Source organism: Vogesella indigofera, from assembly GCF_003633895.1.
Taxonomy (GTDB): domain Bacteria; phylum Pseudomonadota; class Gammaproteobacteria; order Burkholderiales; family Chromobacteriaceae; genus Vogesella; species Vogesella indigofera.
Window position 1 is genome coordinate 1 of the sequence record NZ_RBID01000016.1, and the last position, 55,884, is coordinate 55,884.

The window sequence follows — 55,884 nt, forward strand, 5'->3', positions numbered from 1 at the left end:
CCAACTACCACGGCGCGGTACCGCTGGTCAGCTACACCGTCAGCGACGGCGTGAGCAGCGACAGCTCCACCCTCAGCATCAGCGTCACCCCGGTGGACGATAAAGGTGTGGCAGGCATCGACAGCAACACTACGCTGGAAGATACGGCGGTGAGTGGCAATGTGCTGGACAACGACCGTGATATTGATAGCAACCTGACAGTGGCTGGCTTCTCCGTGGACATCAATGGTGATGGCACTACAGAAAGTTTCACTGCTGGCCAGACGGCAACGATCAACGGTGTCGGGACGCTGACCCTGGGTAGCGATGGCGGCTACATCTTCGCGCCGGCCGGCAACTGGAGTGGTGCCGTTCCCGCGGTGACTTACACCACGAATACCGGTACCAGCGCTACCTTGAATATTGATGTAACACCGGTGGCAGACAAACCGGCACTGACGATCAACAATTATCAGACCGTGGCTTCAATGAACTTTGAAGATGTGGCACTGCCTTCCCAGGGTTATTCCGAGACGATCCAGATCAACACGATTTCGGGTACCAGCACGGTGGGCACCTGGAGCACCTGGAATGGCAGTGGTTATGTCGAGGTAGGCAAGGAAGGCATCTACCAGGGCGGTAGCTCCAGTAACAAAGTCATGGAGATTGAAGCCGCCACCGGCGACAAGACCCTGTATGCGGATATCCAGGTTGAAGCTGGCCGCTTCTACGAGCTGGATTTCGATGTTGCGGCACGTAATGGCCATATTGCCAGTTCCGGCATGTCGGTATCGCTGGTCAAGCTGGATGCCTCCGGTAACCCGGTTACCGGTTCGTCTGTCGTGCTGTACACCTTCTCGCCGACGGACAGCAGCTGGCACAACGTGACCGAGAACTGGACGGCAGAAGCATCCGGGACTTACCGTTTGATCTTCACGTCTACGGATTCAGGGAACAGCTACGGCGCCCTGCTGGACAACATCACTTTCTCGGCGGTTGAGAACAAGGGCTACGAGAACAGTTTCTTCAGCCTGGGAGATATCAATACCGCGCTGACCGATACCGATGGTTCCGAAGAACTGGCTGTCGAGATTTCCGGTCTGCCGGTTGGGGCGGTATTGAAGGATGGCGCTGGTCATGAGCTGACGGTTGGTACCAACGGCAAGCTGGATGTGACGGGCTGGAGTCTGACCACCCTGCAGATTCAGGTGGACCAACCGGGCAACTACACCCTGACGGTAACCTCGACTTCCAGCGAAGTGGTAAATGGCAGCGTGGTGGATAGCGACAGCAGCCAAGCCAACTTTACTATCACCGTACTGGATGTGGCCAACTTCACCGATGCCAACGAGGTGGTGACCATGGCGGAGGATGGCGTGCTCGGCGGTTCGGTGCTGACCGGTACCAGCAGCATCGAAGGCGCCGTAACGGTAAGCAGCTTCTCCATCGGCGGCGGCAGCTACGCCGCGGGTCAGACTGCCACGGTTGCCAATATCGGTACGCTGAAGGTCAATGCCGATGGCAGTTATGTCTTCACGCCGGTGAAAGACTTCAACGGTCCGGTGCCGACCGTGAATTACGTCGTGACCGATGGCAAGACCACCGATGCGTCCACGCTGAATATTACGGTGACCGCGGTGGAGGATACTCCGGTGTCGTATAGCAGCGGCAACAGTGGTGCCTACTGGCTGATGAACTACACGTCGAATGCTAACGAATTCGACATGAAGGTGAAGAACGGCACGATGACGTTGGCGGTGGGCGAATCGCTGCACTGGGATATCCTGGTGACCGACAGTGACCAGAATGCCACGTTGACGCTGATCAACAAGAGCCTGCCAAGCGGTGCGACGCTGTCGTCCGAGCGCTTGTATGCCGAGAACGGCGAGGTGATGTTGCGGGTTTACCTCACCGTGACCGGCAACTCGGCGATTACCCTGTCCCAAGACAATCAGTTCACGATTGACGTGAATGGCGCCAGCGGCAAGGCCCTGCTGATCAACTCGGACGAGTATGTTGGCGTACACCCCAACAACGAGTATGACTACAGCACACAGTTCGATAATGGCAATGCATCACAGTGGGACGACACTGACTGGCTGAGCAGCAACGTTAGAGGTGGTGAGCTCGCTACCTCGAGCTCAAGTCAGACCGGCCAGACTGTCAGCTACGGCAACGGCGAAGATATTGCCTACGGTGCCACCGGTGGCGACAGCCTGAGTGGCGGTGCCGACAATGACTTCATCGATGGCCGGGCTGGCAACGATACCCTGCATGGCGATACAGGTAACGATGTGGTGCTGGGTGGTCATGGCAACGACACGCTTTACGGTGATGCCGGTAACGACTACCTGGATGGTGGCCGCGGTAGTGACGCGCTGTATGGCGGTAGTGGTAACGATGTGCTGAAAGGCGGCGCAGACAGCGATACATTGGTTGGTGGTGCTGGTAATGACACGCTGACTGGTGGCACAGGTATCGACACCTTCAAGTGGGCGCTGGGTGATGCGGGTGCCGTGGGCTCGGCTGCGAGGGATAGCATCACTGACTTCAAGGCCGGTGTCGGTGGTGACGTGCTGGATCTGAAAGACCTGCTGCAGGGTGAGAACAGCAGTAACCTGAGCAATTACCTGCATTTCGACAAGGATGCCGCCGGTAACGCCGTTGTGCAGATCAGTTCCAGCGGTAATGTTGTGGGTGGCTTCGATCAGGCCATCACGCTTGAAGGCGTGAAACTGTCTGACCTTGGGGCTGGCGATGCGAATATCATCAACAACCTGCTGGCCAATGGCAATCTGAAGGTGGATCTGTAAGCAGCGCAGGCTGTCAGTGCAAAAGGGCCGGGTTTCCGGCCCTTTTTTTGTTGCCGTGAGATCGGTAAACAGTCATGGCATGGTGGGGTCAGTATGGCGTAGCGTGATCGCTTGTGTTTACTGGCCTGATACAGAAGGTTGCAGCGGCAAGTTCTGCTCGCGCGCCTAAGCTCGAGAAAAAAGCCAATCCGAACACGGATTGGCTTTTGTGCGATGGTTTTCCTGAAACAAGATGCCCGGCAGACTACGCTTGTTGGGTGCGCGCGGAGGTGGTGTTTTGCTATAACAGACACCCGTGACGACAACCAGCCTCATCGCCTGAGGAGTCCCCAAATATGAAAAGCTGCTTGGGACCGTAGTTCTTTAGGGCTGTCAGGCGTGTGTCACATCCGTGTCGATCGGTATGCTGGGCCCGGGCATAGCTTGGGCCCAGCATACGTTTTTACGGGTGGATGACCAAGGCCGTGAACGGTGGCAGGTAGGCCATGGCCGAGACGACCAGGCCGACCAGGCAGGCCAGTGCCAGCGAATGGAAGAACACGAAGCGCAGGATCACGCCTTCCTTGCCGTAGTACTGGGTGGCGGTGGAGGCGACCACGATGGACTGCGCGTCGATCATCTTGCCCATCACGCCGCCGGAGGAGTTGGCCGCCGTCATCAGGATCGGCGACAGGCCCAGCTGCTGTGCCGAGGCTTTTTGCAGGCCGCCGAACAGCACGTTGGCCGCCGTATCGGAGCCGGTCAGTGCCACGCCCAGCCAGCCGAGCAGGGTGCCGAAGAACGGATAGAACACGCCGGTGTGCGAGAACGCGAGGCCGAGGGTGATGTCGACGCCGGAGAAGCGGGTGACATAGCCCAGTGCCAGCATCGCCACGATGGTGGTGAGCGAGTAACGCAGCGACCAGAAGGTTTCCTTGTACACCTTCAGCATTTCGGACGGACGGTAGCCCATGATCAGCGCCGAGATCAGCGCGGCGACCAGGATGCCGGTGCCGGTGGTGGACAGCAGGTTGAACTTGTAGATGGCGGCTTCCAGGTGCGGCTCGGTCACCACTGGCGGCATCTTGTAGATCAGGTTGTGCAGGCCCGGCCACTGGATTTCCAGCGTGAAGATGCTGTCCAGCAGCTTCTTGATGGTGGGCGAGCCGAAGGCGAATACCGCCACCGACAGGATCAGCCACGGCAGCCAGGCGCGGATCACCTCGCCGCTGCTGTAGCCGTGATGCTTGTCGGCGATGATGGCCTTGGCGCCGTTGGCGGCTTCACCACCCATGGTGCCGGCGGTGGAGGTGTAGATTTCTTTCGGTTTCCATACTTTCAGGAAGCCGACCAAGGCGGCGATGGAACACACCGAGGCGATCACCGCCACCAGTTCCGGCCCCATGGTGTTGGACACGATCAGCTGCGGAATGGCAAACGACAGACCAGCCACCAGTACCGCTGGCCAGATGCGCATGGTGTTGCGCCAGCCGCAGAACGCGATCAGCAGCCAGAACGGCACGATGATGGCGAAGAGGGTCATCTGGCGACCCACCATCGACGAAATCTGCAGCACATCCAGGCCGGTGACCTTGGCCAGGGTGGTGATCGGGGTGCCCAGCGCGCCGTAGGCCACCGGCGCGGTATTGGCGATCAGCGACAGGCCGGAGGCGGCCAGTGGCGAGAAGCCCAAGCCGATCAGCATGGCGCCGGTGACGGCCACCGGGGTGCCGAAGCCGCCGGCACCTTCAAAGAAGGCACCAAAGCAGAACGCGATCAGCAAGAGCTGCAGACGGCGGTCGGTGGTGATGCCGGAAATCGATTCGCGCAGGATGGCGAACTGGCCTTTGCGCTCGGTGAGCTGGTACAGGAAGATCACGTTGAGGATGATCCAGCCGATCGGCAGCAGGCCGTTGGCGGCGCCCAGCAGCGTGGCGCTGGCGGCCAGTTCGGCCGGCATGCCGAACACGCCGATGGCGACCAGCAGCGAGGTCGCCAGGCCCAGCAGCGCGGCCTTGTGCGCCTTGACGTGGAACAGGCCCAGTGCGCCCAGCAGGACGATGACCGGGATGCTGGCGGCCAGCGTGGATAGCCACGGGCTGCCGAGCGGGTCGTAAACGTGTGACCACATGATGTAACTCTCCTTATTGTGATGCGCGATCTCGGTGCTGCTGCCTGACGGCAGGCGGTTGCGCGAGGCGTTATGTGCCGTGCGCGAACTTTAGCGGCAGCCGGCGGTCGGCGTCATTTGGGGCTTGCCCTTGCGGGTTAACCCTGAGCAATCAGGTCAAGCTACTGAAAACAAAGGAAAAGACGAAAAAATGGCCGCAATGCCGGACAGGCGTTGCGGCCAACCTTGTGGCGGGGGGGCTTACGGCAGCGGGTGGGCGGAGACGCCGCTGTCATCCAGGCACAGGTAACCGGCGCGGCCGTCGTGCCAGTCCTGGATCACCCAGCGTGTACGCTCGCCGTCGGCCAGCGCATGGTGGTGTACGGCCGGACGGTGGGTGTGACCGTGAATCAGCGTGCAGCCAGGGTTGGCCGCAAGCAGGGCGACAACGGCGTCTTCGGTCACGTCGCTGATTTCGCTCGGGCCGTCCTGCTGCTTGCGCGATTCGCTCTGCTCGCGGATGTGGCGGGCGATGGCGTGGCGCTCCGCCAGCGGCTTATGCAGGAAGGCTTGCTGCCAGGCCGGCTGCCGCACCATGGCGCGGAACTGCTGGTAGGCGCTGTCGTCGCCACACAGTGCGTCGCCGTGGCTGAGCAGGTAGCGGCGGCCGTAGGCCTGCAGCGGGTGTGGGTCGGGCAGCAGCGTGGCGCCGCTGGCGGCGGCAAAGCCGGCACCGAGCAGGAAGTCGCGGTTGCCGTGCATCACGAACAGCGGTGTGTGGCGGCTGAAGTCGCGCATCGCCGCAACCATGCTGTGGGCGAAGGCGTCATCGTCGTCGTCGCCGACCCAGTACTCGAACAGGTCGCCGAGGATGTACAGCGCGTCGATGTGGCCGGCCCACTGCCGCAGCGTGCGCTGGAACAGTTCGCCCAGCCACGGTGCTTCGGCGTGCAGGTGCAGATCGGAGATCAGGTGTATGGCCATCGTGCAGCACCATGAATAAGGGCCGCACGCAGCGGCCCCGGGTCTTGCGTGAACGGGATCAGGCGGCAGCCACGATCTCGGCTTTTTCGACGATGACCGGCTCGACCGGCACGTCCTGGTGACCACCGGTGCGGCCGGTTTTCACGCCCTTGATACGGTCAACCACGTCCTGGCCGGCAACCACCTGGCCGAACACGGCGTAGCCCCAGCCCTGCATGGTTTCGCTGCGGAAATCGAGGAAGTCGTTGTCCGACACGTTGATGAAGAACTGGGCGCTGGCGGAGTGCGGATCCGGCGTACGTGCCATGGCCACGGTGTAAGTCTTGTTGGACAGACCGTTGTTGGCTTCGTTCTCGATGGTGTCGCGGGTGTCCTTCTGCTTCATGTCGGCAGTGAAACCACCGCCCTGGATCATGAAACCGTTGATCACGCGGTGGAAGATGGTGCCGTCGTAGTGGCCGTCCAGCACGTATTGCTCAAAGTTGGCGACGGTTTTCGGTGCCTTGTCGGCAAACAGTTCCAGCGTGATGTCGCCGAAGTTGGTAGTCAGTTTGATCATGATGGGAGTCCTTGGGGATCAGGGTTTGTAAGTGGCTTTCTGGATGACGATGGGCTCCATCGGCACATCCTGCATGCCGCCAATGTAGCCGGTGCGCGACTTGGCAATGCGGTTGACGACGTCCATGCCGGCGGTCACCTTGCCAAACACGGTGTAGCCCCAGCCTGGCGGCGTCTTGCTGCGGAAATCCAGAAAATCGTTGTTGACCAGATTGATGAAGAATTGCGAGGTCGCCGAGTGCGGATCGTTGGTGCGTGCCATGGCGATGCTGCCGATCACGTTCTTCAGGCCGTTGTCGGCCTCGTTGGCGATCGGCGCGCGTGTCGGTTTTTGTGACAGCGCACCGCCGTCGATGGTAAAACCGCCACCCTGGATCATGAAGCCGTCAATCACGCGGTGGAACACGGTGTTGTCGTAATGGCCGGCCTTGACGTAGCGGGTGAAATTGTCGACGGTCTTGGGCGCGCTTTGTGGCGCCAGCTCGACGGTGATCAGCCCCTTGTTGGTCTGCAGCTCCACTTTGGGCGCGGCGGTCGCCAGCAAGGGCAGCAACAGCAAGGCGAGGGCGACAATCTTCTTCATGGCCATGGTTTCCGGAGAGTTGAGGCGCGCAGTTTAGCATGAGGCCGGCGGCGATGTGCCAGCCGGCGCGAGCTGCGGCGCGCCCGTCGGCGGTTAAAGATTGTGCGGCAACGGCCGATAAAGCGATGAAGCAATAACACGACATGTAATCAGTAGGCGGAGAACGCAATGAAAAAAACGGTTTTGGCAACAAGTCTGCTGGCACTGGTGTCGGTGACAGCCTGCGCCTCGTCCGCGGCGCCGGCGGCGCAGGAAGCGGCCGGCGAAGGCTGGATGGTGGTTGCCGATGCGCCTGCCGTGGCGGGAAGCCATGAGCAGCCGGGGATCTCCCGGCAGCCGGTGATGACCCAGGGCGGCGTGATGATGGGCGGCGGCTATGTCGGCCCCTTGTCCGAGCCGGCAGCCAAGGAAGTGGAAAAATACAACGCACTGCGCATCCGTGTGGTCGGCTACGGCGCGCCGCCGGCCAACCGCAGCCTGTCGCCGGTGCAGCGCCGCCTGCTGGCGATGCGTGCCTCGCAGCTGGATGCCTATCGCGCAATGGCGGAGCAGGTGCAGGGCTTCAAGCTGTCCGGCAGCAGTACCGTCGGCAACATGATTGCGGCCAACGATAGCTACCGCGTGTTCGTCGATGCCTACCTGCGCGGCGTGCGACTGCTGTCCACCGAGTTCAAGGCCGACGGCAGCAGCGAGACCATCGGCGAAGTGGTATTGGACGAAGGCTTCTTCAAGGCTTATCGTAGCGCGCTGGTGACCACCGGCAACGTGGCGACCGCGGCGCGGGTGCTGCCCGCCGCCGACGGCAGCAAGCTGGGATGTACCGACAGCGGTTGTGTCTACGGTGGCGACTACTATGTTTCGCATTGACGGCGCAGATGAAAACTAAACCATTCTGGTACGCCGCCCTGTGGGCGGCGTTTTTGTTGGCAGGACCGGCGGCGGCCGAGGTGTATCGCGCCGAAGGCATGGCCTCGCTGGAGTCCGGCCTTGTCGCGGCGCGGCAGCAGGCGATCGAGGACGCGGTGCGGCAGATGGCGATGACCCACGCCGGCACGCTGCAGGCCACGTCGCGGCTCGATAACGGCGAACTGACCGAATCGAGCATGACCGGGCCGCTGACGCTGCCCGGTACGCCGCGCGTGCTGCAGGAAAGCCAACGTGACGGGCTGCTGTTTGTCACGGTGGAAGTCGATACCGCCGAACCGGTGTCCGCCGCGGAAGCGGCCGGTGCGTCTGCCAGTCAGGCTTGCGCCCGTCCGGCGACACCGGCGGGGCGTTTCCTGACCCGGCGGCTGGTCAGCACCTATTTCGAGGTAACTCAACCGCAGGATGCCGGTGACCTCGGCAATCTGGCGACCTGGTTGCCGTCCGAACTGTCACGACGGCTGAATGCGCTGCGCGACGTGCGCGCGCTGGATGCCGGCAACGTGTCGCTGTTCCCCGGCGGCAAGGTGCAGGAGCCGTGGCAGGCCAGCGATGCCGTGCGCGACATCGGCCGCCGCGAGGAGGTGCAGTTCGTGCTCGCCGGGCGGGTGCTGGATACCGGCGTCACCCGCAAGGAGCCGCGGCTGGGCGCGTTTGGCGGCGCCAGCGGCAGCGAGGCCGGGCTGTATTACACCGGGCCGCTGGCCGGCCTGTTCGGCGCCTCGGCACGGGTGGTGCCGGTGGAGCGCCGCTTCGCCGTCGAATACTGGCTGTACGACGCGCTGACCGGCGGCGTGCTGGCCACAGCCACGGTGGCAACGACTGCGCGCGGCGCGGTGCACGACAGCTCGCTACGTGTCTTCGATCTGAGCCGCTTCCAGCAAAACGACTATGGCCGCAGCGTGGCGACGCTGCTGGATGGCGTTGCCGGCAAGCTGGCGAACACCATGCACTGCCTGCCGTTCGCGGCGCGGGTGGTGCGGGTGGACGGTGACCGCGTCTACCTGGGCGCCGGCACGCTGGACGGACTGGCCAGTGCCGACCGCCTCATCGTCTACAAGCAGCAGCCGCAGACCGAGATCCGTCGCGGCGACGGCGTGGTGCTGGGGCTGCCGGAGCGGGTGATCGGCGATGTCGAGCTGCTGCAGGTGCAGCCGCGGCTGGCGGTGGCGATGCTGCGCAATGCCCGCGGCAAGGTGGATGTCGGCGACTGGGTGCGCTTTCCGGTGCGGCGCTGAGTCGCGTTGCACCTCTTAAAGGTTGGCCGCAAGCGTCGTTTTGCGGCCAACCTTTGCTTTATGTGATGGTGGTTTCACGCGCGGCCGGAACTGATGCAGATCAGTTTTGTTGCAAATTGCTGTTGATAACGATTCTTGTCTTTATTACAATCGCTGCCATTGATGCTATGCCTGACAACGGGCTTTTAAGGAGTGTGACTGTGAACAAAAAGGTATTGCTTGCCTCGCTGCTGGCTGTCTTCGCAGGATCCGCTGCTGCGGAAGAAATCGTGGTGTACAGCTCCCGTGCCGAACAGCTGATCAAGCCGCTGTTTGACGCGTACAGCAAGGAAACCGGTGTTGCCATCAAGGTCATTTCCGACAAGGAAGGCCCGCTGATGGAGCGCCTGAAGGCAGAAGGCAGCAACTCCCCGGCCGACATCTTCCTGACCGTGGACGCCGGCAACCTGTGGAAGGCCGAAGACATGGGCCTGTTCCAGCCGGTAAAGTCGGCCGTGCTGAACGGCAACATCCCGGCCAACCTGCGCGACCCGGACAACAACTGGTACGGCCTGTCGGTCCGCGCCCGTACCATTTTCTACAACAAGAACACCGTCAAGCCGGCGCAGCTGGCTTCCTACGAAGATCTGGCCAGCCCGAAGTGGAAGGGCAAGCTGTGCCTGCGTAGCTCGAAGAACGTCTACAACCAGTCGCTGGTTGCCACCATGATCGCCGACATCGGCCCGGTGGCCACCGAGCGCATGGTCAAGGGCTGGGTCAACAACCTGGCGACCGCACCGTTCGGCAACGACAACGCGGTGCTGGAGGCGATTGCCGCCGGCCAGTGTGATGTCGGCATGGCCAACACCTACTACTACGGCCGTATCGTCGCCAAGAACCCGGCCTTCCCGGTCAGCCCGTTCTGGGCCAACCAGGCTGGCAAGGGCACCCACGTAAACGTGTCCGGCGCCGGTATCGTGCGCTACGCCAAGAACGTGAAGGGCGCGGTGAAACTGCTGGAGTGGCTGTCGTCCGACAAGGCGCAGAACATGTTCGCCGACGTCAACTTCGAGTATCCGGCCAACCCGAAAGTGAAGGCCGATGCGCTGGTGGCATCGTGGGGCAACTTCAAGCACAACCTGATCAACGTCAAAGTGGCCGGCTCGAAACAGGCCGAAGCTGTGATGCTGATGGACCGCGTCGGCTACAAGTAATCCCGCAGTGGTTTCAACCCGAGGGCGCCGTGGCGCCCTTTTTCGTTTGCGAGGCCCGTGAATGTCGTTTGAGCCGCAAGGGCTAAAGGCGGATAATCCGCCTTTTGATTTTCGCCTTCATTTTTCTATGCCATCCGTTTTCCGACGCTGGCGTTGGCCGCTTGTCGCCTTGTTGATCAGCCTGCTGACGCTGATCCCTCTCGCCGTGATCGTATTGTCGTCGCTGACGCCGGACCCGGTGATCTGGCAGCACCTGCTCGACTACGCGTTGCCGGAGCTGCTGAACAACACGCTGTGGCTGGTGCTGGGCGTGGCCGCTGGCGTGCTGCTGCTGGGCGTGCCGCTGGCCTGGCTGGTGGCGGTGTACGATTTTCCGGGGCGCAAGCACTTCAACTGGGCGCTGATGCTGCCGCTGGCGATGCCGGCCTACGTGATGGCGTTCACCCAGGTCGGGCTGTTCGATTTTTCCGGCCCGGTGCAAACCCTGCTGCGCGCGCATTTCGACAATACGCGCTGGTTTCCGCCGATCCGCTCCACCGGCGGTCTGGTGCTGGTGATGAGCCTGGCGTTCTATCCCTACGTCTACCTGCTGGCGCGCAATGCCTTCTCCACCATGGGCCGCCGCGCGCTGGAGGTGGGGCAGACGCTGGGGCTGTCGCGCAGTGCCGGCTTCTGGCACATCGCGCTGCCGATGGCGCGACCATGGATCATGGGTGGCCTGATCCTGGCACTGATGGAAACGCTGGCCGATTTCGGCACCGTGTCGATCTTCAACTTCGATGCCTTCACCACCGCCATCTACAAGGCGTGGTTCTCGCTGTTCTCGCTGGATACCGCCAAGCAGCTGGCGTCGCTGCTGGTGGCGCTGATCTTCGTGATGGTGGTGCTGGAGCAGTATGCGCGCGGCCGTCGCGCCTATGTGCAGGCTGGTCGCGCCGCACCGCTGCCACGCCTGCGTCTGGCCGGCGCACGCGCCTGGCTGGCCAGCGGCTACGCGCTGCTGGTGCTGGTCTTGGCCTTCGTGCTGCCGTTCGGCCAGTTGCTGGTCTGGTCGTGGGGCGCGCTGGAGCAGGAGTGGAACGAGGCCCTGTTCGGCTATGCGCTGCGCTCGGTGACGCTGTCGATGATGGCGGCGCTGATGATCGTCTGCGTCGCTTTGCTGCTGTCCTATGCCCGGCGCCGTGACGGTGGTGCGCTGGTGCGACTACTGGCGCGGGTGGCGACGCTGGGCTATGCGGTACCCGGTACCGTGCTGGCGGTCGGCATCTTCGTGCCGATTGCCTGGCTGGACAATGTGCTGATCGGGCATTTCTTTGTTGGCCAGGATGTCACCGCGGTGCTGAAGGGCACGCTGGCGGTGATGCTGCTGGCCTACGTGTCGCGCTTTCTCGCCGTCGGTTACTCGGCGGTGGATGCGGCGATGAACCGCATCACGCGCAGCCAGGAAGAAGCGGCGCGCAACCTCGGCTATTCCGGCTTTGCGCTGCTGCGCCATGTGCACCTGCCGTTGCTGCAGGGCGGCCTGCTGACCGGGGTACTGATGGTGTTTGTCGATGTGATGAAAGAGATGCCGATCACCATGATGACGCGCCCGTTCGGCTGGGATACGCTGGCGGTCAGGATTTACGGTTTGACGTCGGAAGGGGTGTTTGACCAGGCAGCGTTGCCGGCAGTGGTGCTGGTGCTGGTCGGTCTGATTCCTACCTTGCTGTTGTCACGTCAAAAGGATGTTGCTTGATGGATGCTTTGCTTCAGTTGAATGCGGTCAGCCAGGCCTACGCCGGCAAGCCGGTGATCGATAACATGTCGTTTCAGCTGGCGGAGGGCGAGATCGCCTGCCTGCTGGGCAGCTCCGGCTGCGGCAAGACCACGGTGCTGCGCTGCATTGCCGGCTTCGAGCCGCTGCGCGGTGGCGACATCCGGCTCAACGGCGAGCGTATCGCCGCTCCCGGCTACAACAAGCCGGCGCATCTGCGCGCGGTGGGGATGGTGTTCCAGGATTACGCGCTGTTCCCGCACCTGGACGTGGCGGCCAACGTTGGCTTCGGCCTGCGCGGTCTTGGCGACGGCGAGCGCAAGGCGCGCATCGGGCTGATGCTGGAAGTGGTCGGCCTGTCGGCGCTGGCCGGCGCCTATCCGCACGAGCTGTCCGGCGGCCAGCAGCAGCGGGTGGCACTGGCGCGCGCGCTGGCGCCGCGGCCGCGGCTCTTGCTGCTGGACGAGCCGTTTTCCAACCTCGACGTCGACCTGCGCCAGCGCCTGTCGCATGAGGTGCGCGGCATCCTGAAAGAGCAGGGCATGACCGCGATCATGGTTACCCACGACCAGCAGGAGGCGTTCGCCATGGCCGACAAGGTCGGCGTGATGCACCACGGCCACCTGCAGCAGTGGGCATCGCCGTACCAGCTGTACCACGAGCCGGCCAGCCGCTATGTCGCCGATTTCATCGGTCAGGGCGCGTTCGTGCCGGCGGTGATCAGCGGGCCGCAGTGCGTGACGCTGGAAGTGGGCGAGTATTGCAGCCTGACGCCGCTGGCCTACCAGGTCGGCGCGCAGGTGGACGTGCTGCTGCGTCCGGACGACGTGGTGCACGACGACCACAGCGAGCTGACCGCCGTCGTCAAGGGCAAGGTGTTCATGGGCTCCGAGTTCATGTACACGCTGCAGCTGCCGTCCGGTCAGCAGGTGCTGGCGCAGGTGCCCAGCCATCACAACCACGCCATCGGCGAGGCGATCGGCATCCGTCTGGAGCTGGATCACCTGATTGCCTTTGCGCGCTGAGCGGCCATGAAAAAACCCGGTGCCAGGCACCGGGTTTTTTGCTTGCGGCCAACCTTGGCGCGGTTTAACCCGCCAGCCAGGTGTGCGGAATGGACTCCAGCCAGGTCTTGATCGAGCGGGCGTCCCGTACCCGCGCCGCCGAGCTGTTGGCGGCCAGCAGCACGAATACCAGCTTCTGGCTGCCGACTTCGGCTTCCATCACCAGGCAACCGCCGGCTTCGTTGATAAAGCCGGTCTTGGACAGCTCGATCGCCCACTGGCCTTCACGCACCAGCGCATTGCTGTTCTTGTAGTGCAGCGTGCGGGTGGCGCTCGGCTGTGCCGTGTACTCGGTCATGGTGGTGAACTGGCGGATCAGCGGATACTGGTTGGCGGCCTTGACCAGGCGTACCAGATCCATCGCCGTGGCGCTGTTGCGCACGTCCAGCCCGGTCGAGTCGTAGAAACTGGCGTTCTGCATGCCGATGGCGCGCGCCTTCTGGTTCATGCGCTCGATGAACGCCGGGCGGCCGCCGGGGTAGTAGCGCGACAGTACCGCCGCGGCACGGTTTTCCGACGACATCAGCGCCAGCAGCAGCATCTCGCGGCGGGTTAGCGTGGAGCCGACGGACAGGCGCGAGCCGGTGTTCTTCAGGCGGTCGAGTTCCTCGTCGCTGATGGTCATCGGGCTGTCCAGCGGCAAGCCGGCGTCCAGCACCACCATCGCGGTCATCAGCTTGGTGATGGAGGCGATCGGCAGCTTTTGCCGGGCATTCTTTTCGAATACCATCTGCCCGGTGCGGCCGTCGACGATGGCGACCGAGTGCGAGCTTAATTGCGGCTGGGCGGCTTCCGACGGATGATAGCTTGTCGGCTGGGCGGCCATAATGGCGCCGCTGCTAAGCGCCAGCACGCAAGCAACAAATAAATTCTTTAGCATCTTTTTGTGGCTCCGATGCGTGGTGAGTTACGTGATAAAACAGATTTTATTTTAAATCGCCAGAATGGATTTGTCCGGATTGATTTTCTATTTATGCCATGAAAAACAATTGGACCAGCTATCCCTGGCGTGACGAATGGGTGAATGTCGATGAATATTGTTTTTCCGGAGAGTCCGTTCCATTTGCACCAGCCGTTTCCGCCGGCCGGTGACCAGCCGACGGCGATTGCATCGCTGGTGGAGGGGCTGGATGACGGCCTGTCATTCCAGACCTTGCTGGGGGTGACGGGTTCCGGCAAGACCTTCACCATGGCCAATGTCATCGCCCGCACCGGCCGTCCGGCCATCATCATGGCGCACAACAAAACGTTGGCCGCACAGCTGTACGCGGAAATGCGCGAGTTCTTTCCGGAGAATGCGGTCGAGTATTTCGTGTCCTACTACGATTACTACCAGCCGGAAGCCTATGTGCCGAGCCGGGACCTGTTCATCGAAAAGGATTCCAGCATCAACGAGCACATCGAGCAGATGCGGCTGTCCGCGACCAAGTCCATACTCGAGCGGCCGGACTGCATCATCGTCGCCACCGTGTCGGCGATCTACGGTATCGGCGATCCGGCCGAATACCACCAGATGATCCTGCACCTGAAGGAGGGCGAGACCATCGCGCAGCGCGACATCATCGCGCGGCTGGTGACCATGCAGTACGACCGTGCCGACGTCGATTTCTCGCGCGGCGGCTTCCGCGTGCGGGGTGACGTGATCGATATCTTCCCGGCGGAAAGTGCCGAGCTGGCGGTGCGCGTGAGCATGTTCGACGATGAAATCGAGACGCTGACGCTGTTCGACCCGCTGACCGGCGCCACCAAGCAGCGCGTCGGCCGCTTTACCGTCTATCCCGGCAGCCACTACGTGACGCCGCGCGACACCGTGCTGCGCGCCTGCGAGCAGATCAAGCTGGAGCTGCGCCAGCGCATCGAGTGGTACCAGAAGGAAGGCAAACTGGTGGAGGCGCAGCGCATCGAGCAGCGCACCCGCTTCGACCTGGAAATGCTGTACGAGATGGGCTTCTGCAAGGGCATCGAGAACTACTCGCGCCATTTTTCCGGCCGTGCGCCGGGTGATGCGCCGCCGACGCTGATCGATTACCTGCCGAAGAACGCGTTGATGTTCATCGACGAGAGCCACGTCACCGTGTCGCAGGTCGGCGCGATGTACAAGGGCGATGCCGCGCGCAAGCAGAACCTGGTCGAGTACGGCTTCCGCCTGCCGTCGGCGGCGGACAACCGGCCGCTGAAATTCCACGAGTTCGAACGCCTGCTGCCGCAGACCATCTTCGTTTCCGCCACCCCGGCGGACTACGAGACCACGCATGCCGGCCAGGTGGTGGAGCAGGTGGTGCGGCCAACCGGGCTGGTGGATCCGGAGATCGAGATCCGGCCGGTGGCGACGCAGGTCGATGATTTGCTGTCGGAAATCCGCCTGCGCATGGAGCGCAACGAGCGGGTGCTGGTGACCACGCTGACCAAGCGCATGGCGGAGCAGCTGGCCGACTACTACACCGAGCACGGGCTGAAGGTGCGCTACCTGCACTCCGATATCGACACCGTGGAGCGGGTGGAAATCATCCGCGACCTGCGCCTGGGCATGTTCGACGTGCTGATCGGCATCAACCTGCTGCGCGAGGGGCTGGATATTCCGGAGGTATCGCTGGTGGCGATTCTGGATGCCGACAAGGAGGGTTTTTTGCGCAGTGAGCGCAGCCTGATTCAAACCATCGGCCGTGCCGCGCGTAATTTGCAGGGTCGTGCCATTCTTTATGCTGATAAAATTACCAATAGCATGAAGCGGGCCATTGATGAAACCGAGCGCCGCCGAAATAAACAATTGGCATTTAATGAAGCCAACGGTATTGTGCCGCAGGGCATCAACAAAAAAGTACGTGATCTGATCGACGGCGTTTACGGTGATAATGCCGGTATCGCGAAGCGCAAGAGCGCGTTGTCGACGGTGGTGCTCGATGAAAAAGCCCTGGCCAAGGAAATCAAGCGCATCGAAAAGGAAATGCTGGAAGCGGCACGCAATCTCGAATTCGAAAAAGCCGCCAACCTGCGTGACCAATTGAAAGTGTTAAAAGAACAAGCCTGGATCAATCCGCTGTAATCATGACAAACAAAGCCCTGCTGCCTGCCCGTTTCCGGGTGCTGTTCGTGTGCACCGGCAACATCTGCCGCTCGCCGACCGCGCATGCCATCTTCGCGCGTGACGTTGGCCGCGCCGGTCTGGCGGCGCAGATCGCGGTCGATTCCGCCGGCACCTCAGCCTGGCATGCCGGCGAAGCGGCGGATCCGCGCACGGTGGCGGCCGCGCTGCGCCACGGCGTCGACATGAGCGCGTTGCGGGCACGGCCGTTTCGGCCGCAAGACTGGCAGCAGTTTGATCTGATCCTGGTTGCCGGTTACGATCATTTGGCACAATTGCGGCGGCAGATGCCGGCGAACTGGCCGGGAGAGTTGGCACTGATGCTGGCGGATGCCGAAGTGCCGGATCCCTACTATGGTGGGGAGGTCGGTTTTGAAGCGGTGTTTGCCTTGCTGGAGCAGGCGTCGCACCACTGGCTGGACAAGGCCAGGGCGCAGTTGCCTGCAATATAACAAAACCTGACGCTGCGCCCGGGCGCCGCCAAAAGGGGAAAACATGGTCATGCCGCGTAAAGAAGGGCTGGATTTCAAACCGCTGGAAGTCGCGCCCAGTCACACTGCCGACGCCGTCCTGCCGCGCCAGCCTGGCCGGCTGGCACTGGGGCGCCAGACGGTCATCGCCATCGGTTCGTCCACCGGTGGCACCGAAGCGCTGCGGGTATTGCTGACCGCGCTGCCGGAGCAGATGCCGCCGATCATCATCACCCAGCACATGCCGGAAATGTTCACCAAGTCCTTTGCCGCGCGCTTGGATTCGCTGTGCAAGCTGCGGGTCAAGGAGGCGGAAGACGGCGAGCGCTTGCAGCCGGGCGTGGTCTATATCGCGCCGGGCCATTCCCATCTGCTGATCAAGCCGGCCAGCACCATCGGTTACGCCATCAGCCTGCACCAGGGGCCGCCGGTCAACCGCCACAAGCCGTCGGTGGACGTGATGTTCCGCGCTGCGGCCAACGTCATCGGGCGCAATGCCATCGGCGTGATCCTGACCGGCATGGGGCGCGATGGCGCCTCCGGCATGGGCGAGCTGAAAGAGGCGGGCGCCCATAATATCGCGCAGGACGAGGCGTCCTGCGTGGTGTTCGGCATGCCGAAGGAGGCCATTGCCCTCGGCGCCGCCCATGAAGTGTTGTCACTCAACAATATTGCCGCGCGCCTGATCGCGCTGTGCAGCCAGCGCCAGCATCAGGACTAAGCTGTTGTCCGGCGGCTGGCTCTGTCCTGTCATGAATTACATCGGTTACCCATGAAATATTTGCCTGTCCTGGTTGTGGAAGATGATGCCGACCTGCGCGAAGCGCTGGTCGATACCCTGGTGCTGTCCGGCTACGCGGTGCTGGAGGCGGCGGACGGCCAGTCGGCCCTGCAGGTGTTGCGCGACAACGCGGTCGGGCTGGTGGTGTCGGACGCCCAGATGCAGCCGATGGACGGCTATGCCCTGTTCCAGCAGGTCAAGGCCACCTATCCGGCCTTGCCCTTCGTGCTGATGACCGCCTACGGTGTGATCGAGCGCGCGATCGACCTGCTGCGCGCCGGCGCAAGCCATTACCTGCTGAAACCGTTTGAACCGCAGCAGCTGATTGCCGAAGTGGAGAAGTACCTGCTGCCGGAGCCGGAGGGCGATGAAGAGCTGCTGGCCTATTCCGCACCGATGAAACGGCTGCTGGCCATCGCACGGCAGGTGGCGCCCAGTGACGCCAGTGTGCTGATTAGCGGCCCCAGTGGCGCCGGCAAGGAGGTGTTGGCCCGCTTCATCCACCGCCACTCGCGGCGCAGCGCGGCGCCGTTTGTCGCCGTCAACTGTGCGGCGATTCCCGACAACCTGCTGGAGTCGACCCTGTTCGGCCACGAGAAGGGCGCTTTCACCGGTGCGGCCAACGTGCTACCCGGCAAGTTCGAACAGGCGCAGGGCGGCACCATCCTGCTCGACGAAATCACCGAAATGCCGCTGCCTCTGCAGGCCAAGCTGTTGCGCGTGCTGCAGGAGCGCGAGGTAGAGCGCGTCGGCGGCACGCGCACCATCAAGCTGGACATCCGTGTGCTGGCCACCAGCAACCGTGAAGTGCAGGAAGAAGTCGCGGCCGGCCGCTTCCGCGAGGACCTGTTTTTCCGCCTCAACGTGTTTCCGCTGGCGGTACCGGCGCTGGGCGAGCGCACCGAGGACATTTTGCCGCTGGCGCGAAAATTGCTGGATAAGCACGCTAATGCCGTTTCCAAGTCGCGTCTGACCCTGGGCAAGGACGCGGAGCGTGAATTGACGGCCTATAGTTGGGAAGGTAACATCCGCGAGCTGGATAATGTGATGCAGCGGGCGGCAATTCTTGCCGCCGGGCCGGAAGTTTCTGCCGTCGATCTGATGCTGTCGCCATCGGCGATGGTGCTGCCGGTGACAACGGCCAGCACCGTCGACGAGTCCGATCTGGGCATGAAGGCGGTGGAAAAGCGTCACATCCTTGATGCACTGCAGGCGTGCGGTGGCGTCAAGAAACTGGCTGCAGAGCGCCTTGGCATTAGCGAAAGGACGTTGCGCTACAAGTTGCAGCGTTATCGTGAAGAAGACGCCGGTCCGGCCTGACGCCGCCGGCCTCACTGCAAGAGGTTACTATGTCCACGCAGGGTATCAATCAGCTATTGGGTGAGCTGCGCGCCATGTCGTCGCTGGCCGCGGGTCAGGCGCCTGCGGTAGACAAGACCGCTCCCGAAGTCGATTTTTCTGATGTACTCAAGAGCACGCTGGAGCAGGTCAACCAGGTGCAGAACACTTCACTCGAGCTGCAAAAGCAGTTTGAACTGGGTGAGGAAGGCGTTAACATCCAGGACGTCATGGTGTCGATGCAAAAAGCAAGTCTGAGCTTCCAGACCATGGTTCAGGCCCGCAACAAGCTGGTTTCTGCCTATCAGGAAATCATGAATACGCAAGTGTAGCGCCGTCTGTTTCGAGCTTCGGGCCTGCGGCGGTAAGATCAATAATGAAATAACCACTGTATGGCTGAATTGGTCGATAATACTGCGCCTGCTTGGAAGGGGCGTGCCAACGAAGTGTTGACACGTTTCAATGCCCTTCCCAATAACAAGAAAATCCTGTTCTTCACTGCCATCGCCGCAGTGTTGTCCATCGCGCTTGCCTTGCTGGTATTCAATCGCGAACCTCCCTACAAAGTACTGTTTACCGGTCTGGCCGATAGTGACGGCGGCCAGGTCACCGCCGCGCTGCAGCAGATGAACGTGCCATACCAGATTGGTGACGGTGGCGTGATCTCGGTGCCGAGCGAGCGCGTCTACGATACCCGGCTGAAGCTGGCGACACAGGGCCTACCCAAGGCCGGCGGTGTCGGTTTCGAGCTGATGGACAAGCAGAAGTTCGGCATCAGCCAGTTTGCCGAGCAGGTCAATTACCAGCGCTCGATTGAGGGCGAACTGGCCCGCACCATCAAGGCGGTTGCCGTGGTCGACAGCGCGCGCGTGCATCTGGCGATGCCGAAGCAGACGGTTTTCGTGCGTGACCAGCAACAGCCGACAGCATCGGTGATGCTGACCTTGCGGCCGGGTCGGATTCTGGATGGTGGGCAGATTGCCGGCATCATGCACCTGGTGTCCAGCTCGGTGCCCAACCTGCCGCTGCGCAATGTGTCGATCGTCGATCAGGACGGCAATCTGCTGTCCACGGTGCCGGACCAGAATAATGGCTCGCTTGATCGCCGGCAGCTGGATTATGTGCGCCAGATCGAGGCCGACTACACCAAGCGTGTCGAAACCATTCTCGAGCCGATTTTCGGCAAGGGCAATGCCCGTGCCCAGGTGACGGCCAACGTGGATTTTTCCGAGTCGGAGCAGACCTCGGAGAGTTTTCGCCCCAATTCGACCCCCAATCCTTCCGCGACCCGCAGCCAGCAGATCAGCGAGACGCTGGGGCGCGACGCCAACCTGCCGTCCGGCGTGCCCGGGGCGCTGACCAACCAGCCACCATCGCCGGCGTCGGCGCCGCTGACGCTGCCACCGGGCGCCGCGCCCGGTACGGCCACCCTGTCGGGCTTGCCGATGGGCACCGCCTCCGGCTCGCTGAGTCGCGAAATCACCACCAACTACGAAGTCGACAAGACCATCCAGCACACCAAGTCGCAGAAGGGTGTCATTAAGCGCCTGACCGCGGCGGTGGTGGTGAACTACAAGATGGTGCCCGACAACCAGGGGGTGTTGAAGGCGACGCCGCTGACGGAGAAGGAATTCGGCCAGATTAATAATCTGGTCAAGGAGGCGGTCGGCTTCAATGCCGAACGCGGCGATTCGGTCAACGTGGTCAATGCCAGCTTTGCCGATGCGGTGCCGGTGCTGACGGTGCAGGACAAGGTGCTGGATTTTGCCAGCAACAATGCCTCCGATTTGCTGAAGTACGGTCTGTTGCTGCTGGCCATCCTCTATCTGCTGTTCGGGGTGGTACGGCCGATCATGCGCGACGTGGTGAATCCGCCACCGCCGCCGCCGGTGGATGACCTTGAGGCTGCTGCCAGCAGTGGCCGCCTGCTGGCGGTCGCCGGCGAAGAAAGCGAAGAGGGCGAGTCGGAAGAGGACAGCGACAATCCGTCACCGAAAGAGCTCCAGCGCCGCGTGTTCGAGGCTAATATGCAAAATGTTCGCGAGCTGGTGAAGTCCGACCCTCGCATGGCCGCACAGATTATCAAGGAATGGATCAGCTCTGATGAGTGACGTCGGTGTTCGCCGCAGTTCCGTACTGCTGTTCAGTCTTGGCCAGTCGGAAGCGATCGAGGTCTTCAAGTACCTTGGACCCAAGGAAGTACAGAAGCTCAGTCTGGCCATGGCCGGGCTCAATAACCTGAGCCACGAGGAAGTGGAGAAGGTGGTATCGCAATTCCAGGAGGAGTGCGCGGCGCGCGCCAACTTTGGTGCGACCGACGAGTATCTGCGCAACGTGCTGGTGGAAGCACTGGGTCCAGACAAGGCGGCCAACCTGCTGGACAAGATCCTGCAGGGCAACGACCACAGCGGTATCGAAAGCCTGAAGTGGATGGACCCGTCCTCCGCCGCCGACCTGATCCGCAACGAACACCCGCAAATCATCGCCACCATCATGGTGCATCTGGACCCGGACCTGTCCAGTGCCATTCTGGCCTACTTCCCGGAGCGGGTGCGCAACGAAGTGCTGATCCGTACCGCGACGCTGGAAGGCGTGCAGCCGCAGGCATTGCGCGAGTTGAACGACGTGTTGACGCAGCTGCTGTCCGGCGCCGATCGCGTCAAGAAGAGTGCGGCCGGCGGTGTCGGCATGACGGCCGAGATCCTCAACTTCCTCGGCTCCAACGTCGAAGCCTCGGCGCTGTCCTATATCCGCGAGTACGATCCGGAGCTGGCGCAGCGCATTCAGGACAAGATGTTCGTGTTCGAGAACATCCTGGAAATCGACGACCGCTCGATCCAGACCATCCTGCGCGAAGTGCAGTCCAATTCGCTGGTGGTGGCGCTGAAAGGCACCAGCCAGGAACTGAAAGACAAGATTTTCCGCAATATGTCGTCGCGCGCCGCCGAGATGCTGCGGGATGACCTGGAGTCGAAAGGCCCGGTCAAGCTGTCCGAGGTCGAGGCCGAGCAGAAGGAAATCCTCAAGATCGTGCGCAAGCTGGCCGACGAAGGCCAGATCGTGATTGCAAGCAAAGGTGGAGACGAAGGCCTTGTCGAATAACAACGTCATTCCTGCCGAGTCGCTGGGGCAGTGGCGCAGCTGGACCATGGGCGAGCTGGGTAGTGCTGCCGCGGTACCGGAGACGGCGCCGCCCGAGCTGGCGGCGCCAGCGCCACAGCCGGAGGAGCCCCCTGTCGAGGGGGCTTCGCTCATTATGACGGAGGACGAGCAGGATACGACGTCGCTCGATGCGGTGGCCACGGCCGCCTACCCGACCGCGGCTGAGCTGGAGGCGATTCATCAGGAGGCGTGGCAGACCGGCTACGACGCCGGCTTGCAGGCCGGCATGCAGGCCGGGGAGGAGCGTGGTCGTGCCGAAGGTGCCGAGCGGGCGCTGCTCGAGGCGCAGCAGCAGTTCCAGCAGTACTGGCAGCCGCTGTCCACGTTGCAGCAGTCGTTCGAGCAGGAGTTGTCGCTGCTGGGCGCGCAGCTGTCGCAGGAGGTGTTGGCGCTGGCCGTCAGCTTTGCCGAGAAGATGATCGGCGAAGTGGTACGGCATGACCCCGCGGTGCTGCGCTCGCTGCTGACCGAGGCGCTGGATTCGCTGGCCGACAGCGTGGCGCAGGTGAAAGTGCAGGCGCACCCGGACGAGCTGGCAACCTTGCAGGCGTTTCTGGGGGAGCAGTATCCGCAGTGGCGCATGCAGTGGCAGGCCGATGCCACCCTCACGCGCGGCGGCTGCCGCATTGAAACACCGTCCGCGTCCATCGACCTGACGCTGGAAAGCCGCCTGCAGCTGTTGCGCAAGGGGCTGGGGCTGACGGATGAGCATGCTGATTGAGCGGCAGCGCGACTTCTTGCGCCGATGCGAACAGGCGCTGCGCCCGCTGCCGGCATGGCAGGCGGAAGGGCGCCTGACGCGAGTAACCGGGCTGGTGATGGAGGCGGTCGGCCTGCGCTTGCCAGTCGGTAGTGCCTGCCAGATCGTGGTGTCGGCCGATTATCAGGCCGAGGCGGAAGTGGTCGGCTTTGCCGGTGACCGTCTGTACCTGATGCCGCTGAGCAATGTGCACGGCCTGCAGCCGGGGCTTGCCGTGTGCGCGGTGCCCGAAATCCGGCCGCCACTGTACGACGAACCGGCCGATAGCGGCGGCACGGTACGCATGCTGGGGCGCAAGGTGCCGGTCGGCATGTCGCTGCTGGGGCGGGTGGTGGATTCGCTGGGCCGGCCGCTGGACGGTGGTGCCGAGCCGATGGCCGAGGCGCTGTACCCGCTGTACAGCCAGCCGCTGAATCCGCTGCGGCGCTCGCCGGTGCGCGATGTGCTGGATGTCGGTGTGCGCGCGATCAACGGCCTGCTGACGGTGGGGCGCGGCCAACGTTTGGGCCTGTTTGCCGGCTCCGGTGTCGGCAAGTCGGTGTTGCTGGGCATGATGGCGCGCTTCACCCGTGCTGATGTGGTGGTGGTCGGCCTGATCGGCGAGCGGGGTCGCGAGGTGAAGGATTTCATCGAGCACATCCTCGGTGCGGAGGGTCTGGCGCGCTCGGTGGTGGTGGCGGCGCCGGCGGACTCGCCGCCGCTGATGCGCTTGCACGGCGCCGCCTACGCGACCGCGCTGGCCGAGTACTACCGCGACCAGGGCCTCGACGTGTTGCTGCTGATGGACTCGGTGACCCGTTACGCGATGGCGCAGCGCGAAATCGCCCTCGCCATCGGCGAGCCGCCGGTCAGTAAGGGCTATCCGCCGTCGGTGTTCGCCAAGCTGCCGCAGCTGATCGAGCGGGCCGGCAATGCCGAAGCCGGCGCCGGCTCCATCACCGCGTTCTATACCGTGCTGTCCGAGGGTGACGACCAGCAGGATCCGGTGGCCGATTCGGCGCGAGCCATTCTTGATGGCCACTTCGTGCTGACCCGCGAGCTGGCCGAGTCCGGCCACTATCCGGCGATCGATATCGAGCAGTCCATTTCGCGGGTGATGGTCGACGTCACCACCCCACATCACGTCAATCTGGCGCGCCGCTTCAAGCAGCTGTTTTCGCGTTACCAGCGCAGTCGCGACCTGATCAACGTCGGCGCCTATGTGCCCGGCTCCGATCCTCTGCTGGACGAGGCGATGCGCCGTCACCTGCAGTTGGTCGGCTTCCTGACCCAGCCGATGAACGAATACCACGACTTTGCCTCCTGCCTGACGCAGCTTGAGCAAGTGCTGACCGCCTAAGGCTAGGTCATGAGCAAATTCGACCTGTTGATCCGGCTGGCACAAGACAAGCTGGACGAGGCTGCCAAGCGCATGAAGCAGGCGCAGCAGGCGCAAACGCAGGCGGAGGCGACGCTGCAGCAGGTGGATGCCTTTCTGGCCGACTACCAGCAGCGGGTGCTGCACATGGCGCAGCGTGGCCTCGGTGTCGGGCAATGGCGGGACGCGCGCCTGTTTCTGCTCAAGCTGGAAGAGGCGCGGCAACAGCAGCAGCACGAGCTGGATCGTTGCGTGCAGCGTTTCCTGCTGGAGAAGCAGGCCTGGCTCGGCCTGCGCAAGCAGCTGAAGTCCTACCAGGTGCTGCAGGAGCGCGAGACGGAGCGTCTGAGCGTGCGCCAGCGCAAGGCCGAGCAGAAACAGATGGACGAATTTGCCGCCCGCATCAGCTCCCAGGACAAGGCTGAGTAGCACGCCCTGCTGCTTGGCACAATTCATGCTTTTGTCGGGGTGATGACAATAAGGAGCATGTCTAAATGGCCATTACCGTCCAGTCCGTTTTAAACCTGAGCGACAGCTCGGCCACTCCGAGCCAAAGCTATGTCAGCACGCCGGACTCCCCTTTTGCCATGTTCTTTGCCAACCAGTTGCAGGCGTTTACCCTCGGGCAGCCGGGCGTGGCGGCGGCCGGCGACAGTGCGCTGCTGGACGGCATCGGCCAGCAGCCGCGTGCTGCCGCGGCGCAAGACGCTTCCTTGCTGTTGGGCGGCTTGTTTATGCCCGGCAATGCCGCGGCCAACCCGCTGACCACCGCTGCCGGCAAGGATGCCGCGGCGCTCTCCGCCCTGCCTGATCCCGCGGCGCTCGGCGAAGCACTGGCGGCGGAAGAGTTGGCCGCACTGGCCGCTGCCAAAACCAAGGCCGCCAAAGGTGGCGAGACGGCCGGCGCATTGTCGGAACTGGCAGCGCTGACCGGCGACGCCGCCGCTGACGAAGCGCCGGTACTGCCGGGGCTGCTGGCCGCCGCCAGCAGTGACAAGCGGGCGCTGCGCGCGTTGAAGGATGATGGCCTGTCCGCCGCGGTGGCGGTGCGGCTGGCCATGCGCGAGGCTGAAGCGGCCGAGGCTGGTTCCGAAGTGAAAACCTTGCCGCCGGCACTTGCCGCCGGGCGGCAGGAATTGCCGACCGACTTGTCCGCCAGCGGCGCCGGCAAGGAGCTGAAGGAAGTGCTGCTGGGTGGCACCATGGATCGCAGCAAGCAGTGGGGCGAAGCCTTTGGCCAGCAAGTGGTGAAGGCGGTCGAACGGCAGCTGGACTCCGCGCGCTTCCATGTCACCCCGGAAAAGCTGGGGCCGATTGAAGTCCAGATCTCCATGAACAAGGAGCAGGCGCAGATCGTGGTGACCACCTCCAACCTGATGGCCAAGGAAATCGTCGAGAGCCATCTGCCGGCGCTGTCGCGGATGATGGAACAGGCCGGTCTGCAGCTGGCCGATGCCCAGGTCTCCTCGCAGCAGCAGGGCCAGCAACAGCACGGCCAGCAGGCGCAGCAGCAGCGCGGCCGCACCCAGTCCGAGGCGATGTCGCCGCTGGCTGAGCTGGAGTCCGCCGCACCGGCGGCGACCGTCTCTTCCGGCCTGAGCGTGACCGCCTGATTGGCCAGCTGTGTCGCAGGCTGAAGCAAGGTTGGCCGCAAGCTGGAAACGGCTTGCTGTTTCCCCGGAAATCTACTAAATGGCTGTTCAACTCGACAAGAAATGGAGAAAATAGGGGTTAAGCATTTCTTTTAAACGAGAGCAGGTATTGTCATGGCCGAAAAAGATAAAAAAGAAGACGTTAAAGAAGCCAAGCCCGCGGCAGGAGGCAATAACAAACTACTCTTGGTTGTCATCGTGTTACTGGTACTGGTACTGGCCGCGGTGGGCGGTCTGGCCGCCTATGTGTTCCTGAGCAACAAGTCGGCCGCCGGTGCCGATGCCAGTCATGCCACCGCCGAGCATGCGCCGGAAAAGAAAGAGAAAAAAGAAGGCCCGCCGGTGTTCGAGAAGCTGGAACCGTTTGTCGTCAATCTGAGCGGTGGCTCGTCGATGCTGCAAATCGAGCTGCAGGCCGAGTTGTACGACGAAGCCGCCAAAAACAATATGAAAGCCTATCTGCCGAAAATCCGCAGTGCCCTGATCCTGTTGCTGTCGGCCAAGACCGAAGAGGAACTGCAGTCGGCGGACGGCAAGATCAAGCTGAAGGCGCAGATCAAGAAAATCATCAATGAGTCGATGGATGCCGGTGAAGAAGAACCGGTTGAAAACGTGCTCTTCACATCCTTCATCATTCAGTTGCAGTAATCATGGCTGATGAAATCCTGTCCCAGGAAGAGGTCGACGCGCTATTACGCGGCGTGACCGGGGAAGAGGACAACGACGGCGCGGACAGCGACAACGGTGGCGTACGGGCCTATGACATCGGCCGCCAGGAGCGCATTGTCCGCGGCCGGATGCCGACGCTCGAGATCATCAACGAGCGTTTCGCGCGTAATCTGCGTATCGGTTTTTTCAACTTCCTGCGCCGCAATGCCGAGATCTCGGTCGGGCCTGTGCGGGTGCTGAAGTACAGCGAGTTCATCCGTAACCTGGTGGTGCCGACCAACCTCAACCTGGTGCACGTCAAACCGTTGCGCGGCACCGGGCTGCTGATTTTCGACCCGGACCTGGTGTTCCTGGTGGTCGACAACCTGTTTGGCAGCGATGGCCGCTTCCACGTGCGGGTGGAAGGTCGCGACTTTACCCCGACCGAGCAGCGCATCATCCGCAAGATGCTGGAAGTGGTGTTTGCCGAGTACCAGAAGGCGTGGGAGCCGGTGTACCCGATCGAGTTTGTCTATCTGCGCTCGGAGATGAATACCCAGTTTGCCAACATTGCCACCCCGACCGAGGTGGTGGTGGCCGCGACCTTCCATATCGAGCTGGGTGCCGGCGGCGGCGACTTCCACGTCTGTCTGCCGTACTCGATGATCGAGCCGCTGCGCGATCTGCTGGCCAGCAGCATGCAGGCCGACCGTACCGAGGTCGACAACCGCTGGGTCAACCTGATGCAGTACCAGGTGCAGGCCGCCGAAGTGGAACTGGTCGCCACCCTGGCGCAGACCAAGGTGACACTGGGCGACATCCTCAATCTCAAGGTCGGCGACGTGGTGATGGTGGACGTGGCGGAGAAGGTGGTGGCCGACGTGTCGGGCATCCCGGTGCTGGAGTGCAGCTACGGCACGGTCTCCGGCAATTACGCATTGAAAGTGGAAACGATACTGTCTGGGGCGCAGGAGCTGTTTGAGCCGCCACCGAGTGGAGAGCAAGAAGATGAGTGACGAGCAGGGCTTTGATCCGGATTCGGTTGCCGGAGCAGTTGACGAAGAAGTGTCCATGGACGACTGGGCAGCGGCGATGGCAGAACAGGAAGTGGCCGACACCGCCGCCGCCGAGGTAAAACCGGCGACCAACCTGTTCCAGGACCTGTCCGGCAGCAGCCAGAGCCAGGCGGTGCCGCAGAACCTGGACATGATTCTGGATATCCCGGTACAGCTGACCGTCGAGCTGGGGCGTACCAAGATCGCGATCCGCAACCTGCTGCAGCTGGCGCAGGGCTCGGTGGTGGAGCTGGACGGCTTGGCCGGCGAGCCGATGGACGTGCTGGTCAATGGCTGCCTGATCGCGCAGGGTGAGGTGGTGGTGGTCAACGACCGTTTCGGTATCCGCCTGACCGACATCATTACGCCCGTCGAGCGTATTCGCCGACTACAGAAATGAACCGATTGCTGATTGTGTTGCTGTTGCTGCCGCTGTCGGTCAGCGCCGCCGTGCCCGCCGCCGATGCGGGCACTTCGCCGTTGTGGGGGCTGGTACAGGTGATGCTGGCGCTGGGATTGGTGCTGGCGGTGATCGTCGGTGCCGCGTGGCTGTTCCGCCGCGTCAGCATGGGCGGCATGCTCGGACGCTGGCAGCCGGCCAAGGTGGTCAGCGGCGTGATGGTCGGCCCGCACGAGCGGGTGGTGATCGTCGAGCTGGAAGGGCAGTGGCTGGTGCTGGGCGTGACGGCGAAACAGGTCAACCTGCTGACCAGCATGGCGCGGCCGGAAGGCGCCGCCAATGCCGCCGCCGTGCCGGCGGCCACGCCACCCTTTGCCGAATGGTTGGCCGCAGCGCTGGCCAAACACCGCCGACCCTCCTCCAACGATACGCCATGAGTAAACTCCAACGATTGGGCGTGCTGGCGCTGTTGCTGCTGCCGCTGGGCAGCCAAGCCGCCGGCTTGCCGATGATGACCAGCGCGCCGGATGCGGCCGGCGGGCAAAGCTACTCGCTGAGCCTGCAGATGCTGCTGTTCATGACCTCGCTGAGCTTCATCCCGGCGATGATGCTGATGATGACTTCGTTCACGCGCATCATCATCGTGCTGTCGCTGCTGCGCCAGGCGATGGGCACCATGCAGTCGCCGCCGAACCAGGTGCTGATCGGGCTCAGCCTGTTCCTCTCCATTTTCATCATGTCGCCGACGCTGGACCAGGTGTACGCCAATGCCTGGCTGCCGCTGTCGGAGAACAAGATGTCGTTCGAGCAGGCCGCCGGCGAGGCGGCCAAGCCGATGAAGGCGTTCATGCTGACGCAGACGCGGGAAAAGGATCTGGCCTTCTTCATCGAGATCTCGCGCTCGCCGGCACCGGCGACCCCGGCCGAGGTGTCGCTGAAGACGCTGATTCCGGCCTTCGTGATCAGCGAACTGAAAACCGCATTCCAGATCGGCTTCATGATCTTCATCCCGTTCCTGATCATCGACCTGGTGGTGGCCAGCATCCTGATGGCGATGGGGATGATGATGGTGTCGCCGGTGATCATTTCCCTGCCGTTCAAGATCATGCTGTTCGTGCTGGTCGACGGCTGGACGCTGCTGCTCGGCTCGCTGGTGCAGAGCTTCGGCGGGAGGTAGACCATGACGCCAGAATCGGTCATCACCCTGATCCAGAATGCGCTGTTCATCCTGATCATCGTCGCCGCGCCGCCGCTGGCGGTGTCGCTGCTGGTCGGCCTGCTGGTCAGCATCCTGCAGGCGGCGACCCAGATCAACGAGATGACGCTGACCTTTATCCCCAAGCTGATCGCCATGTTCCTGGTGCTGGTGCTGGCCGGGCCGTGGATGCTGACCACGCTGATGGACTACACCACGCGGCTGTTCCAGAGCATTCCGCTGGCCATCGGCTGACATGTTTGCCATCAGCGATGCCCAGATCAACCTGCTGGTTGCCTACTTCGTGTGGCCGTTCTCGCGCATTCTCGGCGTGCTGCTGGCCGATCCGCTGCTGGCCTCGCGCAGTATCCCGCGTCGCTTCAAGGCCGGTTTTGCGCTGCTGCTGACGTTGCTGGTGGCACCGCTGCTGCCGCCGCTGCCGACTGTGCCGCTGGTGTCGGCCGCCGGTTTGCTGATCGTGCTGCAGCAGCTGATGATCGGCATCATCATCGGTTTCGTGATGCGCATCGTGATCACCGCGGTGGAGCTGGCCGGCTTCATCATGGCGACGCAGATGGGCCTCGGCTTCGCGATGTTCTTCGATCCGCAGCACGCGGCGCAGGTGCCGGCGGTGTCGCGGGTGCTGACCATCCTCACCACCTTGCTGTTCCTGGCCTTCGATGGTCACCACATTCTGCTCACCGCGCTGATGGACAGTTTTGACAAGATGCCGATCGGTGTCAGCGTGCCGGCACTGTCGCTTCGGCTGCTGGCGGAGTGGGGCGGTCACCTGTTCCTGTGGGGGCTGTGGCTGTCGTTGCCGGTGGTCGGCAGCCTGCTGGTGACCAACTTGGCCATCGGCGTGATGACGCGCGCGGCGCCGCAGTTCAACGTGTTTTCCTTCGGTTTTCCGCTGACGCTGATGATCGGCTTCATCGCGCTGTACCTGGTGCTGCCCTTGCTGGAGCCGGCGATCGCGCAAATTTACCGTGACGGTTTCGGCTTTATCAGCAAGCTGCTGATAGCCCCCTAGCTTTTTGCTAAAATCGGCACCCTGCGTTACCCAATTCATTCTTGCGGCGTGCACACGGTACGCCGCCGACTTTTTACTCGATTGAGGCTGCTATGGCTGGTCACAGCAAATGGGCGAACATCAAGCACAAGAAAGAACGCGCTGACGCCAAGCGCGGCAAAATTTTTACCCGCCTGATCAAGGAGATCACGGTGGCGGCCAGAATGGGCGGCCCGGACCTGGATTCCAACCCGCGCCTGCGCCTGGCGGTGGACAAGGCCTGGGATGCCAACATGCCGAAGGACAACGTGCAGCGCGCGATTGACCGTGGCGCCGGCACCCTGGAAGGCGTCGATTACATCGAGTGCCGCTACGAGGGCTACGGCATCGGCGGTGCGGCGGTGATGGTGGACTGCCTGACCGACAACAAGACCCGCACCGTGGCCGACGTGCGCCATGCCTTCTCCAAGTACGGCGGCAATATGGGCACCGACGGCTGCGTGGCGTTCCAGTTCAGCCACTGCGGCTACCTGGTGTTTGCGCCGGGCGTGGACGAGGACGGCCTGATGGAAGCGGCGCTGGAAGCCGGCGCTGACGACGTGATCACCAACGACGACGGCTCACTGGAAGTGATTACCGGCCCCTACGAGTTCAGTGCCATCAAGGCGGCGCTGGAAAAGGCCGGCTACAAGTCGGAAATGGGCGAAGTGACCATGCGCCCGCAGAACGAGACCGAGCTGACCGGCGACGACGCGGTGCGCATGCAGAAGCTGCTCGACGCGCTGGAAGACCTCGACGACGTGCAGGATGTCTACACCTCCGCGGTGATGGACGAATAAGTGTCGCCGCCTGCTCTGCCGGCAAGGCCCGTGTTGTCACGGGCCTTTTTGCTGGCCGCGTTGCTGCTGCTCGCGGTGGCGGCGCGTGCGCAGTCGCTGGTGATGTACAGCAGTGCACATACCGCGCCCAAGCAGTTTGCCGACGGCGGGCGCGCCAGCGGCTACGCGGTCAACCTTGGCGTGGCGATTCTGCGCCGCGCCGGCTTCGAGCCGGAAACGCGCGCGCTGCCGTGGGCGCGGGCGATCAAGGAGGTCGAGGCCGGTCGCGGCGTGCTGGCGCCGGTGTTTTCGCGGACGCCGGAGCGCGAACAGCTGTTCCTGTTCTCGTTGCCGGTGCTGGAGGATGCGGTGGTGCTGGTGCAGGACGCCGCGCGGCCGTTCCCGTTTGCCACGCCGCGTGACCTGATCGGCAAGCGCGTCGGCACCACCCGTGCCGCCCGCTTTGGCGCCGAGCTCAACGCGGTGCTGCCGCAGCTGCGCATCAACGAGGATGGCGAGCCGCCGCAACGGTTAGCGATGCTGCTGGCCGGCCGGCTGGACGCGGCGGTGATTGCCGGCGGCGAGCAGGCGGTGCGCTACAACGCGCAGCGCGCCGGCATCGCGCTGTCGCGCCTGCGCATCGTCGGCAATCCGCTGTTGCTGGACAGCAATCACTTTGCCATCGCCAGTGCCCATCCCGAGGCCGAGGCGATCATGGCGCGCATCAATGCCGCCATCAGCCGCATGAAGGCGGAGCGTAGCCTGCAGCGGCGGCTGGACGACTACCGCGCCCGCTACTAACGCACAAGGTTGGCCGCAAGGCTTGCGGCCAACCTTGTGCCGGCGTGGTGGTGTCTAGCGTCTCAGAACACCGACTCGCCGCTGCGGGTGGTGAAGCGATCCAGCGCCTCCAGTCCGGCCAGCGAATTGCCGCGCGCATCCAGCCCCGGGCTCCACACCGCGATGCTCATCTTGCCGGGTAGCACCGCCAGGATGCCGCCGCCGACGCCACTCTTGCACGGCAGGCCGACGCGGTAGGCGAATTCGCCGGCGGCATCATAGGTGCCGCAGGTCAGCATGATGGCGTTGACCTGCTTGGCCTGGCTGCGCGTCAGCCGTTGCGCGCCGCTGACCGGCGAGGTGCCGTGGTTGGCGAGGAACAGCCCGGCGCGCGCCAGCTCGGCCACGTTCATGCGCAGGCTGCAGGCGCGGAAGTAGTGCGCCAGCACCTGCTCGACATTGTTGTGCAGGTTGCCGCAGCTCTTCATGAAGTGGGCCAGCGCCGCATTGCGGTGGCCGTGTTCCGATTCCGACGCCGCGATCACGTAGTCGAAATCCAGCGCCGGCTGCGCGCTCTCCTCGCGCAGGAAGTCGCGCAGCGCGCTGCTGGAATCACCGAGCTGGCTCAGCGCGATGTCGGTGACCACCAGCGCGCCGGCGTTGATGAACGGGTTGCGCGGCACGCCCTGTTCGTACTCCAGCTGCACCAGCGAGTTGAACGGGTTGCCGGACGGCTCCTTGCCGACGCGCTGCCACAGCGCGTCGCCGTACACCGCCAGCACCCGCGCCAGCATGAAGGCCTTGGAGATGCTCTGGATGGAGAAACGCTTGTCGCTGTGGCCGGTGGCGTACAGCTGGCCGTCCAGCGTCGCCACCGCCATCGCGAATTGTTGCGGGTCCTCGCCGGCCAGTGCCGGGATGTAGTCGGCGGGCGCGGCCTGCGCGAGGTAGGGGCGGACATCGGCGGCGATGTCGTCGATCAGTTGTTGGATGTTCATGGTTTGCTATCGGTCAGGTGTTGTTATCGGTACTACCCTGGCCAGCCGGGTGGTCTGTGCCGCCTCGTACTGGCCAGTTGCTTCCGCCGGCAGCCGCTGGCTGCCGGCCGGATCCGTTGTGGCGCGGCTGCCGTTCAGGACGGCAGCGTCTCGGGTGCCCATTCCGCGACAAACACGTCACGGAACTGGTACAGCCACTGCAGCCGCGCCTCGGCCAGCGCGCGGCCGGCGGCGGTCTGCATGGTGGCGGGCAGCGTCGCCAGCTTCACCGCGATGTGGTCCAGCGCGTAGGCGCGGTCGTCCAGCGGTCGCTGCACGGCGAGCACGTCGTCGCTGGCGGCCAGCGCGCTGTTCATGCGGCCGGCGGTGTAGAACAGCCGCGCCAGGCCGACGGCGCCGAGCGCGTCCAGCCGGTCGGCGTCCTGCACGATCTGCGCTTCCAGCGTCTGCGGTGCGATATTGGCGGAAAAGCTGTGCGCCTCGATGGCGTGCGCCACCGCCGGCAGCCGTGCCGCGTCGAAGCCGGCGGCGGCCAGCCTGGCGCTGGCCAGCGCCGCCGCCTGGCGCGAGGCGAGGTGGCGCTCGGGGTGGTTCTTCGGCAGGTTGACCAGGTCGTGCAGGTAGCAGGCCACCATCACCACCAGCGTGTCGGCCTGCGGGTAGCTGGCCAGCAGCTGTCGCGCCGCATGCCAGACGCGGCCGAGGTGATTCAGGTCGTGGGCGCCGTCGTCACCGGCCTGTTCGCGTGCCAGCGCGAGGCAGAAGGCTTGCCAGTGGTGCAGGTCTTGCATCGTCGATTCCTTGCAGAGGGGGCGGTATTAGAGGGCGCGGCGGTCGGGCTTGTCAATGCGCGTTGCAGCATGCGGGCCGGTCATTGCCGCGGGCGCAAGGTTGGCCGCAACGCTGGCTGGCTGCAGAGTGTGGCGGCTCAGTCGCGCACCGGACCGCGCAGCGACTTGACCTTGCCGCGCAGGCTCTTGCTGTCCATGCGTCGCTGCCGTGCGCCGTAGCTCGGCTTGCTGGCGCGGCGGGCCTTCTGTTCGTGGCTGATGCTGTCGACCAGCTGCTGCAGCCGCTGCAGCGCATCCTGCCGGTTCTGCTCCTGGGTACGGTATTGCTGCGCCTTGATGATCAGCACGCCGTCCTTGCTCAGGCGCTGGTCCTGCAGTGCCAGCAGGCGTTCCTTGATGTGCTCCGGCAGGGTCGAATCGCGGATCACGAAGCGCAGGTGGATGGCGGAGGACACCTTGTTGACGTTCTGTCCACCGGCGCCCTGCGCACGCACGGCGCTGATGTCGACCTCCTGCGGCGAAACCGGATACTTGCTCATGCGGCCAACCTGTGACCGCGGGCAGCGCCGGCGGGCGGACTTGCGGCAGGCGCGTGGGTGATATCGATAGCAGCAGTCATGATTTCGGCTTTGTACGGGGATTGGGCATAATGCGGCGATGGCCGCAGGGTGCGGGATAACCGGATTCTAGCGCCTTTGCGATGATTGCGTATGGAGCCGGCGGCGCCGGCGAGGAGGGTTGATGACTGATTATCTGCAGCGGGCCGGACTGGCGTTGTCCGCGACACAACTGGCCGCCGCGCAGCAGGCACTGGCGGTGGCGCTGACGGTGCCCACGGCAGCGGACTATCCCGATTTGTACCGTTACCCGGTACCCAAGCTGGGCGAGGGCGGCAGTTGTTCGCTGATCGACGAGCTGGAGGCCGAGCCGTGGGACATCGCGCCGCAGTTTGGCGGCGAATCGCTGCCGCTGGCGCAACAGCTGCTGGCGTTACAGGCCTTGCTGGATGCGGTGCTGGCGCAGGTGCCGGCCGACTGGCTGGGGGTGTATTGCCGGGTGCCGCGACCCGAGGCCGACGTGCTGCTGAAGCTGGCCTACCGCGGCCTGCCCAGTCGCGCCGAATTCCCGCTGACCGAGGCGTTTGCCGCCGCCAGCAACAACAGCAAGGTTGGCCGCAGTGGCCGTGGTGTGGTGATTGACGATGTGCGGCAATGGCAGCACGCGGGCGGCGCCTATTACGAGTGCGACCCCAGGGTGCGCAGCGAGGTGTGCCTGCCGGTGTTTGACGCGGCCGGCGAGGTGATCGGCATTCTCGACGCCGAGTCGGCGCAGCCGGGGTTTTTTCACGCCGGGCACCAGGCCACGCTGGCAGCATTGGCCTGCGCGCTGGCGGCGCATTTCGTCAGCCTGCGGGCACTGGCCAAATCGGCGGCGACGGTACTTTAAACTGTAAGCTTTTGCCCCCATTATCTTCCAGATGAATGCACAACAAGTGGAAGCCAACGTGACTCAGCCTGATTCTCCGGTGCGCGTCGATTATGTCGCAACCTGCCAGTTACCCACGCAGTGGGGTGTTTTCGACATGCACGGCTTTGAAGAAGTCGGAGGGCGCGAGCACGTGGTGCTGACGCTGGGCGAGGTGACTGACGGTGCGCCGCTGACCCGCATCCACTCCGAATGCCTGACTGGCGACGCGCTGTTTTCTTTGCGCTGTGACTGCGGCTTCCAGCTGGCGGCCGCGCTGGAAGCAATCGCCGCCGAGGGGCGGGGCGTGCTGGTGTATCTGCGCCAGGAAGGTCGCGGCATCGGCCTGATCAACAAGATTCGCGCTTACAAGCTGCAGGATGGTGGCGCCGATACCGTCGAGGCCAACGAACGGCTGGGTTTTCCCGCCGACATGCGCGATTTCCGCATCGCGCGCGAGATGCTGGCGCATCTGGGGGTGACGGCGGTGCGCATCATGACCAACAATCCGCGCAAGATCGACACTCTGGAACAGGCCGGCATCGAGGTGGCCGAGCGCGTGGCGCTGCAGGTTGGCCGCAATGCCTACAACGACCACTATCTCGACACCAAGAAAGCCAAGCTGGGTCATTTGTTCGGTCTTTGACTTCATGATCCGGCAGGCTGGCCGATAAGGTCAGTGTCGGGCATGACAGGAAAGGGCGTGTGCCATGGTCAAGGTAACGGCAGTAGGGCCGGCGTTGCCGGTGGGTGAGCAGTTGCCGCGCACTCCGGAGCTGCGCCATGCGACGGGCGCCGGGCCGGCGGTGCCGCAGGATGCCTTCCAGCTCAGTCTGCTGGCACAGCATGCGCAGCAGCTGGATCCGGACGAGCATCCGGCGGCGGCGCTGGAGCTGCCGCAACTGGAGGCGGATCTGGCACACCTGTTGCAGCTGCTGGAAGAGCGGCTGTACAGCATGCGCGAGCGTGCCCTGCTCGGCGGCGGTCATCCTTCCTACGGCCTGCTGCAGGAGTTGCAGCAGGTAAGCCAGGTGTTGCAGCGGCTGGTGCCGCTATGGCCGCAGTGTGCGCGGCCGGCGTGGCGTGCAGCGGTGGCGCCGCGATTGGCGGGGATTTTCAATATCTGCCACTTCGTGTCGCGGGCGGTGACGCGGGCCGGCGAGCGCAGCGAGGTGCAGCACCTGCAGCAGGCGCTGCAGCAGAGCGAGAAGGCATTGCGCTAGGATGTGCTTGATCTGAAAATCGATCGGAAAAACAAAAAACCGGCTCGTGAGCCGGTTTTTTGTTTATTTGGTGGAGATAAGCGGGATCGAACCGCTGACCTCTTGCATGCCATGCAAGCGCTCTCCCAGCTGAGCTATACCCCCAGAATGCTGGCGTCCCCACGGGGATTCGAACCCCGGTTATCGCCGTGAAAGGGCGACGTCCTAGGCCTCTAGACGATAGGGACAAATTGTGGTGGAGATAAGCGGGATCGAACCGCTGACCTCTTGCATGCCATGCAAGCGCTCTCCCAGCTGAGCTATACCCCCACGGGACGCTGAAGAACCGGTTGATTCGTCAGCGAGGTGCGCACTATAGCCCGAGGCTTTTATGGCGTCAAGCGCTTTTCTGCTTGAGCTGCGCGTTGCGTGGCGCACGGGCGCTGTTGCTGTCCAGCTGCGGCAGTTCGGCCGGCTGCTCGTCGGTGGTTTCCGGTGGCGGGCTCAGCCAGCGCACGGTGTTGAGGGTGCCGGTGATGCGGTTGTTTTGCGTATTGCTGCAGCTGAGGCACACCGGCTTGCCGTTGCGCTCGCGGAAGGCCTGGTCGACACGCTTGCCGTGGATCGGGCGCTGGTTCTCCTGCTGCCAGTTGAGCAGGGTTTCCGCCAGCAGTTGCGGCACGATGTCGTCCTTCTTGTAGCTGTCGCGATAGGCGTGCAGCCACAGTTCGCCGGCGCTGTCCTCGCTCAGCAGCGTGGTCTGGTAGCTGATGGTGACTGCGGCGCCGATATCCACCCAGTCGGCCAGTGCCAGCGCGTTCTCGCTGCGCAGGCGCACGCAGCCGTGGCTGCGAAAGCCGGGCACGCTGGCAGGCTGGTTGGTGCCGTGAAAGCCGAGGCCGAGCTTGGTCTCGCCAAAGCGGATGAACACCGGCCCCAGCGGATTGTCCGGCCCGGCGGCGACGGTGGTCTGCACCGGCTTGCCGGCACGCGCCATCTCTTCCTGGATCGATTTCGGGACGTGCCATACCGGGTTGCGGTAGATGCCGGTAACCGCGTAGTTGCCGGTCGGGGTGTTGGTGATCATTTTGCCGACCGCCACCGGATAACTGTTTACCAGCGTGCCGTCCTGGTACAGGAAAACACGGGTTTGCGGCAGGTTGACGACCAGGTGCTGGCCGGCGCTGCTGACTAGGACATCCGGCTCCGGTGTCATGGCATGGCTGGAGATGGTGGCGGCCAGGGTGCAGGCCGCAAGCAGGGACGAAAATTTCATTCTCTGGCGATTCAGGATAAACGGATACTCCGATGTTAGCAGATACGCCGGACGGCAACATCCGCCAAATGTGGCAGTGCACCGTGCTTTTTGTGGCGCTTTCTGCGACAATTCCAGACTTTGTCTTTTGCCTTTTTACTTGCTGAAACAATGACTCAAGCGTCTGTAGTTGCCCATATCGAGTCGCTGGACCACGAAGGTCGCGGCATTGCTCGTGTCGATGGCAAGGCCATCTTCATCGATGGCGCGTTGCCATACGAAAAAGTGACTTATCAAAGTTATCGCGTCAAGAAGAGTTACGAGAATGCCGACGTGGTGGATGTGCTGAAGGAAAGCTTCCTGCGCACCGATCCGTCCTGTCCGCATTTTGGCGTGTGTGGCGGCTGCTCGATGCAGCACGTCGAGTTTTCGGCGCAGGTCGCCATCAAGCAGCGCGTACTGGAAGACGACCTTCAGCATATCGGCCGGGTCAAGGCCGAGGTGGTGATGCCGCCGATTGCCGGCGCCGCCTGGGGCTATCGCCACCGTGCCCGCCTGTCGGCGCGCTATGTCGCGAAAAAGGACGGCGTGCTGGTCGGCTTCCACGAGAAGCGTTCCAGCTTCATTGCCGACATGAGCGAGTGCCACATCCTGCCGTCGCACATCTCGGCGCTGATCGTGCCGCTGCGCGAGCTGATCGCCAGGCTGTCGATCTACAACCGCATGCCGCAGGTGGAAATTGCGGTCGGTGCCGAGCTGGACGTGCTGGTATTCCGCAATATGGACGACATCACCGAGGCCGATTTCGCCTTGCTGCAGACGTTCTCCGACTGTCACTCCACGCCGCAGCGCACGGTGCAGATCTGGTTGCAGCCGAAAGGGCCGGAGACCTGCTACCCGATCTACCCGCTGGATGCGCCGAAGCTGACCTACCGCCTGCGCGATTTCGACGTCGAGATGCCGTACTACCCGACCGAATTCACCCAGGTCAATCCGGAAATCAACAACGTGATGGTCAGCCGCGCGCTGCGGCTGCTGGATCCGCAGGCCGACGAGCGCATTGCCGACATGTTCTGCGGCATCGGCAACTTCACGCTGCCGATCGCGCGCAGCGGTGCCATCGTGCACGGCATGGAAGGCAGCGAGGCGCTGGTGAAGCGGGCGGTGGAAAACGCCACCCACAACGGCTTGCAGCACAAGGTCAGCTACGAGATGGCCAACCTGTTCGAGGTGACCGAAGCATCGTTCGCGGCACTGGGCAAGTTCGACAAGATGCTGGTCGACCCGCCGCGCGACGGCGCGATGCAGCTGCTGAAGGCGATTACCGAGGACACCGCGCCGCAGCGCATCGTCTACGTGTCGTGCAATCCGGCCACGCTGGCGCGCGATGCCGGCGTGCTGGTCAATACCAAGGGCTACACCCTGAAAACGGCGGGCATCATCAACATGTTCCCGCACACCGGCCACGTCGAGTCGGTGGCCTGGTTCGAGAAAACGGGTCCGTGCAAGACCAATGCCGAAGTCGAGGCGATGGAGGTGGCGGAAGAGGCGGTGCGCGAGGCGGCCCGTGCCGCGTCGATGGCGGCCCGCCAGGAGCGCGAGGCGCTGGCCGCCGCCGAGAAGGCGGTCGAAGTGGCGGAGAAGGTGGCCGCGAAAGAGGCCCGTCGTGCGGCCTATCTGGCCAGTGTGGCCGACAAGCCGGCGCCGTAACACGCGACACTGCACGCAGTAGTAGCAGGACAGGCCGCCGGTGCGAACCGGCGGCCTGTTTTTTTGTGCGCGAGATGGTGGTATTCGGAACACGGCGCTCGGCCGTGCCACGGCCGTCGGTTGCGGCCAACGTTGGCCGCAACGGCCTCAGCCGCCGCTTTGCTGGCGTTGCAGCAGCGGCAGGAATTCGTCGGCCGGGCTGTAGCCGATGAGACGTTGCTGCTCCTTGCCGTGGCGGTCGAAGAAGATCATGCCTGGCGGGCCGTACAGGCCGAAGCGTTGCAGCAGCGCTTGGTGCGCCGGCAGGTTGGCGGTGACGTCGGCTTTCAGTAGTACCACCTTGGCCATGGCCTGCTGTACCGCCGGGTCGCGGAAGGTGGAGTCTTCCATCTCGATGCAGGACACGCACCAGTCGGCATAGAAATCCAGCAATACCGTCTGGCCACGGGCTGCATTGAGGGCGGCATCCAGTTCGGTCACGCTGCCGATAGTGCGGAACTGCGGCTTGCTGCTGTTGCCGGCGGTGGCGCCGAGTGCCGCCAGCGGGTAGCGGGCCGATTTGGCGCCGCTGAACACGCCGATCAGCTGCAGGGTGGCGACCAGCGCCAGCAGCAGGCCCAGCGCCTTGCCCAGCTTGAGCACGGACGACGCGTTCGTTGGCAGCGGATCAAACGCTTTCAGGAACACGGCGCTGGCCAGCGCCAGTGCTGCCCACAGCAGCATCACCACGATGGCGGGCAGGAACGGCGTCGCCAGCCAGATGGCCACCGCCAGCATCACCACGCCGAACACCGCCTTGACTGTCTTCATCCACATGCCGGCCTTGGGCAGCACGTGGCCGCCAAAGGTGCCGACGATGACCAGCGGCAGGCCCAGCCCCATCGCCATGGCGTAGAGCGCGATACCGCCCAGCCAGGCATCGCCGGTCTGGCCGATATAGCCTAGTGCCAGCGCTAGCGGCGGGCCGACGCAGGGGCCGATCAGCAGCGCCGACAGCACGCCCATGCCGAATACGGTCACGATATGGCCGCCGGACAGGCGGTTGCTGGAGGCGGCGAGGCGGGTCTGCCAGCTGGACGGCAGCTGGATGGAAACGATATCGAACATGCCCAGCGCAAACACCACCATCAGCAGGCTGGCGCCGAGGATCACCGCCGGCTGCTGCAGCCACACGCTGAGCAGGCTGCCGGTCAGGCCGGCCACGATGCCGATGGCGGTGTAGCTGACCGCCAGTCCCTGTACATAGGTCAGCGCCAGCAAGAAGCCGCGACGACGGGTGAGGTGCTGGCCCTGGCCGGCAATCAGCGAGGACACTATAGGCAGCAGCGGGTACATGCAGGCGGTGAACGCCATGCCCAGGCCGGCGGCAAAGAAGGCCGCCAGCGTGGCGGCCAGGCCTTCGCGCGGCGGCGGCGAGCGGTCGCCCTGCGCGCCGGCCGGCTGCAGCCAAGGCGACAGCGCCTTGCTGTCACCGCCGATCGCGAGGGTGTGGGTGTAGGGCGGGTAGCACAGGCCGGCATCGGCACAGCCCTGTACCGTGGCCTTGAGGGTGAACTGTTGCGGCGCGTCCGGGCGCAGCGTCAGCAGCATCACGGTCGCCCCCGGCGGGTAGGTAGCCTGCTTGCCGAAGTAGGGGTCGTCCTTGGGCTTGCCGGCGGGCAAGGCCTGCTGGGCGATCAGCGCCGCCGGTATCGTCTCGAAGCGGCTGCGGTCGCGGTACAGGTAGTAGCCGTCGGCGACGGTCATCGTCAGTCGCAGCTGTGATCCCTGGCGTTCGGCGGTGACGGCAAAGGCCTGTTCCGGCGGCAGCAGGTCGTCCTGATCCAGCGCGTGGGCAAACGGGGCCAGCAGCAGGCTTAGCCACAGCAGGCAGCGGGTGAAGAGAGAGAAAATGCGCTTGTTCATGACCTTGTGACCGCCAAAACGGCGGTGCCTTGATTGGTTGTTGCGACGGTGCGGCCGTGGCTAAACGCACCGCCCATATTTTGCCAAGCAAACGCTTGATATACTATGGGGCACGAGGAGCACCTGCCATGACCCCCATCATTCATTTTGCCCACGCCAACAGCTTTCCGGCGTCGGTGTACCGCAAATTGCACCAGTCGCTGCGCGATCAGGGCTGCCACGTCGGCTACCTTGACTGCATCGGCCACGATCCACGCTATCCGGTGACCGACTGTTGGCCGCATCTGGTCGAGGAGACCGTTGCCTATATGCGCCAGCATTATGACCGGCCGGTGGTCGGCGTCGGGCACTCGCTGGGCGGTTTCATCCTGTTCTTTGCCGCCATTCGCCACCCGGAGCTGTTCAGCAAGCTGATCATTCTCGATTCGCCGCTGATGGGGCCGCTGCGTTCGCGCGGCATCTGGCTGGCGAAAAAACTGGGCTTCATCGACCGCGTGACGCCGGGCGGCAACACCCTGAAGCGGCGCGACAACTGGGCCAGCGTCGAATCGGTGTACGACTATTTCGCGCGCAAGCCGATGTTTGCCCGCTTCGATCCCGACTGCCTGCACGACTATGCCGCGTTGGGCACGGTGGCGACGGCCGATGGCGGTCGCCGGCTGAAATTCCGGCCGGTGATCGAAAACGCGATCTACAACACGCTGCCGCATTCGCTACCCCGCTACAAGGGACAGCTGCGGGTGCCGACGGTGTTTGTCGCCGGCGAGGACAGCGATGTGCTGACGCCGGCCGATCTGGCCTTTATGCGCAAGCACTTCGCTGTGAACATCGTTGTGCAAAAAGGTTCGCACCTGTTTCCGCTGGAGCAGCCGCAGGCCACGGCCGAACTGATCATGGCGCAACTGGCCGGCTGACTCAATCGCGGTGTTTCTGGCGGATCAGGTCGCGCACCAGGAAACGGCTGGGGTTGACGGCATCCATGATGCTGCTGGGTAGCGGCGCCGGCTCGTCGTTCAGCAGGCTGGCGATGATTTCGCCGGCCAGCGGTGCGGTGACCATGCCGCGCGAGCCGTGGGCGGTGCTGACATACAGCCCCCTGATCAGCGGTGCTTCAGCAGTCAGCTTCAGCGAAGCGTCGCGCGCCAGCGGCTGGTAGCAGTCGAGGAAGGCGTCGCGATCGACGACGGCGCCGACCATCGGCAGGTAGTCCGGGCTGGTACAGCGCAGCGCAGCGCGGCCGTGGCACTGTGCCGGGGCGATGGCGTCGCCACCCAGCGCCTGGTAAAGTCGTGGCGCCATGCCGGCCAGCATCGCCAGGTTCTCGGTGTGCTCGGCGTCGTTGGCTGCCAGATCCTCGTACTCGAACTTGAAGGTGGCGCCGAGGCAGTGCCGACCCTGGCGTGCCGGGGCGATATAGCCCTCGCCGCACAGTACGGTCTGCAGCTGGCCGCTGGCGGCGGTCGCAGCCAGCTCGGTGACCTGGCCACGGATGCGCTTCACCGGTAGGTAGTAGGTCGGGTCGAATTGCATGGTGTCGTTGGCGGTGGCGACCACGGCAATGCTGCCGATCGCCAGCGGATCGCTGCTGCCCATCGCCACCCAGCCGCCATCGGACGGGTTTTGCGCCAGCTCGGTCACCGCTTCCCCCAGACGCAGGGTGATGTTGGGGTGATCTAGCAGCGTGTTGACTAGGCTGGGCGGGTTCAGCCAGCCGCCCTGCTCGAAATAGAGGCCGCCTTGGCTGACCTCGATGCCGGCGATGGCGGAGGCTTCGGCGGCATCGACGCGGCGCAGGATGTGCGGCGACAGCCCGGCGGCGGCCAGTCCTTGCTGGCGTTTCTCTTCGGCCGCGTCACCGGCCAGCTGTAGCACGCCGCAGCGCCGCCACTGTACGCCGTCTTCCGGGAGCAGCTGGCTTAGCGTGCGCAGGGTGTAGCCGTAGCCGGACAGCACCAGCTGGGTCAGCGGGGTGAAGTGTGGCGACAGCTTGGTGTACAGCACGCCCTGCGGGTTGCCGGAGGCTTCCTGCGCCGCCAGCGGGTGGCGGTCGAGCACGGTGACCTGCCAGCCGCGGTTGGCCAGGCTGCGCGCGACGCTGGCTCCGGCGATGCCGGCGCCGATTACCACCGCGCTACGCTCGCTGATGGTTTGCTGCGGGAGTGCATACCATGGTGCCCGCCACTCGGCGTGCGGCGGGTGCTGCAGCTGACCGCGTGTCATGTCCCGCTTCTTGCCATGGCCGGCGACTTTTTCGATGCTGAAGCCGGCGTCTTCCAGTCCGCGACGGACGATGCCGGCGCTGGTGAAGGTGGCCAGCGTGGTGCCGCGGTGCGACAGCCGTGCCAGCTGCTGGAATAGCGCCGGCTGCCACATCTCGGGATTCTTGGCCGGGGCAAAGCCGTCGAGGAACCAGGCGTCGATGCGCGCCTCCAGCTGCGGCAGGGTCTCCAGTACGTCGCCGATCAGCAGCGTCAGGATCACGCGGCCGTCTTCCAGCACGAAACGGTGCCAGCCCGGCGCCATGGCGTCGTATTGCTGTTGCAGCGCCGTGGCCTGGGCGGCCAGCTCCGGCCACATCGCCTGTGCCTGCGCCAGGTCGGCGGCGGTGAGCGGGTGTTTCTCGGTGCTGACAAAAGACAGCCGCGCGCTGGCGGGCGCGTGCTGCAGGAAGCATTGCCAGGCGACCAGGAAGTTCAGGCCGGTGCCAAAGCCGGTCTCGCCGATGCTGAACAGCTGCTCCGGCGCCAGCGCCGCGAAGCGCTGCGGCAGCTGGTTGTGCTCGATAAACACGTGACGCGTTTCATCAAGGCCGCTTTCCCGGGAAAAGTAGACGTCGCCGTAATCGGCGGAAACGGGTTGACCGGTGCTCCAGTCAAGACGGGCGGGCGGAAAAGCTTGGCTCATGATGGGGTGCTGACTTCGCGAATGGCCGGTGCGCAACCGGGCAGGGGTCTGTAAATGGCTGGGCGCTATTGTCCGGCAGCCGGGCGGTCGCCGCAAGGTTGGCCGCAGGCGGATTGCGGCCAACCTTGTGCTGCCGCAAATAAAAAGAACCGCACGGTGATGCAGCACGCGTGCGGTTTACAAGGACAGCTAGGGGGAGAGGCCGCTCAGCTGGCACTCTCCTGCAATTGGCTCAGGATCTGTGGATTTTCCAGCGTCGACACGTCCTGCGCGATTTCCTCGCCGCGGGCGATGGCGCGCAACAGGCGGCGCATGATCTTGCCGGAGCGGGTCTTCGGCAGGTTATCGCCGAAACGGATGTCGTCCGGCTGTGCCAGCTTGCCGATCTCGTGCGCCACCCAGTTTTTCAGTTCAGCGGTCAGGCGCTTGGCTTCTTCGCCGGTCGGGCGCGGGCCTTTCAGCACCACAAAGGCGACCACCGCCTCGCCCTTGACCTCGTGCGGCTTGCCGACCACCGCGGCTTCCGCCACCAGCGGGTTGGCCACCAGTGCCGATTCGATTTCCATGGTGCCGAGGCGATGACCGGACACGTTCAGCACATCGTCGATACGGCCCATGATCCAGAAGTAACCGCTTTCGTCGCGGTTGGCAGAGTCGCCGGCGAGGTAGTACTGGCCGTTGAACTCTTCCGGGAAGTAGGTGCTCTTGAAGCGCTCCGGGTCGTTCCAGATGGTACGCACCAGCGATGGGAATGGCCGCTTGATCACCAGGAAGCCGCCCTTGCCCGGTTCTACCGGGGCGCCGGACTCGTCGACGATGTCGGCCATGATGCCGGGCAGCGGCAGGGTGCAGGAGCCGGGCTTGGTGGCGATGGCGCCGGGCAGCGGCGCGATCATCGCGGAGCCGGTTTCGGTCTGCCACCAGGTGTCGACGATAGGGCAGCGCTCGCCGCCGACCATCTCGTAGTACCACATCCACGCCTCGGGGTTGATCGGCTCGCCGACGGTGCCGAGCAGGCGCAGGCTGGACAGGTCGTACTGTTTCGGCAGTTCGGCGCCGAGCTTGATCAGGGTGCGGATCGCGGTCGGCGCGGTGTAGAAGGTGGTGACCTTGTGCTGCTCGATCATGCGCCAGAAGCGGCCGGCATCGGGGTAGGTCGGCACGCCTTCGAAAATGACCTGGGTGGCGCCCATGCCCAGCGGGCCGTAGCAGACGTAGGAGTGGCCGGTGATCCAGCCGACGTCGGCGGTGCACCAGAACACATCGCTGGGCTTGTAGTCGAACACCCAGCGGAAACTGTTGAGGGCGCCGAGCAGGTAGCCGGCGCTGCTGTGCTGGATGCCTTTCGGACGGCCGGTGGAGCCTGAGGTGTACAGGATGAACAGCGGATCGTCGGCCAGCATCCATTCCGGTTCGCAGGATTCCGGCTGGCCGTCGATCAGCTTGTGCCACCAGATGTCGCGGCCGTCGTGCCAGGTGCTGGCGCCGTTATTGGTGCGCTGGTAGACCACGGTGGCGATCACCGTTTCGCTGCCCGGCATCGCCAGCGCTTCGTCAACCATCGCCTTCAGCGGCACGATCTTGCCGCCGCGCAGGCCTTCGTTGGCGGTGACCACCACCTTGGCACCGGCATCCTGGATGCGGTCGTGTACCGCGCCGGCGGAGAAACCGCCGAATACCACCGAGTGAATGGCGCCGATGCGGGCGCAGGCCTGCATCGCGACGATGGCTTCGATCACCATCGGCATGTAGATCACCACGCGGTCGCCTTTGCTGACGCCCAGCGACTTCAGGCCGTTGGCAAACTGGCAGACGCGGCGGTGAAGCTCGGAATAGGTGACGCGGGTGACGTCGCCGTCATCCGCTTCGAAAATGAGGGCAATCTTGTTGGCGTTGACGGCCAGATGCCGATCCAGACAGTTGTAGGAGACGTTGAGCACGCCATCGTCGAACCATTTGAAGAACGGTGCATTGCTGTCGTCCAGCACGCGCGAGAACGGCTTTTTCCAGCTGATCAGCTCTCGCGCCAGATCCCCCCAGAAGGACAGGTAGTGATCGTCGGCCTGTTCGCACAGCGCGTAGTAGGCGTCCGGCCCGGAAACCGTGGCCTTGCGGCGGAAGTCTTCTGCCGGGTCAAAGCTGCGGGTTTCGCGCAGGATGGAGTCAAGAGTAGACATAAAGCGTTCCTTGCAAACATGATTCGCGGACAGCAACTGGCCGCACCCGTACGGGTGCGGCCATTTTTACACGACTCGCTTAGTGTTTGGATGCACCTGCGGCACCAATACCGGTCATCGAGCGTACGAACTGTGCTTCGAACTTGGCTTTTTCTTCAACCGCCGACTTGGACTTGTCGAGTACCGAGATCAGCCAGGTGAACACGAAGGCCAGGGTGATCGAGAAGATCGCCGGGTTCTTGTACGGGAACAGTGCGGTTTCGTGCTTCAGCACGTCTACCCATACCGCCGGGCCCATCACGATCAGGCCAACTGCGGAGATCAGGCCGATGAAGCCGCCGACTACCGCGCCGCGAGTGGTCAGGCCTTTCCAGAACATGGACAGGAACAGTACCGGGAAGTTGGCGGAAGCGGCGATCGAGAAGGCCAGACCAACCATGAAGGCGATGTTCTGCTTTTCGAACAGCAGGCCAAGCAGGATCGCGATCACGCCCAGTACCACGGTGGTGATCTTCGAGACACGGATTTCGTCGGCTTCGTTGGCTTTGCCCTTCTTGATTACGGAGGCGTACAGGTCATGCGATACCGCCGATGCACCGGACAGGGCCAGACCGGCAACCACCGCCAGGATGGTGGCGAAGGCAACTGCGGAGATGAAGCCGAGGAACAGGTCACCACCAACCGCGTTGGCCAGATGGATCGCCGCCATGTTGCTGCCGCCGATCAGCTGGGTCACTTCCTTGCCGTTCTTGACCACGGTTTCCATCATCGATGGCTGTTCCAGCAGCAGCATGATTGCGCCGAAACCGATGATGAAGGTCAGGATGTAGAAGTAGCCGATGAAGCCGGTTGCGTAGAACACCGATTTGCGGGCTTCCTTGGCGTCGGACACGGTGAAGAAGCGCATCAGGATGTGTGGCAGACCGGCGGTACCGAACATCAGTGCCAGGCCCAGCGAGATCGAGTCGATCGGATCAGCCTTGCCCGGTGCCATGATTTCGGCGCCTTTGGCGTGGATGGCGACCGCTTTCTGGAACATCATCTCAGGGCTGAAGCCAACGGTGGCCAGTACCATGAACGCCATGAAGCTGGCACCGCCAAGCAGGATGACGGCCTTGATGATCTGAACCCAGGTAGTAGCCAGCATGCCGCCGAAAGTGACGTACATCACCATCAGGATGCCAACCAGGATCACCGCGGAGGAGTAGCTCATGCCGAACAGCAGCTGGATCAGCTTGCCGGCACCAACCATCTGCGCGATCAGGTACAGCGCCACCACCACCAGGGTGCCGGTCGCGGCAAAGGTCCGTACCGGCGTCTGTTGCAGACGGTAGGAGGCCACGTCGGCAAAGGTGAACTTGCCGAGGTTGCGCAGGCGTTCAGCCACCAGGAACAGGATGACCGGCCAGCCGACCAGGAAGCCGATGGAGTAGATCAGGCCATCGTAGCCCTTGTCGAACACCATTGCCGAGATACCGAGGAAGGAGGCGGCGGACATGTAGTCACCGGCAATCGCCAGACCGTTCTGGAAACCGGTAATGCCACCACCGGCGGTGTAAAAGTCACTGGCGGAGCGGGTGCGTCGCGAGGCCCAGTAGGTAATGCCCATGGTGAACGCGACAAACAGGAAGAACATGATGATGGCGTGCCAGTTGGTCGCCTGCTTGGTGACTTCGCCTTCAAAGGCGCCGGCGGCCAGTGCCAGAGCCGGCAGGCCGGTCAGTGCGGTGGCGCAGAGGGTTTTCGTCCAGCTTTTCATTGTTTGGCATCCTCGACGATTTGTTGGTTCAGTTGGTCAAACTCGGTATTGGCCTTGCGGACATAGATGCCGGTCAGGACGAATGCCGAGATGATGATGAAAATGCCAACCGGAATGCCGACCGTAGTGGTTCCGCCCGACAGCGATGCACCAAGCACATTGGGTGCGAAGGCCAGCACCAGGATAAAGCCGTAGTAGATAGCCAGCATCAGGATACTCAGCTGCCAGCCAAGGCGGGTCCGCTTGTGAACAAGCTCTTTGAATTTGGGGTTGCTTTGTACCCGTGTAAGGATATCTTCATTCATCGTTGTCTCCTCCCATTTCTCGCCGGCCGCAAGTGCGGTTAGCGTGTGCCTGCAATCTAAAAGTCGACTCGTCGATGTGGCTAATCGTTTTTTCTGATAACAGGAATTAACGTCACCGTTTTTTTCGAGAATTTTTCTTTTGTATTAGGTACTTGCGTTCGAGTATTTACTTTATTGATGGAGGGTATCAGCAATCGTTATCCAGCTTTTTGTGTGCATACCTTGTGGGTTGGTGGGGAACTTGTACAAAATGGCCAAAACCCCGCCTTTGCGATGCAAAAGTAGCGCGCCCTCAGCCGATCAGGAGAGTCGTCCAGCATGGAAATCTACCAACTGCGCACCTTTGTTACGGTGGCTCAGCAAGGCCATCTGACTCAGGCTGCCGAGCTGCTTCACTTGTCGCAGCCGGCGGTGACGGCGCAGATCAAGGCCATTGAAGAAGAAGTCGGCATGTCCTTGTTCGAGCGCACGGCGGGGGGGGTGGTGTTGACGCTGGCGGGGCAGGAGCTGCTGCCCCGCGCGCAGGACATTCTGGTTTCGGCGCGGCAGCTGCTTGACCATGCCCGCAGCCTGAAGGGGCCGCTGACCGGCAAGGTGCAGATCGGCATTGCGCTGACCCCGGACGTGCTGCGGGTCGGCCCCTGGGTAGCCGGCCTGGCCGAGCGCTTTCCCTTGCTGGAGGTGTGTCTGCATCAGGGTGTTACCGGCGACGTGCTCAATGCGGTGCGCAAGAAAGAACTGGACGCCGGTTTCTATCTCGGCAAAAACCCCTACGTCAACGTGCACACCCTGTTGTTGACGCAGCTGCGCTTGCGCATCGTGATGCCCAAGGGCTGGCTGGCGCGGATCAATGCGGCCAACCCCAAGGAGCTGGGACGTCTGCCGTGGGTCGGCATTTCCCAGTTTTCCAGCCTGTCGAAGATCGTGTCCGAGCTGTGGCGGGAGCTGAACATCGCCCCGAAAAAGGTATCGGAATGCGACAACCTGTTTACCGCTTCCGAGCTGGTGCAAGCGGGTGTCGGCCTCGCCTTGCTGCGCGAGGAAGATGCGCTTCGCGCCGTCGAGCGCGGCGTGGTCGATCTGGTGCCGGAGATCGTGAAGATGGCAGAGCTGCAGTTCGTCTATCCGGCCGACCGGGCCGACGACCCGATTCTGCAGACGCTGGTTGCCGGCCTGCAGCCGGTGTGGGGCCTGAACAGCAACCTTGTTGTCTGATGTCGTCTTACCTTATCCAGGGGCATACCATGGCAACGGTTTTTCAGCAGTATCTCGATGCGGTACAGACCAATCAGCAACGCATGTTGGCCGCACAGGCCGATTGCTGGCGTAGCTGGTGTCAGCTATCACAGCCGACCGACGGTGCACCGGGCCTGATCGGGCAACTGGATGCGCCGATGATGTCGAGCGCCTCGGTATTGCAAGCCTCTGCCGATGCGCAGCATGACCTGCTGCTGGTGCTGGAACGCTGGTTTGGCGAACAGCAAAAAACCTGGCTGCGGCACTCGCCGTTGCTCTCGGCTGCACCCTGTGTGCTGCCACTGGACCTCGGCTTTTCCGGCTACCTGATCGCGTCGCGTGCCAGCCGCCAGATCCAGCATTTTGCTTCCACCCGCTTTTCCTATGCCACGCTGTCCGCGGTGCGTGGCGCCCACCACGCCTATCGCAAGTGTCGCAATAACCCTGTTGCCGCTTCGGTGTTTTATCCGCGCCCGGCAGTCTAGAATGGCGGGGTCGTGTCTGAGCCTTGCTTGCCAGACCGTCGTTCCGTAGTCCTGCCGCGGATTTCCTTGCCTGTACATCGTTGCCTGTCGTGATGTCGCCGGACTACATGAGCACAGTCTGACAGCAGTGCCGGGGCGTCATCTTTAGCCGCTTCCGTTTGCTGGCGTTGCCCCGTGTCGGCTTGTCGGCTTGTGCGCCATACGCCAAGCCGGCCCGAAGCGGATGCTGCCGCGGACCGCGGCAGACTGGCCGGTTAGCGTCCGCGGCTGAGCGAGCCGATGGTGGCGCCGAGCAGGATCAAGGCGCCGGCAATCCAGGTAATGGTGTTCAGTTCGCCCAGCCCGCTGACCGCCAGGATCAGGGTGGAGAGCAAGGGGGTGAGGTAGGACAGCGCGCCGATCTGCTTCGGGTCGCCTTCCTTCATGGCCTTGTCCCACAGGAAGAACGATGCGCCCAGCGGCCCGACCCCCATCAGCAGCAGTGCCAGCCATTCCTCGTTGTTGGGAACGATTGCCGGCTCGAACAGCCAGTGGCAGAGTGCGGCAAGCAGGCTGGAAAGCAGGCAGAAGCCGCCGACCGCCGCGTTAGGGAACGGTGGCAGCTTGCGAGTCGCCAGGCTGTAGCTGGACCAGGTGAAGGCCGCGGCGATCGCGAACAGGTAGCCGATCGGCAGGCTGTCGGCAAAGTCGAATTGACCCTTGCTGACAATCAATACCGCGCCGCAAAAACCGATCGTTGCCGCCAGGATGTGGCGGCCGGTCAATTTGCCCAACCCGAACAGCGGACTAAGCACGACAATCAGCAGTGGCCACAAATAATTCAGCAGATTGGCTTCCAGTGCCGGTGCGGTGCGAAAAGCGGTAAACAGCAGGCAGTGATAGCCGAAGATGCCGGCGACGCCAATCAGCAGGGTGCCCGGTGCCACTCGCCAGTCGCGGATGCGGTGAATGGCGAGCAGGCTGCCAATAAAAAGCGCCACAGCGGTGACCAGAAATGGCGGCAGGCGCTGGGTAAATGCCCCTAACGCGGCTAGGGAAGACCACAGTAAAATAGCGAGTAATGCTGGCAGTAAAGTGAATTTTTTCATCCGCAAATCATAACGTGGCCGACATGGAATGGATAGCCGGCCAACGGACATTTACGGGGCGTGATGAGGTCCGTAATTCAGAAAGGAACAGTAATGAACCAGTCGCAGGTATTGGCTTATTTGAGTCAGCATGGTGCCATGCTCGATGCCGATGGTGATGTGGTGTTGGCCAATGGCGAGAGCCAGCAAGAGTTGTCATTCGAGCAGGATGGCCATGCCGTACTCACCCAGTTTGTTTTGTTGAAAGTACATGGCGACGATGCTGAATCGTTCCTGCAGGGGCAATTTTCTTCCGACGTAAAATTACTGGACGGCAGCGTGGCGCAATGGAGCAGTTATTCCAATGCCAAGGGCCGGATGCAGGCCAGTTTCCTGTTGTGGCGCATTGAGCAGACCTTTTTCCTGCTGCTGCGAAAAGATATTGCCGAGGCTTTTCGTCGTCGCCTTTCCATGTTTGTCCTGCGTGCCAAGGTGAAAGTCGAAGTGGTCGACAGCGTGATTGTCGGCGAATACTTGGCCGCAGCGGAAACTGGCCGCCCGGCTTTTGAACCGGCCTTGGCGGGTACTGCCGAGCACGCGGTGGTGTCGATTGGCGAGCAGATCCGTATTACCTGTCTGGGGGCGGATGAGGCCGCCGCGCTGCCGCAGTTTGCCGGTAAGCTGCTGGCCAGTCGCCTGTTTGACGCCTTCTTTATCCGTGCCGGTATTCCCTGGGTGTCGCAGGCAACCTATGAAGCATTCGTGCCGCAAATGGCGAATCTGGATCTGATCGGTGGTATCAGTTTCCGCAAGGGATGTTATCCAGGTCAGGAAATTGTGGCGCGTACTCAGTATCTCGGCAAAGTGAAACGCCGCATGTTTGTGGTGGAAGTAAATGCCGACGAGTGTACGGCCGGCATGGATGTGCAGGTTGAAGCAACCGGTGAGCAGGCCATCGGCAAGGTGATGCTAAGCGTGCCATTGGCAGCAAAAAAATATCTGGCACTGGTAGTGATGCAAATCTCGGCCTGGGAGGGGCAGCCTTATCTTGCCGGTGTGCCGCACTCGCAATTGTTGCGGCTGGAGGCGCCGTATTTAATCCCTGATTTGCAAGAGGGTTAATTCAGAATTTAATATAGTGCTTGACGCAGAGCGGCTGGTAATCTAATTTTCGGTATATTCTGGCTGGCTTTGTTTATTGAAGGGGGGGTTAAATGGATTTGAGTACACTCGATTTTGCCGAATTGCTGCAGCTGAAAAATGACGTTGATGTTGAGGTTCGCCGTCGCGAAGTAGAAGAAAAAGCCAAAGCCAAGAAACAGATTCTTGAAATTGCCAAGGCTTATGGCTTCAGTGTTGAGGATGTGCTCGGCGGCAAAGTGGCACCAACGGCCAGTGGCCGCAAACCGGTAGAAGTCAAATACCGTCATCCGAACGATGAATCGCTGACCTGGACCGGTCGCGGTCGCAAGCCGTTGTGGGTTGTCGCACTGCTGGATTCCGGTATTGATCTGGATAGCTTGCGCGTATAAATGAGCTGACGGGTTGTGGATAGCAAAACGCCGTGTGCAAACACGGCGTTTTCTTTTGCAGCGGAACATTCACGATTCATTATAGAATGCGCTGGTAATGAGAGCCTGCTTGATTGTGTGAGTGCTTAACTTCGGTTTAGGTCATGGCAAAACTGGATTTTTTTTCGTTCGGCGATAAACGCAAATCCCATCCTCTTGATGACGTCAAGTCGGTAACCGAGTGGTACGCCGCGACCCAGCGGGAGTTTGCCGCTGGTAGCCATGACCAGATCACCAAGCTGCTGTCGCAGTTCAATCAGGACATCGACAGCCCGAGCGTCGCCACGCTGGAGGCCATCATCGAGCTGGACCGACTGGGGCACATCGCGCACCAGCAATTGTGCGCCCAGTATCTGAGCTCCAAGCTATTGCCTGCCATCGAGCTGCAGCAGCGGGCGCAAATCCTGTCCTATGGCCGCCAGCTGGTGGCTGCCTTCCAGCGCTTCATGAGTTTCGATCCCGAGGGCGAGGAAGCACCGCACATCCGGCTGCTGTTGCCGCTGGTGATCGGCAAGATGCTGTTCTATCTCACCGAGAATGCGCTGTGGCATTACTACCGACACGCCTCGCTGGACGATGTGATGTGGAGCAATGTCAACCAGCTGTTCCGCTATGCCGAAGAGCAGGCCATTGATGCGGTGCCGTTGCAGCTGTTCCCCGGCGAGGCAACCACGACCATCCATGACCTGTATCTGGCGTTCCTGATGACCTCGCTACTGAACAGCGGCAACCTGACTTCCCGCCAGATTCACCTCGCCTATCAACTGGCGCTGATGCTGTCCAACCGCATGACGTTGTCCCGCGATCTGTCCGGGGAGAGCAGTTTCATCGTCAATATCCAGCATGCGTCTCCGCCGAGTCGTGCGCACAATGTGCCGCAACTGCAGGGTATTCGCGTCTGGTCCACCACGGAGCTGGTTGATCAGCTGAATGCCTGGCTGGCGGTGTATGACGGCGGCGCCACGCCGCAGGCGCTGCGCGAGCGTTTCAGCCGGGGTGTTGATCCGGGCCTGCTGCGCTTCCTGGTGCGGGAGTGGGCGGTCAAACCGTTCCGCTTCGAGCGTGCGGAGCGGGTGCCGGTGGCCAGCAAGCAGCTGGAGGTTGGCCGCCTGCTGAGCGGGGTGCACCGGCTGGTGCGCGAGTATGAGGAATTCCTGGCACAGGGCGATCGCCAGGAAAGCCCGTCGGTCAGTGTCGAAGAGGTTGCCGAAATCCGCATTTACGGTTTCCTGACCGGGCGCCGTCGTGAAAAAAACGTGGCCCAGGACGAGGTGGTCAAGATCGCCACCGGCACCGAGTTGCAGTTGTGGGATATCGAGAACCAGAGCGACAGCGGTCTGGGAGTGTCCTTGCCGGCGGCAGGTGCGGAGTGGCTGTCACTGGGGGCATTGCTGGCGACGCGAGAGGCCGGGCAGCAGGCTTGGAGCCTGAGCATCGTGCGTCGCATCAAGCGTGACGACAAGGAGCGCATGTACCTCGGTTTGCAGCTGCTGAGCTCGCGGCCGGTGGCGGCGTACACCAAGGCGGAGAACGGTCGCAATGCCGATCCGACCCTGCCGGTCGGCATGGTGTGGAATCAGGGCGAGATCGCCCTGTTTGCCTCGGCGATGAAAGGCGGCGTGAAGTGCAATACCCTGCTGATTCCGCTGTTCAGCTACGCACACGGCAAGAAGCTGCAGATGTTTGCCAAGAACAAGGGCTTTCTGGTGGCGCTGGGGCGGGTGCTGGAAAAGGGCGCCGACTGGTGCCAGGTGGAGATCGAGCTGATCCGGCAGCTGTAGCCGCTGCCGCCAAATAAAAAGCCACGATGTGCATCGTGGCTTTTTTATTGCGTGTCGTGCTGCTTCAGCGCAGGTCTTTCAGCACGCCGTAAATGGCGCTCAGGCTGGCTTCGCCAAGACGCAGGCTGCGCTGGCCATTCCAGCCGAAGTCGTCGTCCGGCAGGTTGTCGTTGTCCTTGAACGGCATTTCCAGGGTATAGGCCAGGCAGTTGAACTGGTTGCCGACCCAGGCCGTCGCCATCGCAAGGTTGGCCGCACCGGGGGCGTCCTTGTCGTAGCCGTGCTCATCCTGGAAGTCGGGCGATGCCACGCGCAGTTGCTGCTTGAACGCGGTTTCCAGTGCCGCGATGCGCTCGTTGTAGCTGGGCACGCCTTCGGTGCCGGCGACAAACACGTACGGAATCGCCTCGTCGCCGTGGATATCGAGGAACAGGTCGACGCCGGTTTCCAGCATCTTGTTGCGGACATGAAACACTTCCGGACTGGTTTCCAGACTCGGATTCAGCCATTCGCGGTTCAGGTTGGCACCGGCGGCGTTGGTGCGCAGGTTGCCGAGAATGGCGCCGTCCGGGTTCATGTTCGGCACCACGTAGAAGGTGGCCCGGTCCAGCAGTGCGCGCGAAGTCGGATCCTGGGTGTCGAGCAGGCGGGTGAGCAGCCCTTCGACAAACCATTCCGCCATCGTTTCACCGGGGTGCTGGCGGGCGATGACCCAGATCTTGAGGTCGGACTCGACCTCGTGGCCGATGGTCAGCAGGTTGACGTCGCGTGCCTGCACCGTCGAGCCGAGATCGGATACCTGGCACAGGCCGGAGCTTTGCGCCATGCCGATCAGGTTCAGGTGCTGCTCGTGCGAGTACGGCTCGAAGTAGGCGTAGTAGATGCTGCCGGCCAGCGGAACGTGTTCGATCACCAGCTCGTCGCCGTCCAGATAGGTCGGCACGCGGAACCAGTTGACGCGATCGTAGGACGCCACCGCCTGGTAGTCTTCCCAGCCCTTGGGATAGGCCGTTTCCTTGATGTTGAGGAAACGCAGCTTGCACAGCTCGTAGGCGGCACCCTGCAGCCGGAAGTAAAACCATTGGGCAAAATCGGAGGCATTATCTTTGCGGATGCGAAGCTGAATGTCTTCAAAGTTATTGAGCGCGATAACCTCGATACTGCCGGCGTCGAAATTGCTGCTGATTTTCATGCTGCGGTATGTCCGTCTGTTACTGGTAGCCGGTTATTGTAACGCGTTGCGCTGCCGGCGGCACGCTTGCCGTGGCCGCGCGCGGCGCCATGAAAAAACCTGCCACGGGCTAGCGGTGGCAGGTTGTGCTGGCCATTGCGGCGCAATGGCGTATTTCAGGCTGCGGACGAGCGCTTGGCGGCGGTTTTCACGGCATCCACGGTGGCGCTGTTGGCGGCCTTGACGCTGGAGTCGGCAAACTCGGCAACTTGCTGTGCGGCCTTGGTCATCGAGTTGATCGCGGCGGCGCTGGCGGCGATGCCCGATTTCAGTGCGTTGACGGCGGTTTCGGAACCGGCAGGTGCATTCTTGCTCAGCAGGTCGATGTTGCTGATTACCGACTTGTTCAGCT

The 55,884-nt window shown here is 62.9% G+C and carries 53 protein-coding genes and 3 tRNA genes (1 of these 56 only partly in view); 36 read left to right on the top strand and 20 right to left on the bottom strand.

From position 1 onward, the window contains the following. Positions 1-2,792: type I secretion C-terminal target domain-containing protein (locus C8E02_RS11810; protein WP_120810957.1), on the top strand; the 2,792-nt coding region annotated here is incomplete at its 5' end. 442 nt (positions 2,793-3,234) lie between these two features. On the opposite strand, the gene C8E02_RS11815 is transcribed toward C8E02_RS11810, so the two are convergent. From C8E02_RS11815 to C8E02_RS11830, 4 genes are all read right to left on the bottom strand, one after another. Further along, complete coding sequence (locus C8E02_RS11815) at positions 3,235-4,902, bottom strand: L-lactate permease (RefSeq protein WP_120810958.1); 1,668 nt, start codon at positions 4,900-4,902, stop codon at positions 3,235-3,237. A 240-nt stretch (positions 4,903-5,142) separates the two neighbouring features. Beyond that, positions 5,143-5,865: a UDP-2,3-diacylglucosamine diphosphatase gene (locus tag C8E02_RS11820; RefSeq protein WP_120810959.1), complete on the bottom strand. Its 723-nt coding sequence runs from the start codon at positions 5,863-5,865 to the stop codon at positions 5,143-5,145. Between the two features lie 58 nt (positions 5,866-5,923). Beyond that, on the bottom strand, positions 5,924-6,424 hold the full coding sequence (locus C8E02_RS11825; RefSeq protein WP_047967390.1) for a peptidylprolyl isomerase: 501 nt from the start codon (positions 6,422-6,424) through the stop codon (positions 5,924-5,926). A gap of 18 nt (positions 6,425-6,442) precedes the next feature. After that, entirely contained in the window at positions 6,443-7,006 is a 564-nt protein-coding gene (locus C8E02_RS11830; protein ID WP_120811375.1) for a peptidylprolyl isomerase, read from the bottom strand. A 168-nt stretch (positions 7,007-7,174) separates the two neighbouring features. On the opposite strand from C8E02_RS11830, the gene C8E02_RS11835 reads away from it, so the two are divergent. The 5 genes from C8E02_RS11835 (at position 7,175) to C8E02_RS11855 (ending at position 13,142) form a co-directional block, all read left to right on the top strand. Next, on the top strand, positions 7,175-7,873 hold the full coding sequence (locus C8E02_RS11835) for an LPP20 family lipoprotein (RefSeq protein ID WP_120810960.1): 699 nt from the start codon (positions 7,175-7,177) through the stop codon (positions 7,871-7,873). A gap of 8 nt (positions 7,874-7,881) precedes the next feature. Further along, positions 7,882-9,168 (top strand): flagellar assembly protein T N-terminal domain-containing protein, encoded by a 1,287-nt coding sequence (locus tag C8E02_RS11840; protein ID WP_170152155.1) that lies wholly within the window; start codon positions 7,882-7,884, stop codon positions 9,166-9,168. Between the two features lie 167 nt (positions 9,169-9,335). Continuing rightward, positions 9,336-10,361, top strand: coding sequence for an extracellular solute-binding protein (locus C8E02_RS11845; RefSeq protein ID WP_211329238.1), 1,026 nt, complete (start codon positions 9,336-9,338; stop codon positions 10,359-10,361). Between the two features lie 127 nt (positions 10,362-10,488). Further along, on the top strand, positions 10,489-12,099 hold the full coding sequence (locus C8E02_RS11850) for an ABC transporter permease (RefSeq protein WP_120810963.1): 1,611 nt from the start codon (positions 10,489-10,491) through the stop codon (positions 12,097-12,099). Beyond that, complete coding sequence (locus tag C8E02_RS11855; protein ID WP_047967393.1) at positions 12,099-13,142, top strand: ABC transporter ATP-binding protein; 1,044 nt, start codon at positions 12,099-12,101, stop codon at positions 13,140-13,142. The genes C8E02_RS11850 and C8E02_RS11855 overlap by 1 nt, the downstream gene beginning before the upstream one ends. Positions 13,143-13,206: 64 nt before the next feature. Here the strand turns inward: C8E02_RS11855 and C8E02_RS11860 are convergent, their stop codons facing one another. Beyond that, positions 13,207-14,061 (bottom strand): serine hydrolase, encoded by an 855-nt coding sequence (locus tag C8E02_RS11860; protein WP_120810964.1) that lies wholly within the window; start codon positions 14,059-14,061, stop codon positions 13,207-13,209. Positions 14,062-14,211: 150 nt separating this feature from the next. Here C8E02_RS11860 and uvrB point away from each other — a divergent pair, with 150 nt between their 5' ends. The 20 genes from uvrB (at position 14,212) to C8E02_RS11960 (ending at position 31,712) form a co-directional block, all read left to right on the top strand. Then, complete coding sequence (gene uvrB / locus C8E02_RS11865) at positions 14,212-16,224, top strand: excinuclease ABC subunit UvrB (RefSeq protein ID WP_120810966.1); 2,013 nt, start codon at positions 14,212-14,214, stop codon at positions 16,222-16,224. 2 nt (positions 16,225-16,226) lie between these two features. Then, positions 16,227-16,715 carry a low molecular weight protein-tyrosine-phosphatase gene (locus C8E02_RS11870; protein ID WP_120810968.1) on the top strand — a complete coding sequence of 163 codons (489 nt, stop codon included), beginning with the start codon at positions 16,227-16,229 and terminating at the stop codon, positions 16,713-16,715. Between the two features lie 49 nt (positions 16,716-16,764). Continuing rightward, a complete protein-coding gene (locus C8E02_RS11875) occupies positions 16,765-17,454 on the top strand; it encodes a chemotaxis protein CheB (protein ID WP_245961138.1) in 690 nt (229 codons plus the stop codon). Positions 17,455-17,505: 51 nt separating this feature from the next. Then, positions 17,506-18,834: a sigma-54-dependent transcriptional regulator gene (locus tag C8E02_RS11880; RefSeq protein WP_120810972.1), complete on the top strand. Its 1,329-nt coding sequence runs from the start codon at positions 17,506-17,508 to the stop codon at positions 18,832-18,834. 29 nt (positions 18,835-18,863) lie between these two features. Further along, positions 18,864-19,184, top strand: a complete 321-nt coding sequence (gene fliE / locus C8E02_RS11885; protein WP_047967399.1) for a flagellar hook-basal body complex protein FliE — start codon at positions 18,864-18,866, stop codon at positions 19,182-19,184. 114 nt (positions 19,185-19,298) lie between these two features. After that, on the top strand, positions 19,299-20,963 hold the full coding sequence (fliF, locus tag C8E02_RS11890; protein ID WP_245961139.1) for a flagellar basal-body MS-ring/collar protein FliF: 1,665 nt from the start codon (positions 19,299-19,301) through the stop codon (positions 20,961-20,963). Next, positions 20,956-21,954 carry a flagellar motor switch protein FliG gene (fliG, locus tag C8E02_RS11895; RefSeq protein WP_047967401.1) on the top strand — a complete coding sequence of 333 codons (999 nt, stop codon included), beginning with the start codon at positions 20,956-20,958 and terminating at the stop codon, positions 21,952-21,954. Before fliF ends, fliG begins: the two co-directional genes overlap by 8 nt. Beyond that, positions 21,944-22,735, top strand: coding sequence for a FliH/SctL family protein (locus C8E02_RS11900; RefSeq protein WP_120810976.1), 792 nt, complete (start codon positions 21,944-21,946; stop codon positions 22,733-22,735). Before fliG ends, C8E02_RS11900 begins: the two co-directional genes overlap by 11 nt. Beyond that, positions 22,719-24,113, top strand: a complete 1,395-nt coding sequence (gene fliI, locus C8E02_RS11905) for a flagellar protein export ATPase FliI (protein WP_120810978.1) — start codon at positions 22,719-22,721, stop codon at positions 24,111-24,113. Before C8E02_RS11900 ends, fliI begins: the two co-directional genes overlap by 17 nt. Before the next feature lie 9 nt (positions 24,114-24,122). Next, entirely contained in the window at positions 24,123-24,560 is a 438-nt protein-coding gene (fliJ, locus tag C8E02_RS11910) for a flagellar export protein FliJ (protein WP_120810980.1), read from the top strand. Between the two features lie 65 nt (positions 24,561-24,625). Then, the gene (locus C8E02_RS11915; RefSeq protein WP_120810982.1) at positions 24,626-25,744 is read left to right on the top strand and encodes a flagellar hook-length control protein FliK; all 1,119 of its coding nucleotides are present in this window, start codon (positions 24,626-24,628) and stop codon (positions 25,742-25,744) included. A gap of 153 nt (positions 25,745-25,897) precedes the next feature. Next, the gene (locus tag C8E02_RS11920) at positions 25,898-26,431 is read left to right on the top strand and encodes a flagellar basal body-associated FliL family protein (protein WP_120810984.1); all 534 of its coding nucleotides are present in this window, start codon (positions 25,898-25,900) and stop codon (positions 26,429-26,431) included. Between the two features lie 2 nt (positions 26,432-26,433). Further along, the gene (fliM, locus tag C8E02_RS11925; RefSeq protein ID WP_047967406.1) at positions 26,434-27,447 is read left to right on the top strand and encodes a flagellar motor switch protein FliM; all 1,014 of its coding nucleotides are present in this window, start codon (positions 26,434-26,436) and stop codon (positions 27,445-27,447) included. Continuing rightward, positions 27,440-27,886, top strand: coding sequence for a flagellar motor switch protein FliN (gene fliN / locus C8E02_RS11930; RefSeq protein ID WP_047967407.1), 447 nt, complete (start codon positions 27,440-27,442; stop codon positions 27,884-27,886). The genes fliM and fliN overlap by 8 nt, the downstream gene beginning before the upstream one ends. Further along, positions 27,883-28,323, top strand: coding sequence for a flagellar biosynthetic protein FliO (gene fliO / locus C8E02_RS11935; protein WP_120810986.1), 441 nt, complete (start codon positions 27,883-27,885; stop codon positions 28,321-28,323). The genes fliN and fliO overlap by 4 nt, the downstream gene beginning before the upstream one ends. Continuing rightward, positions 28,320-29,063 carry a flagellar type III secretion system pore protein FliP gene (gene fliP / locus C8E02_RS11940; RefSeq protein WP_211329239.1) on the top strand — a complete coding sequence of 248 codons (744 nt, stop codon included), beginning with the start codon at positions 28,320-28,322 and terminating at the stop codon, positions 29,061-29,063. The genes fliO and fliP overlap by 4 nt, the downstream gene beginning before the upstream one ends. 3 nt (positions 29,064-29,066) lie before the next feature. Further along, the gene (gene fliQ, locus C8E02_RS11945) at positions 29,067-29,336 is read left to right on the top strand and encodes a flagellar biosynthesis protein FliQ (protein ID WP_047967410.1); all 270 of its coding nucleotides are present in this window, start codon (positions 29,067-29,069) and stop codon (positions 29,334-29,336) included. Between the two features lies 1 nt (position 29,337). After that, positions 29,338-30,114 (top strand): flagellar biosynthetic protein FliR, encoded by a 777-nt coding sequence (gene fliR, locus C8E02_RS11950; protein WP_120810990.1) that lies wholly within the window; start codon positions 29,338-29,340, stop codon positions 30,112-30,114. Between the two features lie 92 nt (positions 30,115-30,206). Further along, positions 30,207-30,932, top strand: a complete 726-nt coding sequence (locus C8E02_RS11955; RefSeq protein WP_120810992.1) for a YebC/PmpR family DNA-binding transcriptional regulator — start codon at positions 30,207-30,209, stop codon at positions 30,930-30,932. 30 nt (positions 30,933-30,962) lie between these two features. Then, positions 30,963-31,712, top strand: coding sequence for a substrate-binding periplasmic protein (locus C8E02_RS11960; protein ID WP_147424493.1), 750 nt, complete (start codon positions 30,963-30,965; stop codon positions 31,710-31,712). Between the two features lie 62 nt (positions 31,713-31,774). Here C8E02_RS11960 and C8E02_RS11965 read toward each other — a convergent pair whose 3' ends face one another. From C8E02_RS11965 to arfB, 3 genes are all read right to left on the bottom strand, one after another. Continuing rightward, the gene (locus tag C8E02_RS11965; protein WP_120810996.1) at positions 31,775-32,689 is read right to left on the bottom strand and encodes a glutaminase; all 915 of its coding nucleotides are present in this window, start codon (positions 32,687-32,689) and stop codon (positions 31,775-31,777) included. Between the two features lie 134 nt (positions 32,690-32,823). Continuing rightward, on the bottom strand, positions 32,824-33,480 hold the full coding sequence (locus tag C8E02_RS11970) for an HD domain-containing protein (protein ID WP_120810998.1): 657 nt from the start codon (positions 33,478-33,480) through the stop codon (positions 32,824-32,826). Positions 33,481-33,617: 137 nt separating this feature from the next. Further along, positions 33,618-34,019, bottom strand: a complete 402-nt coding sequence (gene arfB, locus C8E02_RS11975; RefSeq protein ID WP_120811000.1) for an alternative ribosome rescue aminoacyl-tRNA hydrolase ArfB — start codon at positions 34,017-34,019, stop codon at positions 33,618-33,620. 202 nt (positions 34,020-34,221) lie between these two features. Between arfB and C8E02_RS11980 the strand changes: the two genes are divergently transcribed. The 3 genes from C8E02_RS11980 (at position 34,222) to C8E02_RS17460 (ending at position 36,167) form a co-directional block, all read left to right on the top strand. Further along, a complete protein-coding gene (locus C8E02_RS11980; protein ID WP_120811002.1) occupies positions 34,222-34,926 on the top strand; it encodes a GAF domain-containing protein in 705 nt (234 codons plus the stop codon). 31 nt (positions 34,927-34,957) lie between these two features. After that, complete coding sequence (gene ribA, locus C8E02_RS11985; RefSeq protein WP_211329240.1) at positions 34,958-35,590, top strand: GTP cyclohydrolase II; 633 nt, start codon at positions 34,958-34,960, stop codon at positions 35,588-35,590. Positions 35,591-35,654: 64 nt separating this feature from the next. Continuing rightward, positions 35,655-36,167, top strand: a complete 513-nt coding sequence (locus tag C8E02_RS17460) for a hypothetical protein (protein WP_170152156.1) — start codon at positions 35,655-35,657, stop codon at positions 36,165-36,167. Between the two features lie 68 nt (positions 36,168-36,235). Here C8E02_RS17460 and C8E02_RS11995 read toward each other — a convergent pair. The 4 genes from C8E02_RS11995 to C8E02_RS12010 all read right to left on the bottom strand — a co-directional run bounded on the left by C8E02_RS11995 (position 36,236) and on the right by C8E02_RS12010 (position 37,422). Further along, positions 36,236-36,311 (bottom strand) — tRNA-Ala (locus C8E02_RS11995). A 7-nt stretch (positions 36,312-36,318) separates the two neighbouring features. Continuing rightward, positions 36,319-36,394, bottom strand: a tRNA-Glu gene (locus C8E02_RS12000). A gap of 6 nt (positions 36,395-36,400) precedes the next feature. Continuing rightward, positions 36,401-36,476, bottom strand: a tRNA-Ala gene (locus tag C8E02_RS12005). Between the two features lie 67 nt (positions 36,477-36,543). After that, on the bottom strand, positions 36,544-37,422 hold the full coding sequence (locus C8E02_RS12010; RefSeq protein WP_120811004.1) for a L,D-transpeptidase: 879 nt from the start codon (positions 37,420-37,422) through the stop codon (positions 36,544-36,546). A 150-nt stretch (positions 37,423-37,572) separates the two neighbouring features. Here C8E02_RS12010 and rlmD point away from each other — a divergent pair, with 150 nt between their 5' ends. After that, positions 37,573-39,111 carry a 23S rRNA (uracil(1939)-C(5))-methyltransferase RlmD gene (gene rlmD, locus C8E02_RS12015; RefSeq protein ID WP_120811006.1) on the top strand — a complete coding sequence of 513 codons (1,539 nt, stop codon included), beginning with the start codon at positions 37,573-37,575 and terminating at the stop codon, positions 39,109-39,111. Between the two features lie 147 nt (positions 39,112-39,258). Here the strand turns inward: rlmD and dsbD are convergent, their stop codons facing one another. Further along, complete coding sequence (gene dsbD, locus C8E02_RS12020) at positions 39,259-41,016, bottom strand: protein-disulfide reductase DsbD (protein ID WP_120811008.1); 1,758 nt, start codon at positions 41,014-41,016, stop codon at positions 39,259-39,261. A 128-nt stretch (positions 41,017-41,144) separates the two neighbouring features. Between dsbD and C8E02_RS12025 the strand changes: the two genes are divergently transcribed. Then, positions 41,145-41,930: an alpha/beta fold hydrolase gene (locus C8E02_RS12025; protein WP_120811010.1), complete on the top strand. Its 786-nt coding sequence runs from the start codon at positions 41,145-41,147 to the stop codon at positions 41,928-41,930. A 1-nt stretch (position 41,931) separates the two neighbouring features. On the opposite strand, the gene mnmC is transcribed toward C8E02_RS12025, so the two are convergent. From mnmC to C8E02_RS12045, 4 genes are all read right to left on the bottom strand, one after another. Beyond that, positions 41,932-43,920, bottom strand: coding sequence for a bifunctional tRNA (5-methylaminomethyl-2-thiouridine)(34)-methyltransferase MnmC2/FAD-dependent 5-carboxymethylaminomethyl-2-thiouridine(34) oxidoreductase MnmC1 (gene mnmC, locus C8E02_RS12030; RefSeq protein ID WP_120811012.1), 1,989 nt, complete (start codon positions 43,918-43,920; stop codon positions 41,932-41,934). A gap of 206 nt (positions 43,921-44,126) precedes the next feature. Then, a complete protein-coding gene (gene acs, locus C8E02_RS12035; RefSeq protein WP_120811014.1) occupies positions 44,127-46,097 on the bottom strand; it encodes an acetate--CoA ligase in 1,971 nt (656 codons plus the stop codon). Positions 46,098-46,176: 79 nt separating this feature from the next. Beyond that, on the bottom strand, positions 46,177-47,856 hold the full coding sequence (locus C8E02_RS12040; protein ID WP_047967424.1) for a cation acetate symporter: 1,680 nt from the start codon (positions 47,854-47,856) through the stop codon (positions 46,177-46,179). Further along, on the bottom strand, positions 47,853-48,161 hold the full coding sequence (locus tag C8E02_RS12045) for a DUF485 domain-containing protein (protein ID WP_047967425.1): 309 nt from the start codon (positions 48,159-48,161) through the stop codon (positions 47,853-47,855). Before C8E02_RS12045 ends, C8E02_RS12040 begins: the two co-directional genes overlap by 4 nt. Before the next feature lie 318 nt (positions 48,162-48,479). Between C8E02_RS12045 and C8E02_RS12050 the strand changes: the two genes are divergently transcribed. Both C8E02_RS12050 and C8E02_RS12055 read left to right on the top strand, forming a co-directional pair. Continuing rightward, positions 48,480-49,376, top strand: coding sequence for a LysR family transcriptional regulator (locus C8E02_RS12050; RefSeq protein ID WP_120811016.1), 897 nt, complete (start codon positions 48,480-48,482; stop codon positions 49,374-49,376). Positions 49,377-49,405: 29 nt separating this feature from the next. Further along, on the top strand, positions 49,406-49,882 hold the full coding sequence (locus tag C8E02_RS12055) for a hypothetical protein (RefSeq protein ID WP_120811018.1): 477 nt from the start codon (positions 49,406-49,408) through the stop codon (positions 49,880-49,882). 254 nt (positions 49,883-50,136) lie between these two features. Here C8E02_RS12055 and C8E02_RS12060 read toward each other — a convergent pair whose 3' ends face one another. Further along, positions 50,137-51,021 carry a DMT family transporter gene (locus C8E02_RS12060; RefSeq protein ID WP_245961140.1) on the bottom strand — a complete coding sequence of 295 codons (885 nt, stop codon included), beginning with the start codon at positions 51,019-51,021 and terminating at the stop codon, positions 50,137-50,139. 42 nt (positions 51,022-51,063) lie between these two features. On the opposite strand from C8E02_RS12060, the gene ygfZ reads away from it, so the two are divergent. The 3 genes from ygfZ to C8E02_RS12075 all read left to right on the top strand — a co-directional run bounded on the left by ygfZ (position 51,064) and on the right by C8E02_RS12075 (position 54,301). Next, the gene (gene ygfZ, locus C8E02_RS12065; RefSeq protein WP_170152157.1) at positions 51,064-52,071 is read left to right on the top strand and encodes a CAF17-like 4Fe-4S cluster assembly/insertion protein YgfZ; all 1,008 of its coding nucleotides are present in this window, start codon (positions 51,064-51,066) and stop codon (positions 52,069-52,071) included. Between the two features lie 92 nt (positions 52,072-52,163). Continuing rightward, on the top strand, positions 52,164-52,481 hold the full coding sequence (locus C8E02_RS12070; protein WP_047967430.1) for an H-NS histone family protein: 318 nt from the start codon (positions 52,164-52,166) through the stop codon (positions 52,479-52,481). 143 nt (positions 52,482-52,624) lie between these two features. Continuing rightward, positions 52,625-54,301, top strand: coding sequence for a hypothetical protein (locus C8E02_RS12075; RefSeq protein WP_120811024.1), 1,677 nt, complete (start codon positions 52,625-52,627; stop codon positions 54,299-54,301). Between the two features lie 64 nt (positions 54,302-54,365). Here the strand turns inward: C8E02_RS12075 and C8E02_RS12080 are convergent, their stop codons facing one another. Together C8E02_RS12080 and C8E02_RS12085 are read right to left on the bottom strand one after the other, a co-directional pair. After that, positions 54,366-55,493, bottom strand: a complete 1,128-nt coding sequence (locus tag C8E02_RS12080) for a M14 family metallopeptidase (RefSeq protein ID WP_120811026.1) — start codon at positions 55,491-55,493, stop codon at positions 54,366-54,368. A 155-nt stretch (positions 55,494-55,648) separates the two neighbouring features. Further along, on the bottom strand, positions 55,649-55,884 hold the 3' end of the coding sequence (locus tag C8E02_RS12085) for a phasin family protein (RefSeq protein WP_120811028.1). The gene runs 319 nt beyond the window's last position; only the last 236 of its 555 coding nucleotides appear in the window; its start codon lies beyond the right edge, outside the window; its stop codon occupies positions 55,649-55,651.

Excerpts from the sequence above, each read along its gene's own strand:
- C8E02_RS12070 (WP_047967430.1), top strand. The coding sequence starts at position 52,164 with ATGGATTTGAGTACACTCGATTTTGCCGAATTGCTGCAGCTGAAAAAT.
- fliM (WP_047967406.1), top strand. The coding sequence starts at position 26,434 with ATGGCTGATGAAATCCTGTCCCAGGAAGAGGTCGACGCGCTATTACGC.
- C8E02_RS11920 (WP_120810984.1), top strand. The coding sequence starts at position 25,898 with ATGGCCGAAAAAGATAAAAAAGAAGACGTTAAAGAAGCCAAGCCCGCG.
- C8E02_RS12045 (WP_047967425.1), bottom strand. The coding sequence starts at position 48,161 with ATGAATGAAGATATCCTTACACGGGTACAAAGCAACCCCAAATTCAAA.
- ribA (WP_211329240.1), top strand. The coding sequence starts at position 34,958 with ATGAATGCACAACAAGTGGAAGCCAACGTGACTCAGCCTGATTCTCCG.
- C8E02_RS11835 (WP_120810960.1), top strand. The coding sequence starts at position 7,175 with ATGAAAAAAACGGTTTTGGCAACAAGTCTGCTGGCACTGGTGTCGGTG.
- arfB (WP_120811000.1), bottom strand. The coding sequence starts at position 34,019 with ATGAGCAAGTATCCGGTTTCGCCGCAGGAGGTCGACATCAGCGCCGTG.
- C8E02_RS12060 (WP_245961140.1), bottom strand. The coding sequence starts at position 51,021 with ATGTCCGTTGGCCGGCTATCCATTCCATGTCGGCCACGTTATGATTTG.
- C8E02_RS11860 (WP_120810964.1), bottom strand. The coding sequence starts at position 14,061 with ATGCTAAAGAATTTATTTGTTGCTTGCGTGCTGGCGCTTAGCAGCGGC.
- C8E02_RS11880 (WP_120810972.1), top strand. The coding sequence starts at position 17,506 with ATGAAATATTTGCCTGTCCTGGTTGTGGAAGATGATGCCGACCTGCGC.
- C8E02_RS11840 (WP_170152155.1), top strand. The coding sequence starts at position 7,882 with ATGAAAACTAAACCATTCTGGTACGCCGCCCTGTGGGCGGCGTTTTTG.
- C8E02_RS11825 (WP_047967390.1), bottom strand. The coding sequence starts at position 6,424 with ATGATCAAACTGACTACCAACTTCGGCGACATCACGCTGGAACTGTTT.
- fliO (WP_120810986.1), top strand. The coding sequence starts at position 27,883 with ATGAACCGATTGCTGATTGTGTTGCTGTTGCTGCCGCTGTCGGTCAGC.
- C8E02_RS11955 (WP_120810992.1), top strand. The coding sequence starts at position 30,207 with ATGGCTGGTCACAGCAAATGGGCGAACATCAAGCACAAGAAAGAACGC.
- C8E02_RS12080 (WP_120811026.1), bottom strand. The coding sequence starts at position 55,493 with ATGAAAATCAGCAGCAATTTCGACGCCGGCAGTATCGAGGTTATCGCG.
- C8E02_RS11815 (WP_120810958.1), bottom strand. The coding sequence starts at position 4,902 with ATGTGGTCACACGTTTACGACCCGCTCGGCAGCCCGTGGCTATCCACG.
- C8E02_RS11980 (WP_120811002.1), top strand. The coding sequence starts at position 34,222 with ATGACTGATTATCTGCAGCGGGCCGGACTGGCGTTGTCCGCGACACAA.
- C8E02_RS11855 (WP_047967393.1), top strand. The coding sequence starts at position 12,099 with ATGGATGCTTTGCTTCAGTTGAATGCGGTCAGCCAGGCCTACGCCGGC.
- fliR (WP_120810990.1), top strand. The coding sequence starts at position 29,338 with ATGTTTGCCATCAGCGATGCCCAGATCAACCTGCTGGTTGCCTACTTC.
- C8E02_RS11830 (WP_120811375.1), bottom strand. The coding sequence starts at position 7,006 with ATGAAGAAGATTGTCGCCCTCGCCTTGCTGTTGCTGCCCTTGCTGGCG.
- C8E02_RS11845 (WP_211329238.1), top strand. The coding sequence starts at position 9,336 with ATGCCTGACAACGGGCTTTTAAGGAGTGTGACTGTGAACAAAAAGGTA.
- ygfZ (WP_170152157.1), top strand. The coding sequence starts at position 51,064 with ATGAACCAGTCGCAGGTATTGGCTTATTTGAGTCAGCATGGTGCCATG.
- C8E02_RS11915 (WP_120810982.1), top strand. The coding sequence starts at position 24,626 with ATGGCCATTACCGTCCAGTCCGTTTTAAACCTGAGCGACAGCTCGGCC.
- C8E02_RS11870 (WP_120810968.1), top strand. The coding sequence starts at position 16,227 with ATGACAAACAAAGCCCTGCTGCCTGCCCGTTTCCGGGTGCTGTTCGTG.
- fliQ (WP_047967410.1), top strand. The coding sequence starts at position 29,067 with ATGACGCCAGAATCGGTCATCACCCTGATCCAGAATGCGCTGTTCATC.
- mnmC (WP_120811012.1), bottom strand. The coding sequence starts at position 43,920 with ATGAGCCAAGCTTTTCCGCCCGCCCGTCTTGACTGGAGCACCGGTCAA.
- acs (WP_120811014.1), bottom strand. The coding sequence starts at position 46,097 with ATGTCTACTCTTGACTCCATCCTGCGCGAAACCCGCAGCTTTGACCCG.
- C8E02_RS11875 (WP_245961138.1), top strand. The coding sequence starts at position 16,765 with ATGCCGCGTAAAGAAGGGCTGGATTTCAAACCGCTGGAAGTCGCGCCC.
- C8E02_RS12010 (WP_120811004.1), bottom strand. The coding sequence starts at position 37,422 with ATGAAATTTTCGTCCCTGCTTGCGGCCTGCACCCTGGCCGCCACCATC.
- C8E02_RS11820 (WP_120810959.1), bottom strand. The coding sequence starts at position 5,865 with ATGGCCATACACCTGATCTCCGATCTGCACCTGCACGCCGAAGCACCG.
- C8E02_RS12025 (WP_120811010.1), top strand. The coding sequence starts at position 41,145 with ATGACCCCCATCATTCATTTTGCCCACGCCAACAGCTTTCCGGCGTCG.
- uvrB (WP_120810966.1), top strand. The coding sequence starts at position 14,212 with ATGAATATTGTTTTTCCGGAGAGTCCGTTCCATTTGCACCAGCCGTTT.
- fliI (WP_120810978.1), top strand. The coding sequence starts at position 22,719 with ATGAGCATGCTGATTGAGCGGCAGCGCGACTTCTTGCGCCGATGCGAA.
- C8E02_RS11965 (WP_120810996.1), bottom strand. The coding sequence starts at position 32,689 with ATGAACATCCAACAACTGATCGACGACATCGCCGCCGATGTCCGCCCC.
- C8E02_RS12055 (WP_120811018.1), top strand. The coding sequence starts at position 49,406 with ATGGCAACGGTTTTTCAGCAGTATCTCGATGCGGTACAGACCAATCAG.
- C8E02_RS12075 (WP_120811024.1), top strand. The coding sequence starts at position 52,625 with ATGGCAAAACTGGATTTTTTTTCGTTCGGCGATAAACGCAAATCCCAT.
- C8E02_RS11850 (WP_120810963.1), top strand. The coding sequence starts at position 10,489 with ATGCCATCCGTTTTCCGACGCTGGCGTTGGCCGCTTGTCGCCTTGTTG.
- fliG (WP_047967401.1), top strand. The coding sequence starts at position 20,956 with ATGAGTGACGTCGGTGTTCGCCGCAGTTCCGTACTGCTGTTCAGTCTT.
- fliE (WP_047967399.1), top strand. The coding sequence starts at position 18,864 with ATGTCCACGCAGGGTATCAATCAGCTATTGGGTGAGCTGCGCGCCATG.
- fliN (WP_047967407.1), top strand. The coding sequence starts at position 27,440 with ATGAGTGACGAGCAGGGCTTTGATCCGGATTCGGTTGCCGGAGCAGTT.
- C8E02_RS11970 (WP_120810998.1), bottom strand. The coding sequence starts at position 33,480 with ATGCAAGACCTGCACCACTGGCAAGCCTTCTGCCTCGCGCTGGCACGC.
- fliP (WP_211329239.1), top strand. The coding sequence starts at position 28,320 with ATGAGTAAACTCCAACGATTGGGCGTGCTGGCGCTGTTGCTGCTGCCG.
- fliJ (WP_120810980.1), top strand. The coding sequence starts at position 24,123 with ATGAGCAAATTCGACCTGTTGATCCGGCTGGCACAAGACAAGCTGGAC.
- rlmD (WP_120811006.1), top strand. The coding sequence starts at position 37,573 with ATGACTCAAGCGTCTGTAGTTGCCCATATCGAGTCGCTGGACCACGAA.
- C8E02_RS12050 (WP_120811016.1), top strand. The coding sequence starts at position 48,480 with ATGGAAATCTACCAACTGCGCACCTTTGTTACGGTGGCTCAGCAAGGC.
- dsbD (WP_120811008.1), bottom strand. The coding sequence starts at position 41,016 with ATGAACAAGCGCATTTTCTCTCTCTTCACCCGCTGCCTGCTGTGGCTA.
- C8E02_RS12040 (WP_047967424.1), bottom strand. The coding sequence starts at position 47,856 with ATGAAAAGCTGGACGAAAACCCTCTGCGCCACCGCACTGACCGGCCTG.
- C8E02_RS17460 (WP_170152156.1), top strand. The coding sequence starts at position 35,655 with ATGGTCAAGGTAACGGCAGTAGGGCCGGCGTTGCCGGTGGGTGAGCAG.